We start from the raw sequence: 57671 nt of genomic DNA on the forward strand, positions 1-57671 counted from the left end.
ACGTAGATGCGTGACTCCTGGGCCACCCGGGCCCGCACGCCGGGCACCGCGATCGAACCGGAGGCGGTACGGCCCGGCCCCGCCGCGTTGTGCTGTCGGGCGGGAGCCGTCCCGGCCGGGCGGACCAGCGTCACCACCTTCCCCTCCAGCAGGAAGCCACGGGGCGTCAGCGGGAAGACCCGGTGCTTGCCGAAGCGGTCCTCCAGGGTGACGGTCAGACCCTCGGCGGTCTTCTCGCACCGCACGACGGCCCCGCAGAACCCCGTACTCACCTCCTCCACCACCAGGTCACGTTCGGCGGCCACCTCCGGCACGGGCTGAGGCCGCTTCCACGGCGGGGTCAGGTCGGGTCCGTACTGCCTGCTGCGCATGCGGCTGACTATATGAAACCTGGTGCTGACTCAGCAGGCGCGCGTGTGACCGGGGGTACCGGCGGCCGTGTCGGGAAAGCCTCGTATCCTCTTAGCCGCTCATCGGCTGGGCAGCGGCGGAAAACCGACCGGGGAGGGTGCGTGGCCTACCATCGCAACAACTGGCAGCAGGCGGCCAACAACGTGGCTGATTTCATCCCGTTCGGCCACGGGGTCATGGCGGTGGTGAACATCGCCAAGGGGATCGCCGACGAGGTCGGCATCGAACGGCTGGACTACCGGCCCGACGGCCACCCCGTGGTGGAGCGCCCCTGGCAGCCGCCGGGCCCGCCGCCGGACCCGACCCGGGTCGAGGCGGTCGGCCGCCGGGCCTGGGACGCGCTCTTCGCCGACACCGACCGCTACCCGGCCCGCTCGCTGCTGGACCAGGTCGGCAACCTGCTGGTGCCGCTCCCGCCCAGTGAACTCGACCTGGTCATCCGGCGGTTCGGCCCGCAGGGGCTGCTGCGCTGGGACGAGCTGATGCACGTCACCGACGCGGGCGGGGAGGAGGCGTACGACTTCTACCGGCAGCAGGAGGTCTTCAACTGGCTGCTGCGCACGGTCAGTCCGTACGCGACCATGTTGATCGGGGACTCCATGCCCTGCACCCAGCCGACGTACCAGGTGCTGCCGGAGGACGAGAGGCGGGGCGGGACGCCGGGCTGGGTGCTGCCCGCCGGGCCCTTCGCCCAGATCGACGGGGCGTACTTCACCGAGAGCTGGCAGCGCGTTTCGGCCTCCACCGAGCCGATGAGCTGGCAGGACATGGACCAGGGCAGGTTCGGCACCTGCTGGATGCTCACCGCCATGCAGGCCGTGCTGCAGGCCAATCCGACCTACGCCCCGCGCCATCTGCGCCAGGAGGCCAACGGCTCGGTCACCTTCACGCTCTACGAGAACGGCCGGCCGTACGACGTGACGGTGGTCGCCGACCTGCCAATGGTCGGCAACATGCTGTACGGGGCCAAGGGTCACAGCGACGACCCGCGCTACGCCGAGACCTGGCCCGGCTACTACGAGAAGGCCGTCGCCCAGTGGTACCGGGGGTACGAGGAGATCGCCAACGGCGGTTACGCCGCGCGGGCACTGGCGTTCCTGACCGCCCAGCCGGTGCAGGAGATCGACATCAGCTCGCCCTGGCTGATCCATGAGATGGCCGACCGCAAGTCGCGGGGCCAGGCGGTCACCGTCGGCACCAAGGGGCACGGGAGTGACCGGGAGACCCTGATGGGCGGCCGGCTCGCCACCAGCCACGCCTACTTCGTCAAGGACGTGGACGTCCCCGGCGGCCGGATCTGCCTCGGCAACCCCTGGGGTGACGGGGCCTCCCGCCAGATGTGGGAGGCCTGGCTCAGCTACCAGGACATCCAGTACTACCTCGCCCACGCGGAGGCCGCGTTCACCTGGTAGCCGCTCAGAGACCGGGTGCGCCCCAGACCGGGAACCAGCGGGAGAGGTCGGGCTCGATCCGCAGGTCGTCGGCGAGCAGCGCCTTCACCTGGATCTCCAGCGGGTTGTCGCGCTTCTCGCCGGGGAGCGGGGCGAAGGGGTAGAAGGTGCCGCGCTTGTAGAGGTAGACCAGGCCCAACGGCCGGCCCGCGTCGTCCTGGAAGGCCACGATCGAGCAGAGCAACTGGGGGCCGAAGCCGTTCGCCTCCAGCTCGCTGTTGACCGCGTGCAGGTCGTTGACCAGCTCGGGCAGCTGCCCGGGGGAGTGCCGGGCGAGCAGCCAGGAGTAGCCGTAGGAGTCCCGGCTGGCCTCGACCGGAGTGCCGCCGCGCTCGGTGTCGGCGTCCAGCAGCGCCCGGACCTGGCGCTGCACCTCGCCGAACACACCGCCCTCCACGGCGGCGAAGCAGACCGAGCCGAGGCCGGTCGGCCGGAAGGAGGCCGCGGCCTCCAGGGTGAGGGCCGCCGAGGGCACGGCGAACAGTTGGTCGAGATCGGGCTTGACCGGCTTGGTGCGGCCGAAGAGGGCGTCCAGGAATCCCACGGTGGTCCCCTTGTGCGAGGTGGCGGTCAGTGGCCGAGCTGGGCGGAGATCCTGGCGAGTTGGGCGAGCCGCTGCTCCAGCGTCGGGTGGGTGGACATCAGCTGGCTCGCGGTCTCCCGGGCGCTGAGCGCGGGCGCGAAGTAGAAGGCGTTGTAGGGCTGCGCCTGGCGCAGGTCCTTGCTGGGGATGGCCGCGATCTGGCCGGTCACCTTGGTGAGTGCCGAGGCCAGCGCGCTCGGCCGGCCGGTGAGCTGGGCGGCGGCCCGGTCGGCGGCCAGCTCGCGGTAGCGCGAGAGCAGCCGGGTGAGCAGGAAGCTGATCGCGTACACCAGCATGCTGACCAGCGGGATGACCAGCATGGCGATGGCCGCGTTGCTGTCGTTGTTGTTCCGGTTGCCGCCGCCGAGGAAGCCGCCGTACAGCGCGATCCGGGTCATCATCCCGGCCAGCACGCCGAGGAAACCGGCGATCGTCATCACCGCGACGTCCCGGTGCGCGACGTGCGAGAGCTCGTGGGCGAGAACGCCCTCCAGCTCCTCCGGCTCCAGTCGGCGCAGCAGGCCGGTGGTCACGCAGACCACCGCGTTCTGCGGGTTGCGGCCGGTGGCGAAGGCGTTGGGCATGTCGTTGTCGGCGACCGCCACCCTGGGTTTGGGCATGTCGGCCATGGCGCAGAGCCGGTCGATGGTGCCGTGCAGCTGCGGGTGCTGCTCGGGGCTCACCGGCCGGGCACCCATCGCCCGCTCGGTGATCTTGTCGCTGAACCAGAACTGGGCCACGAAGAGTCCGCCGGAGATCAGCACGATCAGCGGCCACGCCCCGCGCAGCAGGACGATCAGTACGCCCGTGAAGCCCACGTACAGCAGGCCGATGAGGAACATGGTGATGACCATCCGCCCGGTCAGACCACGATCGGGTGCGAAGCGGGAGTGCTGGGATGAAGCCGACATCTCTGCTCCTTCGTTACATCGCTCGCCTTCGATGCTGCCACTCCGGGCGCCCCGGGGCACCGACTTCGTACCCCGGATCCGACAAGGATCACCGGGGCGGCCCGTTCCTGCCGTCGGACCCGGGCCGTACACTGGCAAGTACGGTTCTGGCACTCTGCCTTCCAGAGTGCCAAGAGGCCGGTCGGCCAAGGGATTCAACGGACGAAGACGGAGGTGCGTGCCGTGTACAGCGAGCGCAGTGCTGACGAGCGCAAGCCGGACGCGCGCCGGCTGGAGTCCCGTCGTCCGCTGGACGAGCGCAAGCTGGCGGTACTGCGCGCGATCGTCCAGGACTACGTGGGCACCGAGGAGCCGGTCGGCTCCAAGGCCCTGGTCGAGCGGCACAGTCTCGGGGTCTCACCGGCCACCGTGCGCAACGACATGGCGGCGCTGGAGGAGGACGGTTACATCCACCAGCCGCACACCAGTGCCGGGCGGATCCCGACCGACAAGGGCTACCGCCTGTTCGTCGACAGGCTGGCCGAGGTCAAGCCGATGAGTGCGCCGGAGCGTCGGGCGATCCGCCACTTCCTGGACGGCGCGGTCGACCTGGACGACGTGGTGGCCCGCACGGTCCGCCTGCTGGCGCAGCTGACCAGGCAGGTCGCGGTGGTCCAGTACCCCTCGCTCAGCCGGTCCACGGTGCGGCACATCGAGCTGGTGGCGCTGGCTCCGGCGAAGGTGATGCTGGTGCTGATCACCAACACCGGCCGGGTCGAGCAGCGGCTGGTGGACTGCCCCGGCGCGGTCGGCGAGAACGTGCTGGCCGATCTGCGGTCCAGACTCAACGCCGGCGCGGTCGGCCGCCCGCTGCCCGAGGTGCCCGGCGCGCTGGAGGAACTCCCGGCGGCCTTCGAGCCGTCGGACCGGCCGACGGTCAGTGTGGTGCTCGCCACGTTGTTCGAGACGCTGGCCGAGCAGAACGAGGAGCGGATCATGCTGGCCGGTACGGCCAATCTGACCCGCTTCGGACATGACTTCCCGCTCACCATCCAGCCGGTGCTGGAGGCACTGGAAGAACAGGTGGTCCTGCTCCGCCTGTTGGGTGAGACGGCGGACGCCGGGATGACGGTCCGGATCGGTCACGAGAACGAGTACGAGGGGCTCAATTCCACCTCGATCGTCTCGGTCGGTTACGGTTCCGGCGACCAGAGTGTGGCAAAACTCGGGGTGATCGGTCCGACCCGGATGGACTATCCGGGCACAATGGGGGCGGTGCGAGCGGTGGCCCGGTACGTGGGTCAGATCCTGGCCGAGTCGTAGCACAGGCCGCTGGTTGAACCGGCGGCGACCAGTCGCAAGCACTTCTACAGGCGGAACAAGCGGAGCATTTGGTGGCCACGGACTACTACGCGGTACTCGGCGTCCGACGGGATGCGGGGCAGGACGAGATCAAGAAGGCGTTCCGGCGCCTGGCACGCGAACTGCACCCGGACGTCAACCCGGACCCGAAGACGCAGGAGCGGTTCAAGGAGATCAACGCCGCTTACGAGGTGCTCTCCGACCCGCAGAAGCGGCAGGTGTACGACCTCGGCGGAGACCCGCTGTCGCCCAACGGCGGCGGTGGCGCGGGCGGCTTCGGCGCCGGCGCGGCGGGCTTCGGCTTCTCCGACATCATGGACGCCTTCTTCGGCGCCGCCTCCGGCCAGCGCGGCCCGCGCTCGCGGACCCGGCGCGGTCAGGACGCGATGATCCGTCTGGAGATCACCCTGGAGGAGGCCGCCTTCGGCACCACCAAGGAACTCCAGGTCGACACCGCCGTGACCTGCACCACCTGTTCCGGCGAGGGTGCCGCACCCGGCACCTCCGCGCAGACCTGCGACATGTGCCGCGGCAAGGGCGAGGTCTCCCAGGTCACCCGGTCCTTCCTGGGTCAGGTCATGACCTCCCGTCCCTGCCCGCAGTGCCAGGGCTTCGGCACCGTCGTGCCGACCCCGTGCCCCGAGTGCGCCGGCGACGGCCGGGTGCGCGCCCGCCGTACCCTCACCGTCAAGATCCCGGCAGGTGTGGACAACGGCACCCGGATCCAGCTGGCCGGCGAGGGCGAGGTCGGCCCCGGCGGCGGCCCGGCCGGCGACCTCTACGTCGAGATCGCCGAGACCAGCCACGCGGTCTTCCAGCGGCGCGGCGACGACCTGCACTGCACCGTCACCATCCCGATGACGGCCGCGGCGCTCGGCACCCAGGTGCCGCTGCAGACCCTGGACGGCCTGGAGGAGGTGGACATCCGCCCCGGCACCCAGTCCGGCCAGTCGATCCCGCTGCACGGCCGCGGTGTGACGCATCTGCGCGGCGGCGGCCGAGGCGACCTGATAGTGCACGTCGAGGTGCAGACGCCCGGCAAGCTCGACGCCGAGCAGGAGGAGCTGCTGCGGCGGCTCGCGGCGCTGCGCGGCGAGGAGCGTCCGTCCGGGCAGTTCGCGCCGGGCCAGCAGGGGCTGTTCTCGCGGCTGAAGGACGCCTTCAACGGACGCTGAGGCTCCGGGCCCTGGTCCGGTGAAGCCTTTCGAGCCGCTTTTGAGCCGCTGAGCTTCCGGGCGCCCGGTGACTCCCCGAGGGTCGCCGGGCGTCGCTGTGTCGCTACTCGATGAGATTGTTTGGGGAAATGCCATGACCGCGCCCGTGTTCGTCGTCGAGACCGACCGGCTGGCCACGGCCGCGCCCGGAGCGGTGATCCGGGTGGACGGGCCCGAGGGGCGGCACGCCGTCGCCGTGAAGCGGCTGGAGGCCCGGGAGGCGGTGACCCTCGCGGACGGGCTCGGGCTCGGCGTGGACGGCACGGTCGCCGCGGTACACGGCAAGGACGTGCTGGAGGTCACCGTCGAGGCGGTGCGGCGGGAGGCCGAGCCGGCGCCCAGGATCGTGGTCGTGCAGGCGCTGCCCAAGGGCGACCGGGGTGAACTCGCCGTCGAGACCATGACCGAGGTCGGCGTGGACGTGGTCGTCCCGTGGGCCGCCGCCCGCTGCATCACCCAGTGGAAGGGCGACCGGGGGGCCAAGGCCCTCGCCAAGTGGCGGGCCACCGCGCGGGAGGCCGGGAAGCAGTCACGGCGGCTGCGGTTCCCCGAGGTGCGCGAGCTGGTGACGACGCGTCAACTCGCGCCGTTGCTCGCCCAGGCGGCCTTCGCGGCGGTGCTGCACGAGGAGGGTGCCGAGCCGCTGGCCAGCACGGAACTTCCGGCGAGCGGGGACATCGTGCTGGTCGTCGGGCCCGAGGGCGGGGTGTCGCCGGACGAGCTGGCCGCCTTCGCGCAGGCGGGGGCGAAGCCGTACCGGCTGGGCCCCTCGGTGCTGCGGACGTCCACCGCGGGCGTGGCGGCGGGGGCGCTCCTGCTCGGGCGTACCGGCCGCTGGGGCTGAGGCTCGGCCAGGGGCGTCGCGTGGACCGGCGGACGGCCGCCGCCGGTCGGGACTCGGGGTGGCCCGGTCGGGCGTTCGGCTTCACGCCGTTCACCGCGCTGACGGGCCACCGTCCGCCCCGCGAGCCAGGGCGCGGCTGAACTGCCTTGCGGTGCGTGCGCTCCCCCGCGCCCGTGGCGGTGCACCACCCGCGCCCCATGGACAACTCCCCGGCCGCCTTTGGGAGAAACCCGTCACGCGAGGTCAAGGGCGTGCGTAGGGTGGCGCCCGTGACCGATGTTCAGCACACCTCAGCCGGCGCCTATCTGCGCCATCCGCACCTGCACGGGGACCTCGTGACCTTCGTGGCCGAGGACGACATCTGGCTCGCGCCGATCGGCGGTGGTCGGGCCTGGCGGCTGACGGCCGATCAGGCACCCGTCAGCCACCCCAGGTTCTCGCCGGACGGGCGGCACATCGCCTGGACCTCGACCCGGGACGGTGCGCCCGAGATCCATGTCGCACCCGCCGCGGGCGGCCCCGCCCGCCGGCTGACCTACTGGGGCAGCGCCCAGACGATGCTGTGCGGCTGGACCGAGGACGGCCGACCGGTCGCGATCACCAGCGCGGGCCAGGCGACCTTGCGCCGCACCTGGGCGTTCGCGATCCCGCTGGACGGTGGCGAGCCCGTCCGGCTGCCGTACGGGCCGATCGGCGGGTTGGCCTTCGAACCCGGCGGCGGGCGGACGCTGCTCGCCAGCCCGACCAACCGCGAACCCGCCTGGTGGAAGCGCTACCGGGGCGGCCGGACGGGCAAGTTGTGGATCGGCGACCGGGAGTTCGTCCGGGTGCACGAGGACCTGGACGGCAACATCCACTCCCCGCTCTGGGCGGGCGGCCGGATCGCCTTCCTGTCCGACCACGAGGGCGTCGCGCAGCTGTACTCCAGCCTGCCGGACGGCAGCGGCCTGCGCCGGCACAGCGACGGCGAGTTCTACGCCCGCAACGCCGCCACCGACGGGACCAGGATCGTCTGGCACAGTGCCGGTGACGTGTGGCTCCTGGACGACCTGGGCGGCGCCGAGCCGCGTCGGCTGGAGATCGCACTGGCCGGTCCGCGCGCCGGCCGCACTCCGCATCCGACCCCGGCCGTCGGGCAGTTGGAGACCGTCGCCCCGGACCGCACCGGCCGGGCCAGCGCAGTGGTGGTGCGCGGCAGCGTGCACTGGCTGACGCACCGCCAGGGACCGTCCCGGGTGCTGGCCGAGACGCCGGGGGTGCGGGCCAGGCTGGTCCGGGTGGTACCCGTTGCGGACGGCACGCAGGGCGCGCTCTGGGTGACGGACGCCGAGGGCGACGACGCGCTGGAGCTCGCTCCCGCCGTGCTGGGCACCGAGCGCCGCCGGCTGGCCCCGGGGCAACTCGGCCGGGTCCGCGATCTGGCCGTCTCGCCGGACGGCCGGCAGGCCGCCGTCGCCTCGCACGACGGCCGGCTGCTGCTGGTCGCCCTGGCCGACGGCGGCGTGCACCAGCTGGTCCGCAGCGCTCAGGGCGAGGTCTGCGACCTGGCCTTCTCCCCGGACTCGCGCTGGCTGACCTGGTCCCAGCCGGTCCAGGACGACGGCTCGCTGCGGCAGATCATGCTGGCCGACCTGACGGACCGCACGGTCAGCGAGGCCACCCAGCCCCGCTTCATCGACTACTCGCCGGTCTTCACCCCGGACGGCAAGTACCTGGTCTTCCTCTCGGTGCGCAACTTCGACCCGGTCTACGACGCGCACATCTTCGACCTGTCCTTCCCGCACGGCACCCGTCCCTACCTGATCACGCTGGCCGCGGACACCCCGTCGCCGTTCGGCCCGCAGCGCGCCGGACGGCCGCTCGCCGGTGAGGAGGAGCCCAAGGAGGCAAAGAAGGACGGCACCGAGGAGGGCGCCGAATCCGCCCCGGTCACCCGGGTCGACCCGGAGGGCATCGCCGACCGGATCGTCCCGTTCCCGGTCGAGGGCGGCAGCTTCGGCAGTCTGCGGGCGGCCAAGGACGGCGTGCTGTGGACCAGGCAGCCGCTGCTCGGCAACCTCGGCGACAACGCCGCCTCGCCGGAGGACGACCAGCCGCGCGCGGCGCTGGAGCGCTTCGACTTCGCGAAGCTGCAGACCTCGCAGCTGGTCGCCGAGGTGGACGGCTTCGCGGTGAGCGGCGACGGCACCCGGGCCGCCGTGTTCGACCGGGGCGGTCTGCGGATCGTCCCGGCCGGCCACCGCGCCGGTGAGGACGAGGACCTGGATGTGGACCTCGACCGGGTCCGGGTCACCGTCGACCCGGCCGCCGAGTGGCGCCAGATGTTCGACGAGAACGGCCGGCTGATGCGCGACAACTTCTGGCGCGCGGACCTGGGCGGCCACGACTGGGCCGGGACGCTGGCGCGCTACCGGCCGCTGGTGGACCGCTGCGGTTCGCACGACGACCTGGTCGACCTGCTCTGGGAGACCGTGGGCGAACTGGGCACCTCGCACGCGTACGTGCTTCCGTACGAGCGGGGCGCCCAGGCCGCCCACCGGCAGGGACTGCTCGGCGCGGACCTGGTCAAGGACGGCGACCTGTGGCGGGTCGAGCGGATCCTGCCGGGCGAGTCCTCGGATCCGCGGGCCCGTTCCCCGCTGGCCGCGCCCGGTGCCGCGGTCCGGGCCGGCGACGCGGTGCTCGCCGTCAACGGCCGCCCGGTCGACCCGGTCACCGGCCCCGCCCCGCTGCTCGCCGGTACCGCCGGGCAGCCGGTCGAGCTCACCGTCGCGGGGAAGGACGGCACCGAGCGGTACCCGGTGGTCGTCCCGCTGGCCGACGAGGAGCCGCTGCGCTACCACGACTGGGTGGCCGACCGCCGGGCCGCGGTCCGCGAGCTCTCCGGAGGTCGGCTCGGCTATCTGCACATCCCCGACATGCAGAGCAACGGCTGGGCCCAGCTCCACCGGGACCTGAAGACCGAACTGGCCAAGGAGGGCGTGATCGTCGACATCCGGGAGAACCGGGGCGGCCACACCTCCCAGCTGATCATCGAGAAGCTCAACCGGAGGATCGTCGGCTGGGACCGCACCCGTGACCTCGACGAGGGCATCTCCTACCCCCGGGAGGCACCGCGCGGTCCGGTGGTGGCCCTGGCCAACGAGCTGTCCGGCTCGGACGGCGACGTGGTCAACGCGGCGATCCAGGCGCTCGGGATCGGCCCGGTGGTCGGTACCCGCACCTGGGGCGGCGTGATCGGCATCGACAGCAAGTACCGCCTGGTGGACGGCACTCTGGTGACCCAGCCCAAGTACGCGCTGTGGCTGGAGGGTTACGGCTGGGGCGTGGAGAACCACGGGGTGGACCCGGACGTCGAGGTGCCGATGCCGCCGCACGCCTGGGCCGAAGGCTCGGACCCGCAGCTCGCCGAGGGCGTCCGGATCGCGCTCGCCGCCCTCGCCGAGAAGCCGGCCGCCCGGGCCCCGGAGATCCCGGAGCTGTAGCGGAGTGCCGGCGGCGGTGTGGGGCCCGTGCCTCCCGTCCGCCGCCGGCGCGGCTCTCCTCACTCCGGGGCGGGGACCCGGAGTGGCCGGGCGCCCCGGCGAGGGCCTCCCGCGCCGGAGGGGAGCAGCAACTCACCGGCGGCGGACGGGAGATCGGCCGCCGGCGGGCCGGCCGCGCGGCTCTCCGCGCCGTGGAGGTGCTCACCTCTCGCCCCCGGGGCGGGTTCGGCTGGGCTAGGCTGCGGGCGGTAGTGATGAGCGATCAGTGAAGTCCAGCTTGAGGAGAGCGAGATGGCCGGCGAGCCGCAGTCCGACTGCCTGTTCTGCAAGATCGTGGCAGGCGAGATCCCGGCGACGGTGGTCCGGGAGACCGACCGCACCCTCGCGTTCCGGGACATCAGCCCGAAGGCTCCCACCCACATCCTGGTCATCCCCAAGGTGCACTACCCGAACGCCGCCGAACTGGCCGCCGCCGAGCCGGAGATCGCGGGTGAGCTGCTCGCCGAGGCCGGCGAGGTCGCCGCGGACGAGAAGATCGTCGAGTCCGGCTACCGGCTGATCTTCAACACCGGCGCGGGTGCGGGCCAGACCATCTTCCACGCGCACGTCCACGTCCTCGGCGGCCGGCCGATGAACGAGAACATGGTCTGAGACCGTGTCGCAGCGCGAACTCGTCGTCCTCGGCACCGCCAGCCAGGTGCCCACCCGGCACCGCAACCACAACGGCTACCTGCTCCGCTGGGACGGCGAGGGCCTGCTGTTCGACCCCGGCGAGGGCACCCAGCGGCAGATGCTGCACGCCGGGGTCTCGGCCACCCAGATCACCCGGATCGGGGTGACCCACTTCCACGGCGACCACTGCCTGGGCCTCGCCGGGGTGATCCAGCGGATCAACCTGGACAAGGTCCCGCACCCCGTGGACGCCTACTACCCGGCCGGCGGCGAGGTCTACTTCGAGCGGCTGCGGTACTCCACCGCGTACCACGAGACCGCCGAGCTGCGCCCCCGTCCGATCAGCGCGCCGGGAGTGCTTCAGGCCCCCGGCGCCCCCTTCACACTGGAGGCCAGGCGGCTCTCCCACCCGGTGGAGTCCTACGGCTACCGGCTCGTGGAGCCCGACGGCAGTCGGATGCTGCCCGAGCGGCTGGCCGCCCTCGGGCTGCGCGGTCCCGCCGTCGGTCGGCTGCAGCGCGAGGGACGGGTCGAGGTGGACGGCCGTACCGTCACCCTGGACGAGGTCAGCGAGCCGCGGCCGGGCCAGCGCTTCGCCTTCGTGATGGACACTCGGTTGTGCGACGGGGTGTACGAACTGGCCGAGGGCGCCGACCTGCTGGTGATCGAGGCGACCTTCCTGGAGGGCGACACCCGGCTCGCCTCGGAACACGGCCACCTCACCGCCGTCCAGGCCGCCCAGGTCGCGGCCGCCTCCGGGGTCCGGACCCTGGTCCTGACCCACTTCTCCCAGCGCTACCCGGACCTGGACGGCCACCTCGCCGAGGCCCGCGCGCACTTCGACGGGGAACTGGTCCTCGCCGAGGATCTGGCCCGGGTACCGGTGCCACCGCGCCGATGATCCGAAAAGCAGTCGCATCACGGGGCGATCTGCCCCAGCATCGAATGCGCCGCCCCGGGTGCCACGCCGCCACGGCGAACATCTGCGCGGCGTACCCTGGTGACCCGGAGAGCCCCAGCGGCCCCACGAGACGACGGATGGGATGAGGCAGGCCACAGCGCCGACCCATGAGTGAGACTTCGCAGACCCCCACCAACGGACAGCAGCGCGTCGACGCGGCGAGCGCCCGGATCGTGATTCCCGAGCGGCACCCGATGGTCACCCTGCTCGGTACTGCCGACTCCCTCCTGCGGGTGATCGAGCAGGGCTTCCCCGCCGCCGACATCCATGTGCGCGGCAACGAGGTGACCGCGACCGGCGACCGCCGTGAGGTCGCCCTGGTCAAGCAGTTGTTCAACGAGATGATGCTGGTGCTGCGCACCGGCCAACCCCTGACGGAGGACGCCGTGGAGCGCTCCATCGCCATGCTCAGGAGCGCCGCCGAGGACCCGGGCCACCCGGCCCCGTCCGAGGTCTTCACGACGAACATCCTGTCCAACCGGGGCCGCACCATCCGCCCCAAGACCCTCAACCAGCAGCGCTACGTCGACGCGATCGACAAGCACACCATCGTCTTCGGCCTCGGCCCCGCCGGCACCGGAAAGACCTACCTGGCCATGGCCAAGGCCGTGCAGGCGCTGCAGGCCAAGGAGGTCAACCGGATCATCCTGACCCGTCCGGCGGTGGAGGCGGGCGAGCGGCTGGGCTTCCTGCCCGGCACGCTCTTCGAGAAGATCGACCCGTACCTGCGCCCGCTCTACGACGCCCTGCACGACATGATGGACCCCGACGCCATCCCGCGCCTGATGGCCGCGGGGACCATCGAGGTCGCACCGCTCGCCTACATGCGCGGCCGCACCCTCAACGACGCCTTCATCATCCTGGACGAGGCCCAGAACACCTCGCCCGAGCAGATGAAGATGTTCCTCACCAGGCTGGGCTTCAACTCCCGGGTCGTGGTCACCGGGGACACCACCCAGATCGACCTCCCGGGCGGCACCCGCAGCGGCCTCAAAATCGTCCAGGAGATCCTGGCGGATGTCCCCGACATCCACTTCTCCGTGCTCACCAGCACCGACGTGGTCCGCCACAAGCTGGTCAGCCGGATCGTGGACGCCTACGAGCGCTGGGACGCCGAGCAGGAGGCCGAGGCCGGACGCGTGCCCCGCAAGCCCGTCCAGCGGCGTACCGGCAAGACCGGTGCGGCCCGCGCACCCCGACAGTCCCATCGCACCGAAAGCTGAGTACCAACCCCTCCATGTCGATCGACATCGCCAACGAGTCCGGCTGGGACGTCGATGAGGAGTCCATCCTCGACGTCGCCCGATTCGCCCTCGACAAGATGCGGATCCACCCGCAGGCCGAACTGTCCGTGATCCTGGTGGACGGCGCCGCCATGGAGGAGCTGCACATCCAGTGGATGGACCTGCCGGGCCCCACCGATGTGATGTCCTTCCCGATGGACGAGCTGCGCCCCGGCAAGGAGGGCGAGGAACTGCCGCAGGGCCTGCTCGGTGACATCGTGCTCTGCCCCGAGGTCGCCGAGAAGCAGGGCCAGGCGGCCCCCTCCAAGCACTCCATGGACGAGGAGCTCCAGCTGCTCACCGTCCACGGGGTGCTGCACGTGCTCGGCTACGACCACGAGGAGCCGGACGAGGAGCGCGAGATGTTCGCGCTGCAGAAGCGGATCCTGGACGACTGGCGGTCCGGCCGCGGTCTCTCGGGGATCTCCCCGGCGCCGACCACCCACTGAGGGCCGGCCCCCTGTGAGTGGTGAGAGTACGAGCTTCCTGATCGGTGCGCTGGCACTGGTCGTCCTCGGCTGGCTGGCCGCCTGCGCCGAGGCCGGGATCTCCCGGATCTCCCGGTTCCGCGCCGAGGAGGCCGTCCGGGCCGGGCGGCGCGGCGCGGGCCGGCTGCTGACCCTGGCCAAGGACCCGATCCGCTACCTCAACCTGGCCACCCTGATCCGGGTGGCCAGCGAGATGGCGGCGGCGGTCCTGGTCACCGTGGTCTGTGTACGGAACCTGCAGCAGACCTGGCAGGCGGTGCTGCTGGCGTTCGGCGTGATGGTGCTGGTCTCCTTCGTGGCGGTCGGCGTCTCGCCGCGCACCATCGGCCGCCAGCATCCGCTGACCACCGCCACCGCCTCGTCCTTCGTGCTGCTTCCGCTGGCCAGGATCCTCGGCCCGATCCCCCGGCTGCTGATCCTGCTCGGCAACGCGCTGACCCCCGGGAAGGGCTACAAGGAGGGCCCGTTCGCCTCCGAGGCCGAGCTGCGCGCCCTGGTCGACCTGGCCGAGAAGGACGACCTGATCGAGGACGAGGAGCGCCGGATGGTGCACTCGGTCTTCGAACTGGGCGACACCATCGTCCGCGAGGTGATGGTGCCGCGCACCGACCTGGTGATGATCGAGCGCCACAAGACGGTCCGTCAGGCGCTCACCCTGGCCCTGCGCTCGGGTTTCTCCCGGATCCCGGTGGTCGGCGACAACGAGGACGACGTGGTCGGCATCGTCTACCTCAAGGACCTGGTCCGGCGCACTCACATCAACCGGGATGCGGAGTCCGAGCCGGTCGGCAGCGCGCTGCGCCCGGCCGTCTTCGTACCCGACTCCAAGCCGGCCGGTGACCTGCTGCGGGAGATGCAGCAGATGCGCTCGCACGTGGCGATCGTGATCGACGAGTACGGCGGCACGGCCGGCCTGGTCACCATCGAGGACATCCTGGAGGAGATCGTCGGCGAGATCACCGACGAGTACGACCGGGAGATCGCGCCGGTCGAGGACCTCGGCGACGGCACCTACCGGATCACTGCGCGGCTGCTGGTCGAGGACCTCGGGGAGTTGTTCGGGATAGTGCTGGAGGACGAGGACGTCGAGACGGTCGGCGGGCTGCTGGCCAAGCACCTCGGGCGGGTGCCGATTCCCGGGTCCTCCTGCCAGGTGCCGGTGCCCGAGGAGGCGTCCGGTGACCTGGCGGCGATCCGGCTCACCGCCGAGAGCGCGGCGGGGCGCCGCAACCAGATCGGGACGGTGGTCGCCGCACCGGTGCGGCCGGAGGAGATCGGCGACGCCGGAACCGAGTGACCCCCTCGCTCGGGTGCCTGACCAGGGGCGCGGAGGCTGTGCGACCGGCCCGCGGCGGGGGCTGCTCGCGCGGTTCCCGCGCCCCTGAGAGGTACCGGCCCCGCGTCCTTGAACCGCTCGCCGGTCGGGCCGGGGGGCGGCCGGGGGGCCGGCCGGGGGGCCTGGAAGGCACGCTTCCCGCGCCCTCGCAACCCCGCGGCCGGTGCGGGACGCACGAGTTGCCGTGGCGGGGGATGGCTCCGACCATGTGAGGCATGACGCACCAACTGCGCGCGGAGTACGGCCCCGGTGGCCGGTCCGGCGGTATCCGGATGTGGCACGTGGTACGGACGCCGGGTGCCACCGAGGCTCTGTGCGGTCGTGAGATGGACCCTGACTCCGAGACCAGGCCGGAGGAGGACTGGGGGACCGGGCTTCGCTGCTGTCAGCAGTGCGGTTCGCTCTACCTGCACGAGGTCCCGTTCCACCCGGCCGACTGGGAGCGCTCGCCCGGCCCGGGCAGGGAACCGGCCCGGGGACAGGGCACCGGCCAGGAGTAGCGTGGAGTCGGTCTGGTGGAGGTCACCATGAAACTGCAAGACGAACTGCCCGTCGACCACCGGATGGCGCTGGTCTACCGGATCGGCGCGGGACTCGGCGGAGTGTTCCTGCTGATCTTCGGCATCCTGGGGTTGCTGGACCACCCGGGCTTCCTGTCCACCCACGGTCCCCGGATCGCCGGTCTGTCGACCGACGGGGCGCTGAGCATCCTGTCCGTGATCGTGGGTCTGGTGCTGGTCGCCGGAGCCGCGGTCGGCGGGATCGTCGCCTCCAACCTCAACATGATCGTCGGCGTGTTGTTCGTGCTGTCGGGCTTCTACGGGCTGACCGTGCTCGGCCGCCCGGACGCCAACATCCTGAACTTCCAGCTCGCCAACGTCCTGTTCGCCTTCATCTTCGGGTTCGTGGTGCTGACCTTCGGCATGTACGGCAGGGTGAGCAGCCATCTGCCGCAGGACAACCCGTACTGGAAGAAGCGCAGGGCACTCGAGAAGGCGCGGGAGGAGCCCCGGCCGACCGGGCCGTCGGCCCTGGTCAAGGTGCTGAACGCCGGGCCGCCCAAACCGATCGGTCACTGAGCAGAACGACGGTGGCCCGCGGGGGAGTCCCCCCGCGGGCCATCGTCGTGTGCGGTCATGCCCGGCGGCGCAGGCCGAGCCAGACCAGCAGGGCGATTGCGGCGACCGCGGCCGCGTCCACGCCCAGGCCCAGCCGGACGCCGCCCAGGGTGGCGGTGGCGAAGCCGTCCCCGGCCGCCCGCAGGGCCTCGCTGCGGGACGCGGCGATCGCGCTGAGCACCGGGATGCCGACGGTGATGCCGACCTGCTGGGTACTGGTGACCAGGCCGGTGGCCAGACCCTGCTCCTCGTCGGCCAGGCCCGAGGTGGCGGTGATGCTGTACGCGACGATCGCGAACAGGTGGCCGAAGCAGGCGACGGAGCCGGCCACCACGACCAGCCAGGTGCCCGCGCTGCCGGTGCCCACCGCCAGCAGCGCGGCGGTGAAGACGGCCTGCACCGCGAGGCCGAGCACCAGGGTGCGGTGCGCGCCGAGGCGTCCGACCAGCTTCGGGGCGAGCATGCCGCCGCCGGCCGCCGCCAGACCCATCACACCGAAGACCAGACCGGAGGCGCCCGGGCTGAGGTCCAGCACCTGCTGGAGGTAGAGGGTGGAGAGGAAGACGACCGAGCTCATCATCGAGAAGGTCACCAGGCCACCGGCGTTGCCCCAGGCGACGGTGGGCCGGCGCAGCATCCGCAGTGAGACCAGCGGCTCGGCCGACCGGGACTCGACCACCACGAAGGCGGCCAGCAGCACCACGCCGACGACCAGGCCGGCGAGCACGTCCGCCGCGCCGAAGCCGCTGTCCGCGGCGGTGGAGAGCGCGTAGATCAGCGCCAGCAGTCCGCCGGTGATGGTCACCGCGCCGGGCAGGTCCAGCCTGGGCCGCTCGGGCAGCCGGCTCTCCGTGAGCAGTCCCGGGGCGGAGAGCAGGACGCCGAGGCCCATCACCACGTTCAGTGCCATGGTGGAGCGCCAGCCGAGGCTCTGCGTCAGCACTCCGCCGAGCAGCATCCCGGTGGTGAAGCCGAGCGAGAGCAGCAGCCCGGAGACGCCCAGTGCACGGTCGCGTTCGGAGCCCTCGCGGAAGGTGGTGGTCAGCAGCGACATGCCGGACGGGACGATCGCCGCCGCCGCCAGGCCCTGCAGTGCCCGGCCGGCCAGGAAGGACGCCGGGTCCCAGGCCAGGGTGGCCAGCAGCGAGGCGGCGGTGAACAGGGTGAGTCCCGCCAGGAAGAGCCGGCGGCGCCCGTACAGGTCGGCGATCCGGCCGAAGAGCAGGAGGAACCCGCCGGACGGCAGGGCGAAGGCGGTGACACCCCACTGGAGGTCCGCCTGTCCGAGCCCGAGGTCGGTGCCGATCGCGGGCAGTGCCACGTTGAGGATCGAGAAGTCCAGGGCGACGGCGAACTGGGCCGCGCAGAGCAGGAACAGGATCAGCCCGGCCCGCCGGGTGAGCCGTGGTGCCGGCGCCGCCTCGGGCGCCACAAGGGTTTCGGTTGCCATGCGCCCATCCTTCGATCGGTCAGCACGGCTTGGAGAGTGGGTACTTATCCTGGTGGCATGACCACCAGCCAGGCAGCGATGTCCGACCCGGACGTGCAACGGCGGCGCGATCTGCGCGAGTTCCTGATGAGCCGCCGGGCCAGGGTGAGCCCGGTCGAGGCCGGACTGCCCGACGGTGGTGCCCGGCGCCGTACGCCCGGACTGCGCCGGGAGGAGGTGGCGGTGCTCGCCGGGGTCGGCGTCAGCTGGTACCAGTGGCTGGAGCAGGGGCGTGACATCACGGTCTCCCCGCAGGTGCTGGACTCCGTCTCCCGGGTGTTGAAGCTGGGCGAGACGGAGCGGCGGCACCTCTACGTACTGGCCGGGCTCAACCCGCCGCTGCCGACGCTACGTGCCGCGCCTGTCACGGACGGGCTGCGCCGGCTGATCGACGCCTGGATGCCCTTCCCGGCGCACATCCTGGACCCGTACTGGAACGTCATCACCTTCAACGAGGCCGCCGGGCTGGTCTTCGGGTACACAGACCATCATGTGAACTGCCTGGTCAACTGCTTCACCAACCCGATCTACAGCGAGCGCGACACCACCTGGAGGGTCAACGCCGAGCACGTGGTCGCGCAGTTCCGGGTGGCTGCATCGGGGCGGCCCGGGGATCCGCTGTTCCAGGCGATCGTGGACGAACTGGCCGAGGTCAGCCCCGAGTTCGCGGAGATCTGGGCCAGGAACGACGTCAAGGCGGGCGGGATGCTGTACAAGCAGATCGCCCATCCCGTGGCCGGGCTGCTCAACTTCGAGTCCACCCAGCTGCGGGTGCCCGAACGGCCTGATCTGACCATCGTGTTGCACAACCCGGAACTGGACACCGACACGGCGGCGAAACTGGAGTGGCTGGTCACTCCCGAAGGCCGCCGCGGGATGATGCGGCCGGCCGGATAGCGGCGGCATGTGACGGTCCGTTGGGTCCGAGTGATCGGCTCCCTTTGGCGAGATGCGGAAGGCCCCGCAGGTGCTGGGCCCCGAGCCGGCGTGGCGAGGCGCGATTTTGGCCGAGTGGGCGGGCGTCGGGGCGGTCCGCCGGCGAGGGTGGGGCGCCTATGCTCAGCGGCATGAGTGAGCTGATCGAGCTGGACCCCGAGGACAAGAAGATCATCACGCTGGCCCGCTCCGCGCGGGCCCGCAACGGCGTGGCGGAGGGGGCCGCCGTGCGCGACGAGACCGGCCGTACATACGTGGCCGGGACGGTTGGTCTGGAGTCGCTGCGGCTGAGCGCCCTGCAGGCGGCGGTCGCGATGGCGGTGGCCAGCGGGGCGAAGGGCCTGGAGGCCGCCGCTGTGGTCTCCGAGGCCGCCGAGCCGGCCGAGGCCGATCTGGCCGCGGTGCGCGACCTGGGCGGCGCCGGGACGCCGGTCCTGCTGGCGGGGCCGGACGGTGTGCTGAAGTCCGCCACCGAGGCGCGCTGAGGTCGCGCCGAGACCGCAGTCCACCGTTGTGCGGGTACCCCCGGAGGTATGGGGGTGCCCGCACTTCCCCCGTACCGGGCGCGGGTAGGGTGGCAGCGATCGAGGGGGTGTGCGATGGGGGCACTGGCGTTCTTCGCCGGGCTGCTGCTCACTGTGATGGGCATGGGCCGTTGGAAGGAGACCGGTTCGCCGTACTGGCTGGCCGGCTCGATCGCGCTCTTCGTGCTGACCGTGGTCGGCGCGCTCACCGGGGGGCGCAAGTCCCGCTGAGGCCGCCTTGTGCGGCCGCGTCCGGACGCGGTCCGGACGCGGTGTCCGAGCACGCTCGGGCGATCAGGGAGAATGGTGCGCATGAGTGCCCCTTCATCCCCGTACCGCTCCGGGTTCGCGTGCTTCGTCGGCCGTCCGAACGCGGGCAAGTCGACCCTGACCAACGCGCTGGTCGGGACGAAGGTCGCGATCACCTCCGACCGTCCGCAGACCACCCGGCACACGGTGCGCGGCATCGTGCACCGCCCGGACGCCCAACTCGTCCTGGTCGACACCCCTGGTCTGCACAAGCCCCGCACGCTGCTCGGTGAGCGACTCAACGACCTGGTGCGCACCACCTGGGCCGAGGTCGACGTGATCGGCTTCTGCCTGCCCGCCGACCAGAAGATCGGCCCTGGCGACAAGTTCATCGCCAAGGAGCTCGCCGAGATCAAGAAGACCCCCAAGGTCGCCATCGTCACCAAGACCGACCTGATCGACTCCAAGCGCCTGGCAGAGCAGCTGCTCGCCGTCCAGCAGCTCGGGGTCGAGCTGGGCATCGAGTGGGCGGAGATCATCCCGGTCTCCGCGGTCGGCGACAAGCAGGTCGAGCTGGTCGGCGAGCTGATCACCAGGCTGCTCCCCGAGGGCCAGCCGCTCTACCCGGACGGCGACCTCACCGACGAGCCCGAGCAGATCATGGTCGCCGAACTGATCCGTGAGGCCGCCCTGGAGGGTGTCCGGGACGAGCTGCCGCACTCGCTCGCCGTGGTGGTCGAGGAGATGCTCCCGCGCGAGGGCCGCCCGGCGGACCGCCCGCTGCTGGACATCCACGCCAACGTCTACATCGAGCGCCAGAGTCAGAAGGCCATCGTGATCGGCGCCAAGGGCTCCCGCCTGAAGCACGTCGGCACCACCGCCCGCAAGCACATCGAGGCCCTCCTCGGCACCCCGGTCTACCTCGACCTGCACGTCAAGGTGGCCAAGGACTGGCAGCGCGACCCGAAGCAGCTGCGCAAGCTCGGCTTCTGAGCCGCCACCCGGACCGTCCCAGGGCCACCCGAGGCACCGCCTCGGGTGGCCCTCACGGCTTGTACGCGCCCAGCGGGTGCCTCAGTGCGGCCGGCGCCGCAAGTATGGAGACGTATGCTATCCATATTGTCCCGGATGTGCGGCTGGGTGCGGGTGGGGCGGTCCCGGTGGTGGAGTGGTCAGGGCCGGTCGGGGTGGGTTGGCCGGGATGGGAGAGGCGATGCGGATCGGCGAGCTGAGCAGTCGTACCGGCGTGCCGGTGCCCACGATCAAGTACTACCTGCGCGAGGGGCTGCTCCCGTCCGGTGAGCGGACCAGTCCCAACCAGGCCCAGTACGGCGACGGGCATGTGCGGCGGCTGAAGCTGGTGCGGGCCATGCTCGAGGTCGGGAAGCTCTCCATCGCGGCCACCCGTGAGGTGCTGAACGCGATCGACGCTCCCGGCGGCACCCTGCACGGGACGCTCGGAGCCGCCCAGTCCGCAGTCACGGCCGAGCCGTCGGCGGGTGGGGACGAGGACGGGGCGCGGCAGGAGGCCGACCGGCTGGTGGCAGTGCTGGCCGAGCGCCGGGGCTGGCGGGTGAAGCCGGGCGGCGCGGCACGGCAGGCGCTGATCCAGGTCGTGGCGGCCTACCAGCGGCTCGGCCAGGAGGACCTGCTCGGCATCCTCGACGAGTACGCGGTCGCGGCGGAACGCCTCGCCGCTGCCGAGATCGCCGTGATCGCGGGCCGGTCCGAGCTGGACGGCCAGGTCGAGGGAGTCGTGATCGGTTTGGTGCTCGGCGACGCCCTGATGGCCGCCATGCGGAGGCTGGCTCAGGAGGACGTCTCCCGGCGGGCTGTCGGCGAGAGGGCCAACTGAGTCGTCACAGTGTCAGCGGCCGTGTGGTGCGGGTGATTTGAACCCCATGTCATATGCGGTCGTCGATGCGTTGCTTCCCTTGGCTCCGCGCCTTCGAGGGCGCGTGGCCGCTCGGGCGCGCCGATCTCCCGTGCGGTGCGCGGCTATTCACGCACACGGTTGATCGGGAGGATCGCCGCGCCGTCGGGCTCACTTGGCGAGGCCTGGTTGCGGGACGCCCTCGCGGAGGACCAGGGAGACCAGTTCGTGCTGGGCGTCGGTCAGTTTGGGGTCGGCACAGTAGACCGTCCGGCCGTCGACGGTGATCTCGTAGCGGAAGCCGTCCGGCACGCCGCACGAAGGGGTACGCAGGCCGCCCGCCACCGCTTCGCGGGCGAGGGCGTGCACGTGCGGCGCGTCGGGTCGGTCGGCGGTGTCCAACGCCGCGCGCTGGGTTCGGCCTGCCAGGCCGCCGGTCCTGGTCACCTGGATACGCATGGTGGTAAGTCTGCTACGCACCGGTGGGGCGTGCTGACTTTTCGCCCAGGTCGGCATCGGCTGGTCGACGAACCAGCCCGCGGAGTGGTCGGTTCAGGTGGTGCTGATCCCGACCTGGGACCAGGCGGCGGTCACCGCGTCCGCCACCGACTGGTCCTGGTACCGGGACTTGGCGGCGGCCACGGTGGCCCTGGCGAAGGCGGCGAAGTCGGCGTCGTGGGTGAGTCGCCCACCCGTGAGGGTGTCGTACCAGATCCGTCCGGCCCGCTCCCAGGCGTTGCCGCCGAGCGCGGCGGCAAGCAGGTAGAAGGCGTGGTTGGGTATGCCGGAGTTGATGTGCACCCCACCCTGGTCGTCGGCGGTGTCGACGTAGTCGTTCAGGTGGGCGGGCTGCGGGTCCTTGCCGAGCCTGGGGTCGTCGTAGGCGGTGCCGGGTGCCTTCATCGAGCGCAGCGCGACGCCCTGGACGCCCGGGGCGAGCAGTCCGGCGCCGATCAGCCAGTCGGCCTCGGCGGCGCTCTGGCGCAGGGCGTACTGCTTGACCAGCGAGCCGAACACGTCCGAGACGGACTCGTTGAGCGCCCCGGGCTGGTCGTGGTAGTCGAGACCGGCGGTGTACTGCGTGACGCCGTGGGTGAGTTCGTGGCCGATCACGTCCACGGCGGCGGTGAAGTCGGTGAAGACGATGTCGTCACCGTCGCCGAAGACCATCTGGGAGCCGTCCCAGAAGGCGTTGTCGTAGTTCTGTCCGTAGTGGACCGTGGCGTTCAAAGGCAGCCAGTCGCCGTCGATGGAGTTCCTGGTGTACACGGTCTCGTAGAGCGCGAAGGTGGCGCCGAGGCCGTCGTACGCGCGGTTGACCGAGCCGTCCGCGACCGCGGCCTGGCCCTCACGGCGGATGGTCCGCCCGGGGGCCCGCTCGGCGTGGGCGGCGTCGCCGATGGTGCGGGTGAGGTGGTGGGCCGGGGGCGGGGGAGCGATGGCCTGGAGTCTGGCGGTGCGGTGGGTCAGGTCGAGTGCCAGCGAGCGCTGCGCGGGCTCGTGGCCCTGTTCGGCGAGTCGGTCGAGGACGTACGGCGGGATGATCGTGCAGTAGTGGGGTACTGAGGTCATGTCGCCAAGAGTGAGGCATCGATGACTGGTTGTCACGGGGGTTGGCGGCCGGTAATCCGTCTCAAGGGGTGGAATGGTGGTGGAGTTCACTGCCTCGCGCCGGTGACCTGGGTTACCCTCGGACACATCATGCGTCACGGGCTGCTTCTCCTTAGCTGCCGCGGCGAGGGCCTGTAGTCCCCGAAGGCCGGCCCCCTCGCCGCGGGGAGTTGTGTTGCGCGCGATCAACGTCGATGCGGCGCGCCAGTCGGCCCAGCCGGGTGTTCACTGCCCCGGCCAGCCCGCAATCGATCAGGGAAGCTGAGACTCTCCTCCATGACTGAGCAGTCCGCCATCGCTCGCGCGTTCAACGACCGCCCCACCCCGATCACCGCCGCCACCGTGCAGCAGAAGCCCTCCGGCATGCCGTTCCACCGCTACCTGCCGTTCGGCACCGTGGACCTGCCGGACCGCACCTGGCCGAACCAGGCCATCGCCAAGGCTCCGCGCTGGCTCTCCACCGACCTGCGGGACGGCAACCAGGCGCTGATCGACCCCATGTCGCCGGCTCGCAAGCGCAAGATGTTCGACCTGCTGGTGAAGCTGGGCTACAAGGAGATCGAGGTCGGCTTCCCGTCCTCCGGGGCCACCGACTACGACTTCGTCCGCTCGCTGATCGAGGAGCGGGCGATCCCCGAGGACGTCACCATCTCGGTGCTGACCCAGGCCCGCGAGGACCTGATCGAGCGCACCGTGGAGTCCCTGATCGGGGCCCCGCGCGCCACCGTCCACCTTTACAACGCGACCTCGCCGCTGTTCCGCCGGGTGGTCTTCAAGGGCAGCCGGGAGGACATCAAGGGCATCGCGGTGGACGGCACCCGGCTGGTGATGGAGTACGCCGAGAAGCTGCTGGGTGAGAACACCGTCTTCGGCTACGAGTACTCGCCGGAGATCTTCATCGACACCGAGCTGGACTTCGCACTGGAGGTCTGCGAGGCGGTGATGGACGTCTGGCAGCCGGGGGAGGGTCGCGAGATCATCCTCAACCTGCCGACCACGGTGGAGCGTTCCACTCCGAACGTCTACGCCGACAAGATCGAGTGGATGTCGCGCAACCTCTCCCGCCGCGAGTTCGTCTGCCTGTCCTCGCATCCGCACAACGACCGCGGCACCGGCGTCGCCTCGGCCGAGCTGGCCATCATGGCCGGTGCCGACCGGGTCGAGGGCTGCCTGTTCGGCCAGGGCGAGCGGACCGGCAACCTGGACCTGGTCAACGTCGGGATGAACCTGTTCTCGCAGGGCGTCGATCCGATGATCGACTTCTCGGACATCGACGAGATCCGCCGCACCTACGAGTACTGCAACCAGATGGTCGTGCCGGAGCGCCACCCGTACGCCGGTGACCTGGTCTACACCTCGTTCTCCGGCTCGCACCAGGACGCCATCAAGAAGGGCTTCGACGCCCTGGAGGCCGACGCCGAGGCGGCCGGGGTCCCGGTGGGCGAGTACACCTGGGGCGTCCCGTACCTGCCGATCGACCCGAAGGACGTCGGCCGCTCCTACGAGGCGGTCATCCGGGTCAACAGCCAGTCCGGCAAGGGCGGTATCGCGTACGTCCTGAAGAACGACCACAAGCTGGACCTGCCACGCCGGATGCAGATCGAGTTCTCGAAGATCATCCAGGCCAAGACGGACGCCGAGGGCGGCGAGGTCACCCCGGCCGACATCTGGGCGGTCTTCCAGGACGAGTACCTGCCCACCCCGGCCAACCCGTGGGGTCGGATCGCGCTGAGCGGCTCGCGCAGCCTGACCACCGAGGACGGCCGGGACGTGCTGTCCGCCGAGGCCGTGGTGGACGGGCGGCCCGTCACCCTGTCCGGCACCGGCAACGGCCCGGTCTCGGCCTTCGTCAACGCGCTGGCCGAAATCGGCGTGGACGTACGGGTGCTGGACTACGCCGAGCACGCGCTGAGCGAGGGTGGTGACGCCCAGGCCGCCGCGTACGTCGAGTGCGCGGTGGACGGCCAGGTGCTGTGGGGCGTCGGCATCGACGGCAACACCGTGCTGGCCTCGCTGAAGGCAGTGATCAGCGCCGTCAACCGGGCCCAGCGCGGCTAGTCCGCGACAGCCTGCTGCCTGCTGCCGACTCCGGCCAGTCCGTACGACCGTACGCCGGCGGCCGATCGGCTGGGTCCGTAAGGCCGGTTGGCGGCGGTCGGCACACGGGGCCGACTCCGCGCGGGGGGTCGCCGGATTCCGGGTGAGGTCACCGGAAAGGGTGGCCCCCGCTTGCAATGTGTTCCACGCCACACCTTTACCCGTTCGGGGTGCTGACACATCCCGGTAACCATGGCAGCATCTACCCACCGGAACCGAGGTCGGTGGGACGGCTCCCGGCGTCCGGTCGCGTGACCTGCCCATCGATGCGCAGGCCGCCTGCCATGTCTGGGGAGTGGCGCCGTGACAGGGTTGTGGGGTGTTCGCCCTCGCTGGCGGACGGACGTTCTCGGTGATTTCTTCTGCCCCGGCTGTGGTGGGGACCGCAACTACCGCCGCCAGTACGGCCGTCGATGGCTGCGACTGTTCGGCACTCCGGTGCTGCCGGTAGGACCCGTCGTGGGCAGCGTCCAGTGCACCAGCTGCCACGGCCGGTACGGCGTCGAGACCTTGGAGCAGGTCACCTGCGTCCGGCTCGCCTCGATGCTCCGCGACGCCCAGTACACGGTGAGCCTGGCGGTCCTCGCCGCCGGCGGTACCGGCGGCCGGGCCGCCCGGGAGGCCGCCTGCGCCACCATCCGCGAGGCCGGCTTCGAGGACTGCGGCGAAGCCCAGATCCTGGCCGCGCTGGCCGCACTCACCGGCTCCAGCGGGGAGGGACCGCTCGACCTGGAGGGCCACGGCAGCGGCCTCACCATCGAACTGCACGCCGCGCTGGAGCCGTTGGCCCCGTACCTGGCCCAGCAGGGCCGCGAGCGCCTGGTCCTGCAGGGCGCCTCGATCGCGCTGGCGGACGGGCGGTACCTGCCGCAGGAGCGCGCAGCGCTGGCCGCCGTCGGCCGCTGCCTCAAGCTCGGCGCGGGACGGGTCGGCGAGCTGCTGCAGGCCGCGGCGGGCGCACCGCACTAGTCGGGGCTCCGTTCCTCTTCGACTCCTCTTCGACCGGGCCCGAACACCCCCTCCGGGTCCGCCCTGCCCCGCACCCGCCGGTGTCCCCACGCAGACCGGGGTGCGGGCACACGGCTGCCCGTTCGTCGAGGCAGCGGAGTGCGCGAGAATGGTCGGATGGCCACACTGTTCGACTTCCACGCCTGGGGGCGCTGATGAGCCTCTTCCGGGACGACGGCGTGGTCCTGCGCACCCAGAAGCTGGGCGAGGCCGACCGGATCATCACCCTGCTCACCCGCCAGCACGGCAAGGTGCGCGCGGTGGCCCGGGGCGTTCGCAAGACCAAGTCCAAGTTCGGTGCCCGGCTCGAACCGTTCTCCCACGTGGACGTGCAGTTCTTCAGCCGGGGCGCCGACCTGGTCGGCCGCGGGCTGCCGCTCTGCACCCAGGTGGAGACCATCGCCCCCTACGGCGGCTCGATCGTCACCGACTACGGCCGCTACACGGCGGGTACGGCCATGCTGGAGACGGCGGAGCGTTTCGCCGAGAACGAGGGCGAACCGGCGGTCCAGCAGTACCTGTTGCTGGTCGGCGGGCTGCGCACGCTGGCCGCCGGGCTGCACGAGTCCCACCTGGTGCTGGACGCCTTCCTGTTGAGGTCGCTCGCGGTCAACGGATACGGCGCGAGTTTCACGGACTGCGCCAAGTGCGGACTGCCCGGACCCAACCGGTTCTTCTCGCTCCAGGCGGGCGGAGTGCTCTGCGCGGACTGCCGAGTGCCTGGAAGTGCCGTACCCTCCCCTGAGACACTGGTACTGCTCGGCGCGCTGCTGTCAGGGGACTGGCAGACGGCGGACAACTGCGAGCCTCGGTACTGGCGGGAGGGCAGCGGGCTGGTGGCCGCCTATCTGCAGTGGCACCTGGAGCGGGGTATCCGCTCGATGAGATACGTGGAGAAGTGAGCAGCATGGCAGCGCGACGGCTCTTCGGCGGTAAGCAGCGCGAGTACGTGACCCCGGCTCCGCACCCGAGCGGTGCGAAGCCTCCGAAGATCCCCGGTGAGCTCGTCCCCAATCACGTCGCGATCGTGATGGACGGCAACGGCCGCTGGGCCAAGGAACGCGGGCTGCCGCGCACCGAGGGCCACAAGGTCGGCGAGTCGGTCGTCCTCGACGTGCTCAAGGGCGCGATCGAGCTCGGTGTGAAGAACGTGTCCCTGTACGCCTTCTCCACCGAGAACTGGAAGCGGTCCCCGGACGAGGTGAAGTTCCTGATGAACTTCAACCGGGACGTCATCCGCCGCCGCCGTGACGAACTCGACTCCATGGGCGTGCGGATCCGCTGGGCCGGCCGGATGCCCCGGCTCTGGAAGAGCGTGGTCCAGGAGCTCCAGGTCGCCCAGGAGCAGACCAAGCACAACGATGCCGTGACCCTCTACATGTGCGTCAACTACGGTGGCCGGGCCGAGATCGCGGACGCCACGGCGGCCATCGGCCGGGATGTCGCAGCCGGCAAGCTCGACCCGGGGAAGATCACCGAGAAGACCATCGCGAAGTACCTGTACCACCCCGACATGCCGGACGTGGACCTGCTGCTGCGGCCCAGCGGTGAGCAGCGCACCTCCAACTTCCTGCTCTGGCAGAGCGCTTACGCCGAGTTCGTGTTCCAGGACGTGCTCTGGCCGGACTTCGACCGGCGCGACCTGTGGCGCGCCTGCGAGCAGTTCGCGATGCGTGACCGCCGCTTCGGCGGTGCCGTTCCCAACGAGGTGGCCGCTGAGGCCGAGGTGTCGGCGCAGCGCTGAGGTGACTGCGACGCGGTGCCGGGACGTGCGACGTGGCGTCGGAACGTGTGTGACGCGGCGTCGGTACGGGGGCGACGCGGCGTCGGGGATACGTGAATGTGTGATGCCGTGTCGGCACCACGGTGACGCGGCGTCGGGACATGCATGAAGGGGCCCGGGAGCAACTGCTGCTCCCGGGCCCCTCACTGTCCGCTCAGGCCTTCTTGGCCGCGCACTCCCCGCAGAGTCCGAAGATCTCCAGCGTGTGGGCGATGTCGGTGTACCCGTGTTCGGCGGCCACGGTGTTGGCCCAGCGTTCGACCGCGGGGCCCTCGACCTCCACGGTGGCGCCGCAGTCGCGGCAGACCAGGTGGTGGTGGTGCCCGCTGCTGCACCGGCGGTACACCGCCTCACCGTCCGCGGTGCGCAGCACGTCCACCTCGCCGGCGTCGGCCAGCGACTGCAGGGTGCGGTACACCGTGGTCAGCCCGACCGAGTCGCCCCGGTGCTTGAGCATGTCGTGCAGCTCCTGCGCGCTGCGGAAGTCCTCGATCTCGTCCAGGACCGCCGAGACGGCGGCTCGCTGCCGAGTGGATCGGGCGCGCGGCGACGGGCCTGCGGTGGTCACCGTGGGTCCTCCTGGGGGTGGGTTCGTCTAGCACCTCATTGTGCCAGCCCCGTACTGGCGATCGGGTCGCTCTCCCGCGCTCCGTTCGCAGTTGTGGCGTGGAGGTCGTCGCCGGTGTTCTGCTGGGCCGAGGTCGCCTGGCCGGGGATCGCGGTCTTGCAGACCTCGGGTCCGTGGTCGACGGCGGCGCGGTGGCGGCGGCGGGCCAGCGGTGCGGCGATCGCGCTGAACACCGCGAAGATCGCGATGGCGAGCAGCACGATGGCCGGGCCCGAGGGCACATCGGCCTGGTAGGAGCCGGTCACGCCGGCCACCGCGACGGTGATGCCGAGCGCGATGGCCGCCGCCTGGGTGGCGGCGAAGGAGCGGGTGAGCTGTTGGGCCGCCGCCACCGGGACCACCATGAGCGCGCTGACCAGCAGCAGTCCCACCACCCGCATGGCCACGGTCACGGTGACGGCGGCGGTCACGGCCAGCAGCAGGTTGAGGACGCGAACCGGAATTCCGGTGACCCGGGCGAACTCCTCGTCCTGGCAGACCGCGAAGAGCTGGCGGCGCAGCCCGATGGTGATGGCGATCACCACGGCTGCGAGTACCGCGATGGTGCCCAGGTCGGAGGGGGAGACGGTGAGGATGGAGCCCCAGAGGTAGCTCTCCAGGCTGCCGCTGCCGGCCTGGGCGCTCACGCTGACCAGCAGCTTCCCGCAGGCCATGCCGCCGTAGAAGAGCATCGCCAGGGCGATGTCGCCGCGCTGCTTGCCGCGCGCGCGGACGAGTTCCATGACGATCGCGCCGAGCACGCAGACCAGGACGGCCATCCAGATCGGGCTGGTCTGGAACAGGAAACCCAGGCCGACACCGGTCAGCGCGACATGGCCGATGCCGTCGCCCATCAGGGCCTGCCGCCGCTGCACCAGGTAGACACCGACGGCGGGCGCGGTGACGCCCACCAGGATGGCGGCGATCAGCGCGCGCTGCATGAAGTCGTAGTTGAGCATGTCGATCATGCGAGCAGCCTCGGGGTGTTGTTCGGGTGGTCGTCGTCCGAGTGCGGGTGGACGTGATCGTGGCCGGGCAGGGCGTGCTGTCCGACCTCCTTCGGGGGCGGGCCGTCGTGCGAGACGCAGCCGTCGCGGAGCACCACGGCCCGGTCGATCAGCGGCTCCAGCGGGCCGAGTTCGTGCAGTACGAGCAGGACGGCGGCGCCGCGCTCGACCTCCCGGCGCAGGGTGTCGGCGAGGATCTGCTGGCTGGCCATGTCCACCCCGGCCATCGGCTCGTCCATGATCAGCAGGTCCGGGGTGCCGACCAGAGCGCGGGCGATCAGCACCCGTTGGTGCTGGCCGCCGGAGAGGTTGGCCACCCCGTCCTCGGCACGGTCCAGCATGCCGACGGCGTCCAGGGCCCGGTCCACGGCCTCCCGGTCCTTGCGACGGAACGGCAGCAGCCGGTGCTGCGGCAGCCGACCGGTGGAGACCACCTCGCGGACGGTCGCGGGCACGCCACCCGCCGCGGTGGTGCGCTGGGGCACGTACCCGATCCGGTGCCACTCCTTGAACCTGGCGTACGGCGTGCCGAAGAGCTCGAGTCCGCCGCGCTCCAGCGGGACCGAGCCGATCACGGTTTTGACGGTGGTCGACTTGCCGGAGCCGTTCGCGCCGAGCAGTGCGACCACCTCGCCGGGCCGCACCACGAGGTCGATGCCGCGCAGGACGGGACGGCCTTCGAGCGAGGCGACGGCGTCGCGGAGCGAGACGGCGGCAGGCGCGGCGCCCGCGGGGAGCGGGTGCCGCGCCGGGGCGGAGCCCGTCGGCACCGTGTCGGGTATGACAGAGCTCATGGGGTGTCCTCTTGGTCCTCGTGGTCCTCTTGGGCCTCTTGGTGTTGCTCGGCTCGTGCCGCTTGGCTCGCCTGGGGGCGCCTAGACCGGGTTGCCGGGGCCTGGATCGCCGCGCCTGGACTGCCGGGTCTGGATTGCCGGGCCCGGGGTTTGCTCAGCTCTTGGCGCCGAGGGCGGCCTGAAGGTTGGTCAGGTTCTGATGCATGATCGAGAAGTAATCGTTGCCGGACGGGTCCTTCACGCCCTCGATCGGGTCGAGCACGGCGGTCTTCAGGCTGAGGTCCTTGGCGACGGTCTTGGCCAGGTCCGGGCTGACCAGCGCCTCGAAGAAGATCGTGGTGACGCCGTTGTCCTTGGCGGCCTTCTGGATCGTGGCGAGGCGGGCCGGGGTCGGCTCGGCCTCCGGGTCCACGCCGTTGATGGCGATCTGGTTCAGGCCGTAGTGGTCGGCGAGGTAGCCGAAGGCGGCGTGGCTGGTGACGAAGGTCTTGGTCTTGGTGTCCTTCAGCCCGGCCTGGAACTCCTGGTCGAGCGCAGACAGTCTGGTGACCAGCGCGTCGGTGTTCTTCTGGTAGTCGGCGGCGTGGTCCGGGTCGGCCTTGGCCAGCTCGGCGCCGACGCTCTTGGCGACTGCGGTGTACCGGGTCGGGTCGAGCCAGATGTGCGGGTCGCCCGCCGCGTCGGTGTGGTCGTGCCCACCCTGGCTCTGGGTGCCCTCATCCAGGTGGTGGTCGACCAGCGGGGAGGCGGCGGTGGCATCCACCACGTGCTTGGCGGAGCCCTGCTCGACCGCCTTGTCGACGGAGGGCTGGAGACCCTTGAGGTAGACCACCAGGTCCGCGCTCTGAATGGAGGCGACCTGCTTGGCCTTGAGTTCGAGATCGTGCGGTTCGACTCCGGCAGCGGTGAGGTCGGTGACCTTCACATGACTGCCGCCGATCTGCTCGGCGAGGAACTCCATGGGGTAGAACGACGCAACCACGTTCAGCTTGCCGTTGCCGCCCTTGCCCGCTGCACTGCTCGAACCGCCGCAGGCGGTCAGGGCGAGGGCGCCCGCGACGGCGGTGGCGGTCAGGGCTATCGAGGTGGTCGGGAGACGTCGCAGCATCATGACAACCATTGTCATCTTTACTGGAAATGATTGTCAACTCACCTGATTGGCGTATGAACCATGGCTGCGTGAGAGCTGTGTCACGTGGGGCGTGCGAGCGGGAGGGTGCGCACGAGGACGCGTGCGTCGGTGGGAGTGGAATGTGTCGACAGGAGGGCGCATGCGTCGACAGGAGGGGCGTGCTCGCGTCAGGCTGGTCGTGCGGGCGTGGATGGGCCGACCCGCAATACTGATTTGAACCGTCTACCCACGAGCCCGGTAACCTGAGGTATTCGGGTGCGCGCAACCAGCCGCGCCTTGACCGTGCCGTCGAACTGACGTCGTACTGAAGAGAGCACTGTGGCCGCCGACAAGATCGACACGATTGTCAGCCTGAGCAAGCGCCGTGGCTTCGTCTACCCCTGCAGCGAGATCTATGGCGGTACGCGTGCCGCCTGGGACTACGGGCCACTGGGCGTGGAGCTCAAGGAGAACATCAAGCGCCAGTGGTGGCGTGCGGTGGTCACCGCTCGGGAGGACGTCGTCGGACTCGACTCATCGGTGATCCTGGCCCGCGAGGTCTGGGAGGCGTCCGGCCACGTCGCCACCTTCAACGACCCGCTGACCGAGTGCCTCTCCTGCCACAAGCGGTTCCGTGCGGACCACCTGGAGGAGGCGTACGAGGCCAAGCACGGCAAGCTGCCGGCCAACGGCCTCGCCGACATCAACTGCCCGAACTGCGGCAACAAGGGCGCCTTCACGGAGCCCAAGGAGTTCTCGGGCATGCTGAAGACGCACCTCGGTGTCACCGAGGACGCGAGCGGCCTGGCCTACCTGCGTCCGGAGACCGCGCAGGGCATCTTCACCAACTTCAAGGCGGTGCAGACCACTTCGCGCAAGAAGCCGCCGTTCGGCATCGCCCAGGTCGGCAAGAGCTTCCGCAACGAGATCACCCCCGGCAACTTCATCTTCCGCACCCGTGAGTTCGAGCAGATGGAGATGGAGTTCTTCGTCAAGCCGGGCGAGGACGAGAAGTGGCACGAGTACTGGCTTGAGCAGCGCTGGAACTGGTACGTGGACCTGGGTCTGCGCACCGAGAACATGCGCTACTTCGAGCACCCGAAGGAGAAGCTCTCCCACTACGCCAAGCGCACGGTGGACATCGAGTACCGCTTCAACTTCGGCGGCAGCGAGTTCTCCGAGCTGGAGGGCGTCGCCAACCGGACCGACTACGACCTCGCGGTGCACAGCGAGCACTCCGGCCAGGACCTGAAGTACTTCGACCAGGAGTCCGGCGAGCGCTACTTCCCGTACGTCATCGAGCCCGCAGCCGGTCTGAACCGCGCCATGCTGGCCTTCCTGCTGGACGCCTACTTCGAGGACGAGGCGCCCAACGCCAAGGGCAAGATGGAGAAGCGCGTCGGCATGCGGCTCGACCCGCGCCTGGCTCCGGTCAAGGTCGCCGTCCTGCCGCTGTCGCGCAACGCCGACCTCTCGCCGAAGGCGCGCGGCCTGGCCGCCGACCTGCGGACGGCCTGGAACGTCGAGTTCGACGACGCCGGCGCCATCGGCAAGCGCTACCGCCGCCAGGACGAGATCGGCACGCCGTTCTGCGTCACCGTCGACTTCGACACCCTCGAGGACAACGCGGTCACCATCCGCGAGCGCGACACCATGGCGCAGGAGCGCGTCTCCCTCGACCAGGTGAAGTCCTACCTGGCGGCCCGCCTGATCGGCTGCTGACGGGTTCTGCCGCTGATTCCCACCCACTGGCCCCCGCGCGGTTCGCTCCGCGCGGGGGCCAGTGGGGTTGAGGGCCATGGCTTCGGCTCTGTGGTCACCGCGGGTGTCGGGCCTCGACCTGCTGCGGGTCGAGCGGTTGGGCGGCGGGCCGTTGAGCGTCGAGGTTGGGCGTCGACGTCTTCGGTGCCGGCTTGTTGGACATCGGCCTGTGGAGTTGTCAGGAGGCCGGCTCGGCCAGGCGGCTGCGAGCCTCCATGAGGGCGAATCCAAGCAGGTTGAGGCCGCGCCACTCGGCGGGCTTGGCCGCCCGCTCGTTCTCGGCGGCGAGGCCTATGCCCCAGAGCCGGTCCAGCGGGCTGGCCTCCACCAGAACTCGCTGGGCGGTACCGAGCAGGTACTCCCGAAGGGCCTCGTTCTGACCGAACTTGGCCACATTGCCCTGGATCACCAGCTCGAACCGCTCGGCTGCCCAACGCTGCTCGTCGAAGCCGCGGACCAGCCGCCCGAGCTTCTTCGCCTCGGCCGGCGTGCGAGCGGCGAGAATCCGCGGCAATACCTCGTCGTCTCCGAAGAGCCGGGCCTTGCCCGCCATCATCCAGTGCTCGGCCGTCGCGTATGTCACTCCGTCCACGGTGAACCTGGCCGGCCACCACTGGCTGAGCGAACCCGGACCGCTCCGGCCGTCCCGCTCCGGCCGGTGCCCCCAGAAGAACAGGTACTTGGGGCGGGCGCCTGCTGCCACGAGTGCGGTGAGCTCCTCGCGGGAACGGGCGTCGGCCGGGGACTGGGGCTGGTGCGTCGTCATATCGTCATCCTGACACGAAGGGCGACGGACAGCCCCTGATTTTCCCTCTCCCCTGGCGGGCGTTCCCTTGTTGGGTCGCACCACGTCGGGATCGCTCTGCCATGTCTCGCCCCCGTTCTGCCCCGCGTGTTCTGCCCTACCTTGTCCAGCTCTGACTTGCCCCGGCGAGCCTGTTCCGTCCGGGTTCGCTTCGCCTGGGCCTCTTCCACCTGGGCCTGTTGCGGTTCGGTCAGCCCATCCGTCCTGCCCGCTCCGGCCCGTCTGCCCAGGGCGCTTGTGTTGCCGGTCCAGCCCTGCCCGTCTGGATGGACCGACTGTCTCAGGCGACCGTGCGGGGCAGCCGGGTGCTGAGCAGGAAGATGGCCACCGAGCCGGTCAGCTGGAGGGTCAGGACCAGAGCCAGCGCGTGGGCGATACCTATGGACGGGGACACGGCGAGGAAGAGCGTCCCGAGAGTGGCCACTCCAAGTGCCAAGCTGGACTGCTGGGTTGTGGCCAGTACCCCGCTGCCGACCCCGGCACGTTCGGCCGGGACCTTGGACAGGACCACGCGGAACAACGGCGTCCCGATCAGGCCTTGGCCGATGCCGGCCAGCGCCACGCCGGGTAGCATCCGCCACGGCGAGAAGTGCGCCCAGTCCAGCAGCACCGGGGCGACCAGGATGGCCAGTCCCGAACCCTGGACCACAGCACCGGCCGTGATCACCCGGCTGCCGAACCGGCCGATCAGGCGCGGCCCGCTCAATGAGGCGGAGAAGTAGCCGGCAGCCATGGGGACCAGCGCCCACCCCGCCGCTACCGGACCGAGCCGGAGCCCCTGCTGCAGCATGACGGCCACCACGAACATGAACCCGCCGAAGCCTGTGAAGTACGGCACGGCGACCCCGAGGCCCCAGCGCATCTCCGGTATCCGCAGCAGGGAGAGCGGCACCAGCGGCACCTGACCCGCCCGCTCCGCCCGGTGCTCCACGTAAAGGAACGCGGTAGTGAGGAAGGGGAAGGCGCCGAGCAGCACCCAGGACCAGAGCGGCCAGCCCGCCGCCCGCCCTTCCATCAGTGGCAGAAACAGCGCGAGCAGTGCCGCCGTCAGCAGCGCCGTCCCGGGCAGGTCGACCCCGGCCGCGTGCGGCGACCGGCTCTCCGGTACGTACGGGAACGCGAGGACGGCGGTGAGCAGCGCGAACGGGACGTTCAGCAGGAACACGGCCCGCCAGCTGGTGCCGAAGAGGTTGGCGGCGATCAGCATTCCGCCGAGAACCTGCCCGATCACCACGGCGATGCCGCCGACCGCGCCGTAGATGCTGAGGGCTCGGGCGCGCTGCGCACCACTGCTGGCAGCGGTGATGGTCGCGAGCACCTGCGGCAGGAGCAGTGCGGCCGAGGCGCCCTGGGCGGCCCGGGCGGCGACCAGTGTCCAGGCGGTGGGAGCGAGGCCGCAGAGCAGGGAGGCGGCGGTGAAGGCCGCGGCGCCGGTGATGAAGAGCCGGCGCCGTCCGAAGGAGTCGCCAAGCCGCCCGCCGAGTACCAGCAGTACGGCGAATGCGATGCCGTATCCGGCGGCAACGAGCTCCAGGACTGCGGGGCCGGCGGTCAGGTCATGGTCGATGGTGGGCAGGGCGACGTTGACGACGAAGAAGTCGAGCATCGGCAAAAAGGCGCCGAGCAGGACGGTGACCAGACCGGCCGTCCCGAGAGTGGGAGCGGCAGACTGGGCCGCGGAGCGCTGAGACTGTGAAGGTATGGCCGGGGTCTGCGGAATCGCTAGTTGCTGGGTCACGAGTACCACGATCCGGCTTCGCTCACCCTGGTACCAGACACCGTTTATCCAGGTATAACAAGTACCTGGAAACAGGATCCGATTTCCCGCATCCTTGGTCCCATGACAACTATCGCCGCGCCGACCGACAGCCGTCGGAGCGAGCTTGCGACCTTCCTGCGCAGCCGCCGGGAGAGGATCTCGCCGGAGCAGGTCGGCCTGCCGCTGACCGGGCGCCGTCGGACCCCGGGACTGCGCCGCGAGGAGGTCGCGCAGCTCGCCGCCGTAGGAGTCACCTGGTACACGTGGCTCGAGCAGGGGCGGGACATCCAGGTCTCGGCCCAGGTGCTGGACTCGGTGGCCCGAGCCCTGCAACTCGACCGGAGCGAGCGGGCCCACCTCTTCGTCCTGGCCGGCTCGGAGGATCCGGCTCCCGTCCAGGACTGCCCGACCATCACTCCCTCCGTGCGGGCCGTGCTGGAGCAGCTCGAACCGATGCCCGCCGTGGTACTCAACAGCCGGTACGACATCCTGGCGTACAACCGCGCCTACACCTGGCTCGTGGGCGATCTCGACGAGATGCCGTTCGAGGACCGGAACCTGCTGTGGCTGGTGTTCTCGGACTCCAGTTTCGCCTCGGTACTGGTGGACGTCCAGGGAGCCCGGGAGTCCGTGACGGCCCGCTTCCGGGCGGCTATGGCCGAGCATTCTTCGGAACCGGTCTGGAAGAACCTTCTTCAGCGTCTGCGCCGGACGTTTCCCGAGTTCGAGGAGCTCTGGGAGCGGCACGAGGTGGCCGCCCAGACCAATGGGCTCAAGCGCTTCCTGCTTCCCGACGTCGGGCTGGTCCGCTTCGAGTACACCAACCTGTGGCTCGGGCCCCGGCCGAGCACGCGGCTGGTGGCCTACACGCCACAGGACGAGGAGACGCGCAGTCGTCTGGAGCAGCTCGCGGCCATGCGCTGAGTCGCACCCCAGTCGATGAGGCAGGGGCCAATGGGCGGGTGCTCCACCTACGGCGCCCTCGTCGGCTGCCGTCCGATCAGCCGGCCTTTGACAGTGGCTGGCTGCTGACCCAACCATCTTTTGATGGAACGGAGTTGAGGAAAGGCTGGTGGTAGGGATCGCACCGGCAAGGGCGAGTGCGATGCAGAGCCACGCCAGCGGCAGCTCCGCACAGAGCGCCATCGTCACGGCACCGGCGAGGTGGCCACCATGTGCCGCTGTATGGAGGTCGTACCAGGCATCGCCGAGCAGCAAGGCCGCGGCCACTGCTGCCGCCGGTCGACTGCCGGGGCTGCTCCGCCGCAGGAGCGTACCGGTAGTGATCAGGGCGACAGCCTCCAGGTAGTCGAGCGCTGGCCAGCCCCTGCCTGCTCCAGGGGGCGGCCAGAGCTGTGGCCCAGGGCAGCAGCGCCACTCCGCAGGCGGTCAGCATCCGTTGCACGCTCATGACGTTCGCCCGGCCCGCATCCGGGCTGACAGCGAGTCGTCGTGCGGGACTCGTACCTGTACCGAGCCGCAGGGCGGCCCATCGGCCCAGGCCAGCCAGAAGGCGTCGGCGAGCTGGACCACCCGGGCCGGGCGATGGCTTCGACCCAGCAGACCGCCATTGGTGAAGGTGATTTCGGGCAGTGAACCGTCGATCGGCAGCCGCCCCCAGGCGAAGCCGGTCGGACCGTCGGTGCCTACCCGGCATCGGGCTCCGCGCAGCACCTGGTGGTCACCGAGTGCGGAAGCCACCATCACATCCAGCAACTCGCCGAACTCGTAGACCTCCAGGGAGGCGCGCTTTCGTTCGGCGGGGCTCGCCCGGACCGACCACGGACCCACATGCGCGGTACCGCCCCCGCCGTCGGCCAGGCACTCGCCCCAACCACCGTCGACCAGAACCTCATTGGGGCGGGTGGCAGATCCGGACTGAGGTGCGGTTGACGTCGAGCGACTTGTTCTCGTCATGTCGCCAAGATTCGCGGATGACTGACTCCATGTCGGTAGCGCGTACATCCGTCCTGGGGGTGTACCTAGCTACAGCATTGATTCGGATGCCCACTTCATGGATCGGCCCGATCGGGTGCCCATAGGCTGTGCGGCATGTCGAGTTCCGCCCTCCGCCGTGCTCGCGCCTGGGGTGCCGAGCATGCTCCGTGGTCGGCGGCCATCCGGCGGGATGCCGTGTTCATCGCGGCCGGAGTGCCGCTGGGTCTGCCTCCCGTCCTCGCTCTGTGCATGACCAAGGTCGGTGCGCTGCTCCCCCTCGTGGTGTTCTGCCTTGACCTGCTGACGATCGCTCAGCGAAGCCGCTTCCGTGAGCTGCGTGGTCTGATGATCCCCAGCCAGGTGGCTCCGGATGCGGGCTGGCTGGTGCGCCTGCGCTCCGGCTTCACCTGGCGGCAGGCCGGGTACCACCCGATCGTCGCACCGGTCATCGCCGTCGGCGCCCCGCTGGTACTGGCTGCCGGGGGCGCGGCTCTGGTGCTGGCCACGGTCTACGGCTGGGCGTGCCTGCTGCCGAAGGAGAGCTCGTCCCGCTTCGCTGCCGGTCGGACGGGGGCCGATGCCGCGCTCACCGTCGCCGGCCTGGCCTTGCTGTTCGTGCTGCCCTGGGCAGTGGCTTGGCTGGCCAGGATCGACGGACGGGCGGCCCGTGTCCTGCCCGGGCCGAACCGGGCGGAGGTTCTGGAGCGCCGAGTCGAGCACCTCGCCGAGAGCAGGGCGGGCGTGGTGGACGCGGCGGATTCCGAACGCCGGCGGATAGAAAGGGACTTGCACGACGGTGCCCAGCAGCGGCTGGTCTCGCTGGCGGTGAATCTCGGCCTGGCCCGGCGCACCCTCAAGGATGTACCGCCCGAGGCCATGCAGGTCATCATCGAGGCGCACGAGGAGGCCCAGGCCGCCATCGCCGAGCTTCGTGACCTCGTCCGAGGGCTCCACCCCGTGGTCTTGGAGGACCGCGGCCTGGACGCGGCACTCTCAGGCATCGCGGCACGGGCCCCCGTCCCGGTCCGCCTGACGGTGAACCTCCCTGACCGCATCGCCCCGACCGTCGAGGCCGTCGCCTACTTCACGGTCTCGGAGGCCCTGGCCAACGTGGCGAAGCATGCCCGGGCCTCCCGCGTCGATCTGTCGGTACGACAGGACTCCGGCCGGGTCCGCATCGTCATAGCCGACGACGGCGTCGGCGGCGCCGACCCGAGCAGGGGCACCGGACACGCTCATACGCGGAGTCTCCGGCGAGATACGGGCGAGAACGTCTTCCGGTCGGCTGCGACTGGAGGGGGTGAGCGGCCCGGTATGGGGCAAATCAACGTCGGGATCGATCTCGGCCAGGGAGCTAGGCTCCTCGGAGGTCGACGTGGCGTCCAGCTCAGGGCAGATGGATCTGGGCTTCGCACTCCCTCCCAGAGCAGTGACGGCGACCACCACATCCGGTCCGGTCGTTGTCACCGTCCCGGGAGGGAACACCCGGTACCGAGTGGACGGGCACACGAGCTCGCATTCCTGGAACGTCGACCCGGACGTGGAGGACAGCAGCTCCGCCCGCAAGATCGACATCACATCAATGTCCGGCCCGGTGACGGTCTCCTCCACCTCGGTCGACTCCAGCCCCGGGTCGGTCCCGTCCAGTGAGTCGGTTCCATTGAGCGCCCCGGTTCCATCGAGTGCCCCGGCCGCGTCCGGTGAGCCGGCCGCTTTCCGTGAACCGGCGCCCGGAGCCCCGAGACCTGGCATGTCGGCGGTACCGCCCGCTTCGTCCCCCGGACAGCCGTAGGTGCCGGGGAACCGCGAACGCCGGACCGGATGCCAGCGCTGGACTTAGGCACCGGACCGGACACGGACACGCAGGTGCCGGACCAGACGTACGCATCCGACCGGATGCGGGCACTGGACACTGGTACCGGACCGGCGGCCGGTACCGAACCGCCCCCAGACACCGGAGCAACCGAAGGCCGTGACCGACCCACGGGTCGGCCACAGCCGACCACAGAGCCGAACGGGGGACCACCTGGGGGACAATGGAGAGTCTCGGACCGCCGCCCGCGCCGAATCACAGTCGCCCTTGCCGACCCTGAGGACTCCGCCCGTATGACCTCCGTGCCCGCGTCCAGCTCCGCCTCCAGCGCCGCACCCACGCCCAGTGGCGAACCCATGCCCGGCGTCGCACCCACATCCGGCGTCGCACCGAAGCCCGGCACCCCGGCGTCCGGCGGCGCCCCCGCCCCTCAGGCCGCTCCTACCTCCGCCCCCGAGTTCGCCCCCCTGAACATCGGCCCCATGCAGGTGTGGCCCCCGGTCGTGCTGGCGCCGATGGCGGGCATCACCAACGCCCCGTTCCGGACGCTCTGCCGCGAGCAGAGTGGAGGCAGGGGGTTGTACGTCTCCGAGATGATCACGACGCGTGCACTGGTCGAGCGCAATGCCAAGACCATGCAGTTGATCAAGTTCGACCCGAGTGAGAAGCCGCGTTCGATCCAGCTGTACGGGGTGGACCCGGTGACGGTCGGCCGGGCCGCCAGGATGATCTCGGAGGAGAACCTCGCCGATCACATCGACCTCAACTTCGGCTGCCCCGTTCCGAAGGTGACCCGCAAGGGCGGCGGTTCCGCTCTGCCGTACAAGCGCAACCTGCTGCGCGAGATCCTGCGCGAGGCGGTCGGCAACGCGGGCGGCCTGCCGGTGACCATGAAGATGCGCAAGGGTATCGATGACGATCATCTGACCTACCTGGACGCGGGCCGGATCGGCGCGGAGGAGGGCGTTTCGGCGATCGCCCTGCACGGTCGTACCGCTGCGCAGCACTACGGCGGCACCGCGGACTGGTCGGCCATCGCCCGGCTGCGCGAGTCCGTCCCGTCGGAGATCCCGGTACTGGGCAACGGGGACATCTGGTCGGCGAACGACGCGGTGCGGATGATGCGCGAGACCGGCTGCGACGGTGTGGTCGTCGGCCGTGGCTGCCTCGGTCGGCCATGGCTGTTCAAGGATCTGGTCTCGATCTTCGAAGGCGAGGTGGACTACGCCCGACCGACCTTCGGCTATGTGGCGCAGGCGATGGTGCGGCACGCCCAACTGCTCGGTGAGTGGCTGGAGGACGAGGCACGGGGTGTCATCGACTTCCGTAAGCATGTCGCCTGGTACACCAAGGGCTTCTCGGTGGGTTCCGAGCTCCGGGTGAAGCTTGCGATGTCCAGTTCGCTGGCTGAACTGGCGGAGACGCTGGGCCAGATCGAGCAGGACCAGTGTTGGCCCGCCGGTGCCGACGGTCCGCGTGGGCGGACCAGCGGAAACAACCGGGTGGTGCTCCCGGACGGCTGGCTGGACGATCCGTACGACTGTGCGTTGCCCAGCGCGGAGGCCGAGTTGGACATGTCTGGCGGGTGACTTAGACGTCACGTCGAATTTGTTTCTTCCGGGCTGCTTGCCGGAACGGATGGGCCCTCTTGGACGATATGGCCAAGAGGGCTCCTTTCTGGCAGATTTTAGTAACAGGGAGATGTCACTACATCGACACAGTGCAATCATTGGCGCATGTCGCCTACGCTCGACAGCTGACGTGCACCCGTGACGCTTGCCACATATCGTGGCGATTGACGGCCGGCCGAGTGGGTTCGCTGGGCTGTCGGGGCGTGAATCGCTTCCCGAAGGGGCCCGGTAGCGGATCGGCGCAGCTGGCTGCAGGAAATCAAGCCGGGGCAACACCAAGGTCGATCAGTCGCTACTGTCTGTCCGGTTCGTGTGATCTTCAGGTTTCCATGTGTTCACTACTTGAACGGTTGCTAGCGTCAGCCGGACGATTTCACCAACAGAGGTAAACGCCCTGATGGGCATTCGATCTGTTGGGTCACGGCCCACTTCGAGGCGCACACGGCCTATTGGCGGCGCGACGGCGCCTTCGAAATGGGTATGTTCTCCGGCGTCAGGGCAACCGTGTGCGAGGAGACCGACCCGTGGCGGCTCAGCAGAAGTTTGTTTACTCCTTCACCGAAGGAAACAAGGACCTGAAGGATCTACTCGGCGGCAAGGGCGCGAACCTCGCCGAGATGACCAACCTGGGCCTCCCCGTCCCTCCGGGGTTCACCATCACCACCGAGGCGTGCAAGGTCTTCCTGGAGACCGGCAGTGAGCCGGCCTCGCTGCACAAGGAGATCAGCGAGCACCTGGACTCGCTGGAGCAGCAGATGGGCAAGCGGCTCGGCCAGCCCGACAACCCGCTGCTGGTATCGGTCCGCTCGGGTGCCAAGTTCTCGATGCCCGGGATGATGGACACCGTCCTGAACATCGGTCTCTCCGATGCCTCGGTGGCCGGTCTGGCCGCCCAGTCCGGCAACGAGCGCTTCGCCTGGGACTCCTACCGCCGCCTGGTCCAGATGTTCGGCAAGACCGTACTGGGCGTGGAGGGCGAGCTCTTCGAGGAGGCGCTGGAGGGAGTCAAGCAGGCCAAGGGCAGCACCAACGACCTGGACCTCACCACCGAGGACCTCAAGGCGCTGGTGGAGACCTTCAAGGCGATCGTGCTCCGTGAGACCGACCGGGAGTTCCCGCAGGACCCGCGCGAGCAGATGGACCTGGCGATCCACGCGGTCTTCCATTCCTGGAACGGCGACCGGGCCCGTCTGTACCGCCGTCAGGAGCGCATCCCGAACGACCTGGGCACGGCGGTCAACATCTGCAGCATGGTCTTCGGCAACCTCGGCGAGGACTCCGGTACCGGTGTCGCCTTCACCCGTGACCCCTCCACCGGTGCCGTCGGCGTCTACGGCGACTACCTGTCCAACGCCCAGGGCGAGGACGTGGTGGCCGGTATCCGCAACACCCTGCCGCTCGCCGAGCTGGAGCAGCTCGACAAGAAGTCGTACGACGAGCTGATGGCGATCATGCACAAGCTCGAACTGCACTACCGCGACCTGTGCGACATCGAGTTCACCATCGAGCGCGGCAAGCTCTGGATGCTGCAGACCCGGGTCGGCAAGCGCACCGCCGCCGCCGCCTTCCGGATCGCCGTCCAGCTGGTCGACCAGGGCCTGATCGACCTGGACGAGGCGCTGCAGCGGGTGACCGGCGGCCAGCTGGCGCAGCTGATGTTCCCGCGCTTCGCCGCCGACGAGACCGCCAAGCGCGTCGCCTGGGGCATCGCCGCCTCGCCCGGTGCCGCCGTCGGCAAGGTGGTCTTCGACTCGTACACCGCCGTCAAGTGGTCGCGTTCCGGTGAGAAGGTGATCCTGGTCCGCCGGGAGACCAACCCGGACGACCTGGACGGCATGATCGCCGCCGAGGGCATCCTGACCTCCCGCGGCGGCAAGACCTCGCACGCGGCCGTGGTCGCCCGCGGGATGGGCAAGACCTGTGTCTGCGGCGCCGAGGAACTCGAGGTGGACACCAAGCGCCGCCGCTTCACCACCGGCGACGGGCAGGTCGTGGAGGAGGGCGACCTGGTCTCCATCGACGGTTCGACCGGCAAGGTCTACCTCGGTGAGGTCCCGGTCGTGCCGTCCCCGGTGGTCGAGTACTTCGAGGGCACCCTGCACGCCGGCGCCGACGTCCAGGGCGGCCTGGTCCAGTCCGTGCACCGGCTGATGGCGCACGCCGACGTCCGCCGCCGGCTGGCCGTGCGGGCCAACGCAGACAACGCCGAGGACGCCAACCGTGCCCGCCGCTACGGTGCCCAGGGCATCGGCCTGTGCCGCACCGAGCACATGTTCCTCGGCGAGGAGCGCCGCAGGGAGGTCGAGCACCTGATCCTGGCGGACAACGACAAGGACCGCGAGCAGGCCCTCTCCGCCCTCCTCCCGCTGCAGAAGGGCGACTTCGTCGAGCTCTTCCAGTCGATGGACGGACTCCCGGTCACCGTCCGGCTGCTCGACCCGCCGCTGCACGAGTTCCTCCCCGACATCACCGAGCTCTCGGTTCGGGTGGCCCTCGCCGAGGCCCGCAAGGACCCGAACGAGAACGACCTGCGCCTGCTCCAGGCCGTGCACCGGCTGCACGAGCAGAACCCGATGCTGGGCCTGCGCGGTGTCCGGCTCGGCCTGGTCATCCCCGGCCTGTTCGGGATGCAGGTCCGGGCGATCGCGGAGGCGGCGGCCGAGCGCAAGCTCGCCGGCGGTGACCCGCGTCCGGAGGTGATGATCCCGCTGGTCGGTACCGTCCAGGAGCTGGAGCTGGTCCGCGACGAGTGCGAGCGCGTCCTGGCCGAGGTCGCGAAGTCCACCGGCGTCAAGCTGGACATCAAGCTCGGCACCATGATCGAGCTGCCCCGTGCGGCGGTGACGGCCGGTCAGATCGCCGAGGCCGCCGAGTTCTTCTCCTTCGGCACCAACGACCTGACCCAGACCGTCTGGGGCTTCTCCCGGGACGACGTGGAGGCATCCTTCTTCACCGCGTACCTGGAGAAGGGCATCTTCGGGGTCTCGCCGTTCGAGACCATCGACCGCGACGGCGTCGGCTCCCTGGTCAAGCACGCCGTGGTGGCCGGTCGGGCCACCCGCCCCGACCTCAAGCTCGGTGTCTGCGGCGAGCACGGCGGCGACCCGGAATCGGTCCACTTCTTCCACGAGGTGGGGCTGGACTACGTATCCTGCTCTCCCTTCCGGATTCCGGTGGCGCGCCTGGAGGCAGGCCGTGCCGCCCTCGAGACGGCGGGTAGCGACTCGCGCTGACGGGGACATCCCCCGAACAGCGGACGATCGCTGACCGCAACCCCCTCCGTCGGAGGGGCGTGCGGCGGAGCTCGGCGCAGGAGAGCCGCCGTACGTGGCAGCCGGGGCGGGAACGGACAATGGCGTCCGTTCCCGCCCCGGCGGCGTTCCGCCCGGTGCCGGCGGAACGGCCGGACGGGTGAGCTGGGTACCCGGTGTTCCGGTGCCTGACCCGTACCGGGCAAGCTGGAGCGCATGACCAGCCGAATCCGTCTGATCGCCATCGTCGCCGTGCTGTGCTGTGCGGTGATCGCCGCTGCCGTCTACGCCCTGCTCGGCACCGGCAAGACGGCGTCCAGCAAGACCTCCGCCCACTCGGCCTCCCCGGCGGCCGCGGCCGGCTCCGGAGCCCCTAAGCCCTCCGCACCGGCGAAGCCGTCGGCCTCCGGCGCCTGGGTGCCCACCAACTCGGCCATGGCCGACGTGTGCCGTAGCAAGCTGCCCAGCCAGGCCCGGGACACCCTCTCGCTGATCGCCAAGGGCGGCCCGTACCCGTACCGCACGGACGGCGTGGTCTTCGAGAACCGCGAGAACCGGCTGCCCAGGCGGTCAGGCGGCTACTACCACGAGTACACCGTGGTCACCCCCGGCTCCGGTGACCGGGGTACCCGGCGGGTCGTCACCGGCACCCAGGGTGAGGAGTACTGGACCGCGGACCACTACAGCACCTTCCAGGAGATCGACTCCCGCTGCTGAGCCCTCTCGTTCCCGAGGGCTCCGACCGGCTGACCACCCTTCAAAACCGACCGGGCGGGCGACCGGGACGAACGGCACGCACGCAGGCGGCCTGCTCGGTGTTCACGGCCCGGATCACATGCGGTCCCGTCCGCGGTCCCGACCTGTGCCCTTGTGCGCGGCCAGGCCCCCTGCCCCGCCCTCGTCCGGAGTCGGAATGTCGGCCGCGCAGGTGCGCCGGTGCCCTCCGCCTGCGGCTGCGAGCTGCGGAGGGCACCGGCGCGGTTCGGGCGGTCACGCCCGCACGGTCAGACCTGGATCAGCGGGAAGCCCTGTCTGAGGCACTCCTGGTTGATCTTCGGGTCGGGGGCGGTCGGCGAGGTCGCGGCCGCGATCCGGAGCTCGATGATGTCCCGGACGGCCGGCCACTCCTCGTCGAGGATCGAGTAGAACGCGGTGCTGCGGACGACCCCGTCCAGTCCCCGCGAGTGGGCGCGGCGGACGCCCTCGCTGGTCGCGCCGAGCCGTTCGATGGCCGCCCGGGAACGCAGGTTCCGGGCGTCGGCGCGCAGCGAGATCCGCTGGACCTGCCAGGTCTCGAAGGCGTGCCGCAGCATCAGCAGCTTGGCCTCGGTGTTGATGCCGGTGCCCTGGGCCCGCGGCGAGAGCCAGGTGTTGCCGATCTCGGCGGCGTCCGGCACCGCGGCCAGCGGGTCGCCGTGCGGCACGCCCGGCACCGGCGGCCAGACCAGCGGGCCCTGCCAGTAGTCGAGTTCCAGGAAGCGGGTGGACCCCACCACGCTGTTGTCCGCGGTACTCACGATGGCGAACGGCAGCGACTTGCCCGCGACCTGGTCGGCGAGGGCGCGGCCGATGTACTCCCGGGCGGCTTCCAGGCCGTGCGGGACGGGAGTGAAGGCGTAGGTCGTACGGTCCTCGGCGCCGGCCGTGGCCAGGGCCTCGGCGTGGTGCTCGGCGAGGGGCTCCAGCCGCACGCTACGGCCGATGAGGGTTACGGGTACGGGCACGGATCCTTCGGTCCTTCGGCGGTCGGAGGGGACCTCCGCACCGGTTTCTCGGCATGGAGGCGGGGCTGTCTCAGCACGTCCGGGTACGGGAACGGGTCTTCGACCGCGTCCGGCGGGATGAGAGAGAGGACAGTGTGCGTCCGAAAGATGGCCGAGAGAGGAATGAGAGCGCGAAGAGCAGCGGGCGGCCAAGTGAAGGCAAGGTGTCTGGAGAGTGGCTGCCAGCGTACCTGGCCGGGCCGGGAACACGACGTGACAGACGGCGTGACAACGGCGCGGCGATGCGAGGCAGCGAGAGGACCATACCCGTCAGAAGGCGGTGCGTCACTTCGCGGCGCGCGAACAGGGGCACGTGGCCGCCCGGGACACGCCACCACGGCCCGGCACAGTGGTCGAAACCGGGCACGACAGGGGGCTCGGCAGGGGGTCGGGAAGAGCCGACGTGACGGCTCTCACCTGCGGATTCGCGGCGAGATGCGATGATTTTCGTCCGGCCGGGTCCGGTGGCGGGCCGGCGGGGTGTGGTGGGGAAGCTGACACATCCTCGGCGATTCGGGAATGTCACAGGGCTGCGGCACGCTGGACTGGTCAAGAACCGGTCGGCCGGAAGAGGACCGCAGGATCCGGTGCCCGTGACGGGCGGGGTCAGGCCGGTCGATCCGACGACGATGAGCGACGAGACGGAACGGGGTTGGGTGCGCGGTGCGTGATCCCAAGGAGCTGTACCAGCTGGAGCGGCAGGGCGTGGACGCGCTGGCCGAAGCCCGTGCCGCTGCCGGTCCCGAGGCCGCCGGCCTGGTGCTGCTGCACCACTTCGAGGGCTTCCTGGACGCCGGTGAGGCCGGCGGCCAGGTGGTGGCCCACCTGCTGGAGCACGGCTCGCCGCAGATCGTGGCCCGGTTCGACCACGACCGCCTGGTGGACTACCGGGCCCGCCGCCCGGTGATGACCTTCAAGCGCGACCATTGGACGGCCTACGAGCCGCCGGAGATCCTGCTGCAGCTGGTCCGGGACTCGGTCGGCACCCCGTTCCTGCTGCTCAGCGGTCCCGAGCCGGACACCGAGTGGGAGCTGTTCACCGCAGCCGTGCGGGAGCTGGTCGAGCGCTTCGAGGTCCGGCTGACCATCGACTTCCACGGCATCCCGATGGGCGTCCCGCACACCCGGCCGGTCGGGCTCACCCCGCACGGCAACCGGGTCGACCTCGCAGCCGGTTACCCGCGCTGGTTCGACCAGGCCCAGGTGCCGGGTAGCGCCCAGTCGCTGCTGGAGTACCGGCTGGCCCAGGCCGGGCACGACGTGGTGGGTTTCGCCGCCCATGTGCCGCACTACGTGGCCCGCGCGGCGTACCCGGCGGCCGCCGTGGTGATCCTGGAGGCCGTCCAGTCCGCCAGCGGCCTGGTCCTGCCGGGCACCGAGATCCGCGAGCGGGTCGGCGAGGTGTACGCGGACATCGAGGAGCAGCTGGCCCAGGGGGACGGCGAGTTGCGTTCTGCGATCCGGGGCATGGAAGGCCAGTACGACGCGGTGGCCGGGGCGGAGAGCCGCGAGAGCCTGCTGGCCGAGGCCACCGAACTGCCCTCGGCGGACGAGCTGGGGCGGCGGTTCGAGGAGTTCCTCGCGGAGCAGGATCGCGGCGCGGAGTAGCGCCTCCGGCACCCCGGAGTGTTCGGCAAGCAGGCACCGCCCGTCGCGGACGAACCTGATCGGCCCCGTGCGGTCCGGGGGTACGGCCGATCGGGCGTACGACGCCGTCAGGCGTAGTGGCCGTCACACCCGGGAGGGGAGCTATCGGTCGTGCCCGTTCGTTGGACCGGCGAGGCCCGAGGACGGGCCGACGGAACACGGCCGGGCCGGCTTCGGGGGGTGGGGATGGACATCAGACGCGTGGGAGCGCTGCTAGGCGGGGTCGGGCTGCTGCTGACGGCCGGGTGCCAGGCGGACGGCTCCGAGTCCGCACCGGCCGCTTCCGCAGCTGCCTCGGCGGCGGCCGCCAAGGCGGCCCCGACCGGTCCGTACGTGGCGCTCGGCGACTCGTACACGGCCGGGGTGCGGATCGCCCCGCAGACCGGTACCCCGGCCGGGTGCACCCGCTCCGGGGCCAACTATCCGTCGCTGGTGGCCAGGGCCCTGGGCCTGTCCGGGCAGGCCTTCACCGACGTCAGCTGCAGCGGGGCGACCACCCGTGACCTGACCGGGGCGCAGCGGACCGGAGACGGTACCAACGGGCCCCAGCTGGACGCGCTCTCCCCGGCGACCCGGCTGGTCACGCTCGGGATCGGCGGGAACGACGCCGGGTTCGCGGAGGTGCTCGGCCGGTGCGCCGAGGAGGGCCTCAAACGGAGCCTGGTCGCCGGTCTCACGGGCGAGCCCACCGCCGACTCGCCCTGCCGCGGCCACTACACCGGTGCCGACGGGCGGGACCAGCTGCAGCAGCGGGTCGATGCGGTGGGTGAGCGGCTCGGCGAGCTGCTGCGGGAGGTGAAGCGGCGCTCCCCGCAGGCCAGGGTCTACGTGGTCGGGTATCCGGAACTACTGCCGGCCGACCCGGCATCCTGCGGGGCGACGCTGGGCCGGAGCGTGGCGGCCGGGGACATCGCGTTCCTGAACGAGAAGGAGCAGCAGCTCAACGCGATGCTCCGGCAGCGTGCGGAGGCGGCGGGCGCCGGTTACGTGGACACCTACGCTCCGTCGTCCGGGCACGACATGTGCGCGGGAGAGGCGAACCGCTGGATCGAGCCGCCCTTCCCCGCACACGGTCTGGCACCGGTGCACCCCAACGCGGTCGGCCAGCAGGGCATGGCGGCGGCGGTCCTCCAGGCCGTCCGGGCGTAGCCGGGCGGGAGCCCGGGCAGGGCCCCTCGCGCAACCGGCGGCGGTCCGGCCGGAGCTCCACCTGCACGGGCCCGATCCGGCGCGTTCATCGCCAGCCGTGCAGCCGCCGATCACCGGGGCGGTGGGGTACCCGTTCAGCCCAGTGCGGCCGCGGCGTCCTCGGCGGCGGTACTGGCCTCCCGGGCGGTCATCGGCTCGGTGGGCAGGTCGCGGCAGTGGCGTACCGGCGAGAACCAGAGGATCAGCGCGGCCAGCGGCACCCCGGCCGTGAGGATCCACATCGCGGGCCGCAGTCCCAGCTCGGTCGCGAGCAGCCCGCCGGCCAGGGCGCCGACCGGGATGGTCCCGTAGTTGAGGACGGAGCTGCTGGCGCTCAGACGGCTGAGCAGCTCTGGCGGGCAGTGGTGCTGCTGGAAAGTCGACTTGAGGACGTTCCCGCCGACGACCCCGAGCGAGACCGCGAACCCGCCGAGGACGTAGAGCGCCAGACCGGCGCCCCTCCCGGTGAGCGGGATGAGCAGAGCCGGCAGGGTCAGCCCGCCCTCGAAGAGGAGCATGGTGCGCGCCGTGCCGATCCGGGCGCCCACCCGGCGGGCCAGCGCCGCGCCGACGATGCCGCCGGTCGATGCGGCGGCGATCAGGGCGCCCACCACGCCGGAGTCCAGTCCGACCTCGCGGACCAGGAAGACCGCCAGGATCGACTGGTAGCCGGTCAGTGCGAGGTTGGAGCAGGCACCGAAGAGCGTGAGCGTGCGGAACCAGGCGTTGCCTGTCATCAGCCGCAGACCGTCACCGACCTCGCGGAACAGTGCCTGGCGCGGTGCGGCCTTTCGGACCGGTTCCCGGTACCGGATGCGCGCGGTGGCGCAGAGCGAGATCAGGAAGGTGGCGGCGTCGACCAGCAGACCGTTCACCGGGCCGAGGAGCTGGGCGATCGCGCCGCCCGAACCGAGGCCGACGATCTGGGCCGCCGAGGCGCTGCCGTGCAGTTTGGCGTTGCCCTCGGCCCGGTCGGCGGGTTCCAGCAGGCCGGGCAGGTAGGCGGTGTACGCGGTCTGGAAGAAGACCCCGGCGGCGCCGATGGCCAGTGCCACGCCGAGCAGTTGGCTCATCGTCAGGATCCCGGCGCGGGCCGCGATCGGCACGCCCAGCAGCAGGACCAGCGACACCGCCGAGGTGGTGAGCATGATCGAACGGCAGCGCATCCGGTCCACCCAGACGCCCACCGGCAGGCCGATCAGCAGCCAGGGCAGCCATCCGGCCGCGCTCAGCAGGCTGACCTGGAAGGTCGAGGCGTGCAGGGTGGTGATGGCGATCAGTGGCATCGCCAGACCTGTCACGGAGGAGCCGAACTTCCCGGTCGTCTCGCCGAGCCAGAGCAGTCGGAAGTCGCGGTGGCGGCGGAGTAATCCGACCGGGCGCAGCGGGTCTGCGGACTCGGTGCTCATTCGGTCTCGGCTTCCTTTCGGGGCAGGGCCTGGATCTGGAGCACGATCGGTTTGGCGTCGGGGTCGGGTTCGGCGTCCGGGGCGGGGGTGTGGCGCTCGATCACCTCGAACAGATCGCGGATCAGGGCGCGGAGTTGCTCCGAGGTCAGGCGCAGCGTGTTCCAGTCGGAGATGCTCCCGGCGCCGAGCCAGTCATCCGTCCACGCGATGGCCGAGGCCTCGCTGGCCCGCTGGAACTGCTGCCGGAGCAGCTCCTGCACGTAAACGGCCAGCGTGCCTTGAAGTGCCGGATCGTGCCGGAAGTCGGCGGTGTTCAGCACGTTCTGCATGCGCACGGCCCGCCACCATCGCTCGCGCTTGGTGCCGCGCCCCAACTCCTCCTCGATGAAGCCGTGTTCGGCGAGGTGGCGCAGGTGCCAGCTGATCGTTCCGGTGCTCTCGCCGAGCCGCTCGGCGAGTCGGGCCGAGGTGGCCGGCCCGTCGAGCCTGAGTGCTTCGAGGATGTGCACCCGCAGTGGATGGGCCAGTCCGCGAAGGCTCTTGGCGTCGATCACGCGGTGGGTGCGGGGTTCGGGCTCGTTCATGGTGTCAGCCTAGAGTGCAGAGAACTCTCTGCATAGAGTTCTCTGCAGACAAATCTCTGCATCAATCGCAGACGCGCGGCGGGGCAGAGGAATGTCGGTCCGGCGGCGTACGGTGACACACATATGGACGACACCGCGCACCGCTCCGCCCCGAACGACTCCTCCCAGCCCGGCGCGTCCCGCCCGGAGGCACCGCGTCCCGCCGCGTCCCGCCGTGCCGTGCCCCGGTCCGGCGTGTTCGGATACGACCCCGCCGCCCAGGCCCGCTGGGTTCCCGAGCCTGACAAGCGGCCCGGCCGCACGGCCTTCCAGCGCGACCGCGCCCGCGTCCTGCACTCCGCCGCGCTGCGCCGGCTCGCCGGCACGACCCAGGTGGTCGCCCCGATGCGCAGCGACTTCCCGCGCACCCGGCTGACGCACTCGCTGGAGTGCGCCCAGGTCGGCCGGGAGCTCGGGGCCTCGCTCGGCTGCGATCCGGACCTGGTGGAGACCGGCTGCCTGGCGCACGACCTGGGCCACCCGCCGTTCGGCCACACCGGCGAGCAGGCCCTCGACCAGGCGGCCGCCGCCTGCGGCGGCTTCGAGGGCAACGCGCAGTCACTGCGCATCCTGACCCGCCTGGAGCCCAAGCGCTTCGCGCCGACCGGCGAGCCGCCCGCCCGCCTCGCCCCCTGGCCCGGCCGCAGTGTCGGCCTCAACCTCTCCCGTGCCGCGCTCGACGCCGCCACCAAGTACCCGTGGACGCGCGGCAACCACCCCACCGACCCGGCCTCGGCGAAGTACGGCGTCTACGCCGACGACCTGCCGGTCTTCCGCTGGCTGCGCAGCGGCGCGCCCGCCCACCGCAGGTGCTTCGAGGCCACCGTGATGGACTGGTCGGACGACGTCGCCTACTCCACCCATGACGTCGAGGACGGCCTGCAGGCCGGCCACATCGACCCGGCCGCGCTGCACTCAGCCGAGGAGCGCACCGAGCTCTTCAAGGTCGCCCAGCGCTACGCCCCGGACGCGGGCGCCGAGGAGCTGAGCGAGGCCCTCGACCGTCTCCAGGGCCAGGAGTGGTGGCCCCGCTCGTACGACGGCTCCGCCCGGGCCCGCGCCGGCCTGAAGGACCTCACCAGCCAGCTGATCGGCCGGTTCTGCCTGGCGGCCGAGCAGGCCACCCGGGCCAGGTACGGTCCGGGCCCGCTCACTCGCTACGCCGCCGAGCTGGTGGTTCCGCGGGAGGTCCGGCTGGAGTGCGCGGTGCTCAAGGCCGTCGCCGTCCGGTACGTGATGCAGCGGGACGAGCAGGCCCAGCTGCGCTCCCGCCAGCGCATCGTGATCGCCGAACTGGCCGACCGCCTCGTCGGCACCGCCCCGTACGGTCTGGATCCGGTCTTCGCAGCGCTCTACGAGAGCGCAGAGGACGACCGGGCCGCGTTGCGCGCGGTGATCGACCAGATCGCCACCCTCACCGACGCCTCCGCCCTGGCCCTGCACGCCCGCCTGGTGGAGGGGCGGTAAACGATCGCCGGTTCGGGGGGCCGGGGCCGTAGACTTCCGGGGTGGCAGGCAGGATCAGGGACGAGGATGTGCAGGCGGTGCGCAACGCACTGCCCATCGACGCGGTCGTCGGCGACTACGTTCAGCTCGCCAATGGCGGCGGTGCGCAGCTCAAGGGCGTCTGCCCGTTCCACGACGAGAAGTCGGCCTCCTTCTACGTCCACCCCGGCAAGGGCGTCTTCCACTGCTTCGGCTGCGGCGAGAGCGGCGACACGATCTCCTTCCTGATGAAGATCGAGCACTTCTCGTTCGCCGAGGCGGTCGAGCGGATGGCCGCCCAGGCGGGCATCACCCTGCGCTACGAGGAGGGCGGCTACAGTCCCCGGCACCAGCAGGGTGAGCGCACCAGACTGGTGGAGGCGCACAAGGTGGCCGCCGCCTGGTTCCAGGAGCAACTGGGCTCCCCGGAGGCCGAGATCGCCCGCGGTTTCCTGGCCGAGCGCGGCTTCGACGAGGCCGCCGCCAAGCACTTCGGGGTCGGCTACGCTCCGGCGGGCTGGGAGCACCTGGTCCGCTACCTGCGCGGCAAGGGGTTCACCGACAAGGAGATCCTGGTCGGCGGCCTGGCCTCGCAGGGGCAGCGCGGCGGCCTGATCGACCGCTTCCGGGGTCGGCTGGTCTGGCCGATCCGGGACACAGCCGGCGAGGTGGTCGGCTTCGGCGCCCGCCGCCTGCGCGAGGACGACAACGGGCCCAAGTACCTCAACACCCCCGAGACCCCGCTCTACAAGAAGTCCCAGGTGCTGTACGGCATCGACCTGGCCAAGAAGGAGATCGCCAAGACCGGTCGGGCCGTGGTGGTCGAGGGCTACACCGATGTGATGGCCTGCCACCTCGCGGGCGTGACGACGGCGGTGGCCACCTGCGGTACCGCCTTCGGGGAGGACCACATCAAGATCATCCGTCGGCTGCTGATGGACACCTCCGCCTACCGCGGTGAGACCGTCTTCACCTTCGACGGCGACGCCGCCGGGCAGAAGGCCGCCCTGCGAGCCTTCGAGGACGACCAGAAGTTCGCCGCCCGCACCTCCATCGCCATCACGCCCGGCGGTATGGACCCGTGCGAACTCCGTCTCGCCGAGGGCGACGAGGCGGTCCGCGAACTCATCGAAAACCCGGTCCCGCTCTTCGAGTTCGCGCTCCGCTCGGCCGTTGCCCGGCACCGCGTGGACACCGCCGAGGGCCGTGCCGCCGCGCTGGAGGAGACGGCCTCGATCATCGTCAAGATCAAGGACCGCTCGATCCAGCACGAGTACGCGGTCCAACTCGCCGGAATGCTGGGCATCCTGGACGAGCAGTTCGTGGTCCGCCGGGTCGGCCAGCTCGCCCGCTGGCAGCGTGAGAACGGCCAGCAGCCGCGCGGCCAGGCGCTGCGCCGGGCGGACGGCGGTCAGCCCGCCCAGCCGCCGCGCCCCGTCCACCGGTTGAACCCCCGGGACCCTGCCCAGTTCGTCGAGCGCGAGCTGCTCAAACTCGCCCTCCAGCACCCGGATCTGGTCAGCCCGGCCTTCGACCACTACGGCGACGACGAGTTCCCCACGCCGCCGTACACCGCCGTCCGCCGGGCCATCCGCCAGGCCGGCGGCACCGCGTACGGCGCGAGTCTGCCGGACTTCACCGCGACCGTGCGCGATGCCAGTCCTGATGACCAGGTGCGCAGCCTGGCAACCGAGTTGACGGTGGAGCCGCTGCGTACCCGGCGAAAGCCGGACGCCATCTACGCGGGCGAGTTCCTGGTCAAGCTGCGGCTCCAGGCCGTGGACCGGCGGGTCAACGAGGTGCGTGCCCACCTGCGCCGCCTGGGCGACCGGGCCACCGCCGAGGAGCTGGGCCCCGTCCAGGGCGAACTGTGGGCCCTCCAGCAGTACGCCCAGCAACTGCGCAACAAGGGCGCCGCGGGGCTGTAAGCGCGGCCGCCCTTTCGGCGCGAGAGCACCACCCTGCGACGGCGCCGGAGCGGACGGCCGGGGCCCCGGCCGCTCACACCCCCGGCGTCCCTCCGGCCCCTCGGGTGACCGCTCGCGGAAGTTCGACACGGGAACAGAAAGTCGCCGCCCGCCTCTCGGCCCCCGAGTGTGGCGTACCCCACACTGGTGGGTATCCCAGTCCGTGTGGCGCGGTTCTCCGCATGAGCCGCGCGCGGCCCAGAGGGGGATGCCCGTGGAACTTGCCACTGCGCGTCAGGCCGTCATGTTCGAGGACAGCAGCCGTCACGGCCGGGACACCACCCTGCCGTCCGAGGAAGCCCGGGTGCCCCTGCAGGGCTCACCGGACGTCCGCCCCGACACCGCGAGCAACACCCCCGCGGACCCGGTCTCCCCGGCCCCCGGGGCCCGCACCGGCCTGCCGGACATCCCCCACCTGCCCGACCCGCCCGACCTCCCCGGCGTACCGGAGCTCCCGGGTCCGCCCGACCTCCCGGGAGCTCCGGCCCTGCCGGACGAGGACGCGGAGGCCGAGGGGCTCGCCCCGGCCCTGGACGCGGGCACCGGCCCCGCCGCCGACCTGCTGCGCCAGTACCTGCGCGAGATCGGCCGGATCCGGCTGCTCACCGCCGTCGAGGAGGTGGAGCTGGCCCGCCAGGTCGAGGCGGGCCTCTTCGCCGAGGAGGCCCTCGGCCGGGCCGCCGGAGCCCCCGCGGCCCCGCCGGGGCCCGCACCCGGCGTCGCGGTGGCCGCACCCGGCGCGGCGAGACCCGCGGCCCCGCTCACCGACGAGCTGGACCGCCTGGTGCTGCTCGGCAGGATCGCCAAACGGCGGCTGATCGAGGCCAACCTGCGGCTGGTGGTCTCCGTCGCCAAGCGCTACGTCGGCCGCGGCCTGACCCTGCTCGACCTGATCCAGGAGGGCAACCTCGGCCTGATCCGGGCCGTCGAGAAGTTCGACTACACGCGCGGCTACAAGTTCTCCACGTACGCGACCTGGTGGATCCGGCAGTCGATGAGCCGGGCGCTGGCCGACCAGGCCCGGACGATCCGGGTGCCGGTGCACGTGGTGGAGCTGATCAACCGGGTGCTGCGGGTGCAGCGGGCGCTGCTGCAGGAGCGCGGAGCGGAGCCGGCCGCCGCCGAGATCGCCTCGGTGCTGGAGCTCTCCGAGGCCAGGGTCCGCGAGGTGCTGCGGCTGGCCCAGGAACCGGTCTCGCTGTACGCCCCGGTGGGGGCGGAGGACGATGTCGCGCTCGGCGATCTGATCGAGGACGCGGACGCCGTCTCGCCGGTGGAGAACGCCTCCTTCCTGCTGCTGCGCGAGCACCTGGAGGCGGTGCTGGCCACCCTGGGCGAGCGTGAGCGCCAAGTGGTCCAGCTCCGTTACGGGTTGGACGACGGGCGGCCGCGCACCCTGGAGGAGATCGGCAACCTCTTCGGCGTCACCCGGGAGCGGATCCGCCAGATCGAGTCCAAGACCCTCTCCAAGCTGCGCGGCCACGCCTTCGCCGACCAACTGCGCGGCTACCTCGACTGATTCGGGGCCGACGCGGCCGACCGCCGGTTCAGTGGTGGAAGCCGCTCCGCGGCGGCATCCCCAGCTCGGCCAGCGGTTTCGGCTGGAGCTTGAGTTCGGGCAGCAGACGGGTCAGATCGGAGAGCAGCAGATCCGCCAGATCCTGCGAGAACCCGTTGCGGCAGACCACCCGCAGGACGGACAGATCGGTCCGGTCCGCCGGGAAGGCGTACGCGGGGACCTGCCAGCCGCGTTCGCGCAGCCGGCGGGAGACGTCGAAGACGTCGAACGGGAGGTCCCCGAGGGTGGTGAAGGCGAAGACCGGCAGCTGGTCCCCCCGGGTGAGCAGCCGGAAGCAGCCCAACCGCTCGATTCCAGCGGCCAGATATCCGGCGACGTCGCGGCATGCCTGCTGGACCGCCCGGAAGCCCTCCCGGCCGAGCCGCAGGAAGGTGTAGTACTGGGCGACCACCTCCGCCCCGGGCCGGGAGAAGTTGAGCGCGAAGGTGGGCATCTCGCCGCCCAAGTAGTTGACCTTGAACACGAGTTCCTCGGGCAGCGCCTCGTGGTCCCGCCAGAGCGCCCAGCCGACCCCGGGGTACACCAGGCCGTACTTGTGGCCAGAGGTGTTGATCGAGGCGACCCGCGGCAGTCGGAAGTCCCACGGCAGTTCGGTGTCGAGGAAGGGCGCCACCATGCCGCCCGAGGCGCCGTCCACGTGCACCGGGACATCGAGCCCGGTGCGCTGCTGCAACTCGTCCAGGGCGGTGCAGATTTCGGCGATCGGCTCGTAGGAGCCGTCGAAGGTCGAGCCTAGGATGCCGACCACGCCGATGGTGTCCTGGTCGCAATGGGCCACCGCCTGCTCGGCGTCGAGGTGGAACCGTTCGCCGCTCATCGGCACCAGCCTCGGCTCCACCTCCCAGAAGTTGCAGAACTTCTCCCAGCAGACCTGCACGTTGATGCCCATCACCAGGTTGGGCCGGGCGCCCGCCGCGTAGCGGTCCCGGTTGCGCCGCATCCACCGGCGCTTGAGGGCGAGCCCGGCCAGCATGCACGCCTCGCTGGAACCGGTGGTCGAGCAGCCGACGGCCTGGTCGGGGTCGGGGGCGTGCCAGAGGTCGGCCAGGATGGCCACGCAGCGCCGCTCCAGCTCGGCGGTCTGCGGGTACTCGTCCTTGTCGATCATGTTCTTGTCGGCGCACTCCGCCATCAGCCTGGTCGCGTAGTCGTCCATCGACGTGGTGACGAAGGTGGCCAGGTTGAGCTTGGCGTTGCCGTCCAGCATCAGCTCGTCGTGGATCAGTTGGTACGCGCTCGGCGGCGGGATCGGGCTGTCGGGAAGCCGGTGCACCGGCGGGGCGATCTTCATCGCGCCGAGCAGATCGGTCGAGCCCAGCAGCGGACTGACGGACAGCCGGCGGTCCCTTCCGTTTCCCTCGTGCAGTGCCATACGGAGACATCCCTTCACCACGGTGCCTGGAGTGCCGGACCCCTCCAAGCTGCCACCACTGCCAGGAGGCGCGGCCGCAACACGCCGCCGGGCGCGCGGCCGCCCGGGGTGCGGGGCGGAGCGCGGGAAGGGCTGCGGGACCCGGCGGCCGCCGGGGTGCGATCGGGATGCCTAAGCCCTGGTCTCCGGATGCACCTGCTCGCGTACGGTGCCGTACTGCTGGCGGACCGCCTGGCCGAGGGCGAGGTCGTGCTCCTGGTCGGGCGTGTGAACGGTGGCCTCGGGCAGCTCCCACTGCGGCGGCTCGGGGGTTCCGGCCAGCGCCCAGGCGGCCTGCCTGGCCGCACCGCGCGCCGCGTGCGCCCCAGCCGGCGGTATCACCACGGGCACGCCGAAGATCAGCGGCGCGATCTCCCGCACGGCGGGCAGCCTCCCGGCCGTACCGAGCAGGAAGACCCGGTTCACCGCGACGCCCTTGGCCCGCAGCACGTCC

At 70.9% G+C, this 57671-nt stretch carries 50 protein-coding genes and 1 pseudogene (2 of these 51 cut by a window edge); 33 read left to right on the forward strand and 18 right to left on the reverse strand.

Annotated features, from left to right (window positions below):
* Nucleotides 1-371 carry the start of a DUF3097 domain-containing protein gene (locus tag ACWDAK_RS05855; protein WP_427392893.1) on the reverse strand. It extends 475 nt beyond the left edge of the window, so 371 of the gene's 846 nt are visible here — the first part of the coding sequence; it begins with the start codon at nt 369-371; the stop codon falls past the left edge of the window.
* A 141-nt stretch (nt 372-512) separates the two neighbouring features.
* Here ACWDAK_RS05855 and ACWDAK_RS05860 point away from each other — a divergent pair, with 141 nt between their 5' ends.
* Entirely contained in the window at nt 513-1823 is a 1311-nt protein-coding gene (locus tag ACWDAK_RS05860) for a C2 family cysteine protease (RefSeq protein ID WP_344638489.1), read from the forward strand.
* A gap of 4 nt (nt 1824-1827) precedes the next feature.
* Here the strand turns inward: ACWDAK_RS05860 and pspAB are convergent, their stop codons facing one another.
* Both pspAB and htpX read right to left on the reverse strand, forming a co-directional pair.
* Nucleotides 1828-2406 carry a PspA-associated protein PspAB gene (pspAB, locus tag ACWDAK_RS05865; RefSeq protein ID WP_344638490.1) on the reverse strand — a complete coding sequence of 193 codons (579 nt, stop codon included), beginning with the start codon at nt 2404-2406 and terminating at the stop codon, nt 1828-1830.
* A gap of 26 nt (nt 2407-2432) precedes the next feature.
* Nucleotides 2433-3356 carry a zinc metalloprotease HtpX gene (gene htpX, locus ACWDAK_RS05870; protein WP_427392894.1) on the reverse strand — a complete coding sequence of 308 codons (924 nt, stop codon included), beginning with the start codon at nt 3354-3356 and terminating at the stop codon, nt 2433-2435.
* A gap of 288 nt (nt 3357-3644) precedes the next feature.
* Here htpX and hrcA point away from each other — a divergent pair, with 288 nt between their 5' ends.
* From hrcA to ACWDAK_RS05925, 11 genes are all read left to right on the forward strand, one after another.
* A complete protein-coding gene (gene hrcA / locus ACWDAK_RS05875) occupies nt 3645-4658 on the forward strand; it encodes a heat-inducible transcriptional repressor HrcA (RefSeq protein WP_344638521.1) in 1014 nt (337 codons plus the stop codon).
* Between the two features lie 71 nt (nt 4659-4729).
* On the forward strand, nt 4730-5872 hold the full coding sequence (gene dnaJ / locus ACWDAK_RS05880; protein WP_344638492.1) for a molecular chaperone DnaJ: 1143 nt from the start codon (nt 4730-4732) through the stop codon (nt 5870-5872).
* Between the two features lie 133 nt (nt 5873-6005).
* The gene (locus ACWDAK_RS05885; RefSeq protein ID WP_427392895.1) at nt 6006-6755 is read left to right on the forward strand and encodes a 16S rRNA (uracil(1498)-N(3))-methyltransferase; all 750 of its coding nucleotides are present in this window, start codon (nt 6006-6008) and stop codon (nt 6753-6755) included.
* Nucleotides 6756-7024: 269 nt separating this feature from the next.
* Entirely contained in the window at nt 7025-10240 is a 3216-nt protein-coding gene (locus ACWDAK_RS05890) for a S41 family peptidase (protein WP_344638494.1), read from the forward strand.
* A 291-nt stretch (nt 10241-10531) separates the two neighbouring features.
* On the forward strand, nt 10532-10891 hold the full coding sequence (locus tag ACWDAK_RS05895; RefSeq protein WP_344638495.1) for a histidine triad nucleotide-binding protein: 360 nt from the start codon (nt 10532-10534) through the stop codon (nt 10889-10891).
* Nucleotides 10892-10895: 4 nt separating this feature from the next.
* A complete protein-coding gene (locus tag ACWDAK_RS05900; protein WP_344638496.1) occupies nt 10896-11813 on the forward strand; it encodes a ribonuclease Z in 918 nt (305 codons plus the stop codon).
* A 167-nt stretch (nt 11814-11980) separates the two neighbouring features.
* Nucleotides 11981-13096, forward strand: coding sequence for a PhoH family protein (locus tag ACWDAK_RS05905; RefSeq protein ID WP_344638497.1), 1116 nt, complete (start codon nt 11981-11983; stop codon nt 13094-13096).
* Between the two features lie 14 nt (nt 13097-13110).
* Nucleotides 13111-13605 (forward strand): rRNA maturation RNase YbeY, encoded by a 495-nt coding sequence (gene ybeY / locus ACWDAK_RS05910; RefSeq protein ID WP_344638498.1) that lies wholly within the window; start codon nt 13111-13113, stop codon nt 13603-13605.
* Nucleotides 13606-13618: 13 nt separating this feature from the next.
* Nucleotides 13619-14941 (forward strand): hemolysin family protein, encoded by a 1323-nt coding sequence (locus ACWDAK_RS05915; protein WP_344638499.1) that lies wholly within the window; start codon nt 13619-13621, stop codon nt 14939-14941.
* Nucleotides 14942-15195: 254 nt separating this feature from the next.
* Nucleotides 15196-15480 (forward strand): hypothetical protein, encoded by a 285-nt coding sequence (locus ACWDAK_RS05920; protein ID WP_344638500.1) that lies wholly within the window; start codon nt 15196-15198, stop codon nt 15478-15480.
* Nucleotides 15481-15507: 27 nt separating this feature from the next.
* Entirely contained in the window at nt 15508-16059 is a 552-nt protein-coding gene (locus tag ACWDAK_RS05925; protein ID WP_344638501.1) for a DUF4383 domain-containing protein, read from the forward strand.
* A 55-nt stretch (nt 16060-16114) separates the two neighbouring features.
* Here ACWDAK_RS05925 and ACWDAK_RS05930 read toward each other — a convergent pair whose 3' ends face one another.
* Entirely contained in the window at nt 16115-17548 is a 1434-nt protein-coding gene (locus tag ACWDAK_RS05930; RefSeq protein ID WP_344638502.1) for an MFS transporter, read from the reverse strand.
* A gap of 57 nt (nt 17549-17605) precedes the next feature.
* Between ACWDAK_RS05930 and ACWDAK_RS05935 the strand changes: the two genes are divergently transcribed.
* From ACWDAK_RS05935 to ACWDAK_RS05955, 5 genes are all read left to right on the forward strand, one after another.
* Nucleotides 17606-18484: a helix-turn-helix transcriptional regulator gene (locus ACWDAK_RS05935; RefSeq protein WP_427392896.1), complete on the forward strand. Its 879-nt coding sequence runs from the start codon at nt 17606-17608 to the stop codon at nt 18482-18484.
* Between the two features lie 158 nt (nt 18485-18642).
* Complete coding sequence (locus tag ACWDAK_RS05940; protein WP_427392897.1) at nt 18643-19008, forward strand: cytidine/deoxycytidylate deaminase family protein; 366 nt, start codon at nt 18643-18645, stop codon at nt 19006-19008.
* A gap of 114 nt (nt 19009-19122) precedes the next feature.
* Nucleotides 19123-19278, forward strand: a complete 156-nt coding sequence (locus ACWDAK_RS05945) for a hypothetical protein (RefSeq protein ID WP_344638505.1) — start codon at nt 19123-19125, stop codon at nt 19276-19278.
* An 81-nt stretch (nt 19279-19359) separates the two neighbouring features.
* Nucleotides 19360-20289 carry a GTPase Era gene (gene era / locus ACWDAK_RS05950; protein ID WP_344638506.1) on the forward strand — a complete coding sequence of 310 codons (930 nt, stop codon included), beginning with the start codon at nt 19360-19362 and terminating at the stop codon, nt 20287-20289.
* A 208-nt stretch (nt 20290-20497) separates the two neighbouring features.
* Nucleotides 20498-21151 (forward strand): MerR family transcriptional regulator, encoded by a 654-nt coding sequence (locus tag ACWDAK_RS05955; protein WP_344638507.1) that lies wholly within the window; start codon nt 20498-20500, stop codon nt 21149-21151.
* 189 nt (nt 21152-21340) lie between these two features.
* Here ACWDAK_RS05955 and ACWDAK_RS05960 read toward each other — a convergent pair whose 3' ends face one another.
* A complete protein-coding gene (locus ACWDAK_RS05960) occupies nt 21341-21628 on the reverse strand; it encodes a protealysin inhibitor emfourin (RefSeq protein ID WP_344638508.1) in 288 nt (95 codons plus the stop codon).
* Nucleotides 21629-21721: 93 nt separating this feature from the next.
* A complete protein-coding gene (locus ACWDAK_RS05965; RefSeq protein WP_344638509.1) occupies nt 21722-22741 on the reverse strand; it encodes a M4 family metallopeptidase in 1020 nt (339 codons plus the stop codon).
* 315 nt (nt 22742-23056) lie between these two features.
* Between ACWDAK_RS05965 and leuA the strand changes: the two genes are divergently transcribed.
* From leuA to ACWDAK_RS05985, 4 genes are all read left to right on the forward strand, one after another.
* Nucleotides 23057-24838, forward strand: a complete 1782-nt coding sequence (gene leuA, locus ACWDAK_RS05970; protein WP_344638510.1) for a 2-isopropylmalate synthase — start codon at nt 23057-23059, stop codon at nt 24836-24838.
* A gap of 498 nt (nt 24839-25336) precedes the next feature.
* Complete coding sequence (locus ACWDAK_RS05975) at nt 25337-25846, forward strand: TerB family tellurite resistance protein (protein WP_344638511.1); 510 nt, start codon at nt 25337-25339, stop codon at nt 25844-25846.
* A gap of 194 nt (nt 25847-26040) precedes the next feature.
* Nucleotides 26041-26787, forward strand: coding sequence for a DNA repair protein RecO (recO, locus tag ACWDAK_RS05980; RefSeq protein ID WP_344634393.1), 747 nt, complete (start codon nt 26041-26043; stop codon nt 26785-26787).
* A 5-nt stretch (nt 26788-26792) separates the two neighbouring features.
* Nucleotides 26793-27629: an isoprenyl transferase gene (locus ACWDAK_RS05985; protein WP_344634392.1), complete on the forward strand. Its 837-nt coding sequence runs from the start codon at nt 26793-26795 to the stop codon at nt 27627-27629.
* Nucleotides 27630-27822: 193 nt separating this feature from the next.
* Here ACWDAK_RS05985 and ACWDAK_RS05990 read toward each other — a convergent pair whose 3' ends face one another.
* The 4 genes from ACWDAK_RS05990 to ACWDAK_RS06005 all read right to left on the reverse strand — a co-directional run bounded on the left by ACWDAK_RS05990 (nt 27823) and on the right by ACWDAK_RS06005 (nt 31187).
* Nucleotides 27823-28236: a Fur family transcriptional regulator gene (locus ACWDAK_RS05990; protein WP_344634391.1), complete on the reverse strand. Its 414-nt coding sequence runs from the start codon at nt 28234-28236 to the stop codon at nt 27823-27825.
* A 35-nt stretch (nt 28237-28271) separates the two neighbouring features.
* Nucleotides 28272-29240, reverse strand: a complete 969-nt coding sequence (locus ACWDAK_RS05995; protein WP_344634418.1) for a metal ABC transporter permease — start codon at nt 29238-29240, stop codon at nt 28272-28274.
* Nucleotides 29240-30076: a metal ABC transporter ATP-binding protein gene (locus tag ACWDAK_RS06000; protein ID WP_427392898.1), complete on the reverse strand. Its 837-nt coding sequence runs from the start codon at nt 30074-30076 to the stop codon at nt 29240-29242. The genes ACWDAK_RS05995 and ACWDAK_RS06000 overlap by 1 nt, the downstream gene beginning before the upstream one ends.
* A 154-nt stretch (nt 30077-30230) precedes the next feature.
* Nucleotides 30231-31187, reverse strand: coding sequence for a metal ABC transporter substrate-binding protein (locus ACWDAK_RS06005; protein WP_427392899.1), 957 nt, complete (start codon nt 31185-31187; stop codon nt 30231-30233).
* Nucleotides 31188-31526: 339 nt separating this feature from the next.
* On the opposite strand from ACWDAK_RS06005, the gene ACWDAK_RS06010 reads away from it, so the two are divergent.
* Complete coding sequence (locus tag ACWDAK_RS06010) at nt 31527-32909, forward strand: glycine--tRNA ligase (RefSeq protein WP_344634388.1); 1383 nt, start codon at nt 31527-31529, stop codon at nt 32907-32909.
* 217 nt (nt 32910-33126) lie between these two features.
* Here ACWDAK_RS06010 and ACWDAK_RS06015 read toward each other — a convergent pair whose 3' ends face one another.
* Entirely contained in the window at nt 33127-33714 is a 588-nt protein-coding gene (locus tag ACWDAK_RS06015) for an NADAR family protein (RefSeq protein ID WP_427392900.1), read from the reverse strand.
* Nucleotides 33715-34033: 319 nt separating this feature from the next.
* Nucleotides 34034-35491: an MFS transporter gene (locus ACWDAK_RS06020; protein ID WP_427392901.1), complete on the reverse strand. Its 1458-nt coding sequence runs from the start codon at nt 35489-35491 to the stop codon at nt 34034-34036.
* Between the two features lie 102 nt (nt 35492-35593).
* On the opposite strand from ACWDAK_RS06020, the gene ACWDAK_RS06025 reads away from it, so the two are divergent.
* A complete protein-coding gene (locus ACWDAK_RS06025) occupies nt 35594-36436 on the forward strand; it encodes a helix-turn-helix transcriptional regulator (RefSeq protein ID WP_344634386.1) in 843 nt (280 codons plus the stop codon).
* Nucleotides 36437-36919: 483 nt separating this feature from the next.
* Here ACWDAK_RS06025 and ACWDAK_RS06030 read toward each other — a convergent pair whose 3' ends face one another.
* The gene (locus ACWDAK_RS06030) at nt 36920-37429 is read right to left on the reverse strand and encodes a hypothetical protein (protein WP_427392902.1); all 510 of its coding nucleotides are present in this window, start codon (nt 37427-37429) and stop codon (nt 36920-36922) included.
* A gap of 135 nt (nt 37430-37564) precedes the next feature.
* On the opposite strand from ACWDAK_RS06030, the pseudogene ACWDAK_RS06035 reads away from it, so the two are divergent.
* The 5 genes and pseudogenes from ACWDAK_RS06035 to ACWDAK_RS06055 form a co-directional block, all read left to right on the forward strand.
* A pseudogene (locus ACWDAK_RS06035) lies at nt 37565-38401 on the forward strand (histidine kinase); the annotation flags it as partial.
* A gap of 349 nt (nt 38402-38750) precedes the next feature.
* Nucleotides 38751-39242: a DUF4097 family beta strand repeat-containing protein gene (locus tag ACWDAK_RS06040; RefSeq protein WP_427392980.1), complete on the forward strand. Its 492-nt coding sequence runs from the start codon at nt 38751-38753 to the stop codon at nt 39240-39242.
* A gap of 503 nt (nt 39243-39745) precedes the next feature.
* Complete coding sequence (gene dusB, locus ACWDAK_RS06045) at nt 39746-40852, forward strand: tRNA dihydrouridine synthase DusB (protein WP_427392981.1); 1107 nt, start codon at nt 39746-39748, stop codon at nt 40850-40852.
* A 566-nt stretch (nt 40853-41418) separates the two neighbouring features.
* A complete protein-coding gene (gene ppdK / locus ACWDAK_RS06050) occupies nt 41419-44127 on the forward strand; it encodes a pyruvate, phosphate dikinase (RefSeq protein WP_344634383.1) in 2709 nt (902 codons plus the stop codon).
* Between the two features lie 234 nt (nt 44128-44361).
* Nucleotides 44362-44862: a ribonuclease gene (locus ACWDAK_RS06055; protein WP_344634382.1), complete on the forward strand. Its 501-nt coding sequence runs from the start codon at nt 44362-44364 to the stop codon at nt 44860-44862.
* Between the two features lie 287 nt (nt 44863-45149).
* Here the strand turns inward: ACWDAK_RS06055 and ACWDAK_RS06060 are convergent, their stop codons facing one another.
* Nucleotides 45150-45869, reverse strand: coding sequence for a GNAT family N-acetyltransferase (locus tag ACWDAK_RS06060; RefSeq protein WP_427392903.1), 720 nt, complete (start codon nt 45867-45869; stop codon nt 45150-45152).
* A 702-nt stretch (nt 45870-46571) separates the two neighbouring features.
* Between ACWDAK_RS06060 and ACWDAK_RS06065 the strand changes: the two genes are divergently transcribed.
* Together ACWDAK_RS06065 and ACWDAK_RS06070 are read left to right on the forward strand one after the other, a co-directional pair.
* A complete protein-coding gene (locus tag ACWDAK_RS06065; protein ID WP_344634380.1) occupies nt 46572-47516 on the forward strand; it encodes a PAC2 family protein in 945 nt (314 codons plus the stop codon).
* Between the two features lie 225 nt (nt 47517-47741).
* On the forward strand, nt 47742-48704 hold the full coding sequence (locus tag ACWDAK_RS06070) for an SGNH/GDSL hydrolase family protein (RefSeq protein WP_344634379.1): 963 nt from the start codon (nt 47742-47744) through the stop codon (nt 48702-48704).
* A gap of 134 nt (nt 48705-48838) precedes the next feature.
* Here ACWDAK_RS06070 and ACWDAK_RS06075 read toward each other — a convergent pair whose 3' ends face one another.
* A complete protein-coding gene (locus ACWDAK_RS06075) occupies nt 48839-50152 on the reverse strand; it encodes an MFS transporter (protein ID WP_427392904.1) in 1314 nt (437 codons plus the stop codon).
* A complete protein-coding gene (locus tag ACWDAK_RS06080; RefSeq protein ID WP_344634377.1) occupies nt 50149-50736 on the reverse strand; it encodes a helix-turn-helix domain-containing protein in 588 nt (195 codons plus the stop codon). Before ACWDAK_RS06080 ends, ACWDAK_RS06075 begins: the two co-directional genes overlap by 4 nt.
* Nucleotides 50737-50859: 123 nt before the next feature.
* Here ACWDAK_RS06080 and ACWDAK_RS06085 point away from each other — a divergent pair, with 123 nt between their 5' ends.
* The 3 genes from ACWDAK_RS06085 (at nt 50860) to ACWDAK_RS06095 (ending at nt 55746) form a co-directional block, all read left to right on the forward strand.
* On the forward strand, nt 50860-52242 hold the full coding sequence (locus ACWDAK_RS06085; protein ID WP_344634376.1) for a deoxyguanosinetriphosphate triphosphohydrolase: 1383 nt from the start codon (nt 50860-50862) through the stop codon (nt 52240-52242).
* Between the two features lie 41 nt (nt 52243-52283).
* On the forward strand, nt 52284-54188 hold the full coding sequence (gene dnaG, locus ACWDAK_RS06090) for a DNA primase (protein WP_344634375.1): 1905 nt from the start codon (nt 52284-52286) through the stop codon (nt 54186-54188).
* Nucleotides 54189-54435: 247 nt separating this feature from the next.
* Nucleotides 54436-55746: an RNA polymerase sigma factor gene (locus ACWDAK_RS06095; protein WP_427392905.1), complete on the forward strand. Its 1311-nt coding sequence runs from the start codon at nt 54436-54438 to the stop codon at nt 55744-55746.
* Between the two features lie 28 nt (nt 55747-55774).
* On the opposite strand, the gene ACWDAK_RS06100 is transcribed toward ACWDAK_RS06095, so the two are convergent.
* Both ACWDAK_RS06100 and ACWDAK_RS06105 read right to left on the reverse strand, forming a co-directional pair.
* Nucleotides 55775-57178: a glutamate decarboxylase gene (locus tag ACWDAK_RS06100; RefSeq protein WP_344634373.1), complete on the reverse strand. Its 1404-nt coding sequence runs from the start codon at nt 57176-57178 to the stop codon at nt 55775-55777.
* Nucleotides 57179-57349: 171 nt separating this feature from the next.
* Nucleotides 57350-57671, reverse strand: the 3' end of a protein-coding gene (locus ACWDAK_RS06105; RefSeq protein WP_344634372.1) for an FGGY family carbohydrate kinase. 1115 nt of this gene lie beyond the right edge of the window; only the last 322 of its 1437 coding nucleotides appear in the window; its start codon lies off the right edge, out of view — the gene reads right to left on this strand; the stop codon is at nt 57350-57352.

Source organism: Kitasatospora sp. NPDC001175 (assembly GCF_053598215.1).

Bases quoted from the DNA above. Each gene is read 5' to 3' on its own strand.
- ACWDAK_RS05935 (WP_427392896.1), top strand. From the start codon at position 17,606: ATGACCACCAGCCAGGCAGCGATGTCCGACCCGGACGTGCAACGGCGG.
- ybeY (WP_344638498.1), top strand. From the start codon at position 13,111: ATGTCGATCGACATCGCCAACGAGTCCGGCTGGGACGTCGATGAGGAG.
- ACWDAK_RS06095 (WP_427392905.1), top strand. From the start codon at position 54,436: ATGCCCGTGGAACTTGCCACTGCGCGTCAGGCCGTCATGTTCGAGGAC.
- ACWDAK_RS06055 (WP_344634382.1), top strand. From the start codon at position 44,362: ATGACCAGCCGAATCCGTCTGATCGCCATCGTCGCCGTGCTGTGCTGT.
- ACWDAK_RS05945 (WP_344638505.1), top strand. From the start codon at position 19,123: ATGGGGGCACTGGCGTTCTTCGCCGGGCTGCTGCTCACTGTGATGGGC.
- leuA (WP_344638510.1), top strand. From the start codon at position 23,057: ATGACTGAGCAGTCCGCCATCGCTCGCGCGTTCAACGACCGCCCCACC.
- dusB (WP_427392981.1), top strand. From the start codon at position 39,746: ATGCAGGTGTGGCCCCCGGTCGTGCTGGCGCCGATGGCGGGCATCACC.
- ACWDAK_RS05965 (WP_344638509.1), bottom strand. From the start codon at position 22,741: ATGACCTCAGTACCCCACTACTGCACGATCATCCCGCCGTACGTCCTC.
- ACWDAK_RS05940 (WP_427392897.1), top strand. From the start codon at position 18,643: ATGCTCAGCGGCATGAGTGAGCTGATCGAGCTGGACCCCGAGGACAAG.
- ACWDAK_RS06000 (WP_427392898.1), bottom strand. From the start codon at position 30,076: ATGAGCTCTGTCATACCCGACACGGTGCCGACGGGCTCCGCCCCGGCG.
- ACWDAK_RS06015 (WP_427392900.1), bottom strand. From the start codon at position 33,714: ATGACGACGCACCAGCCCCAGTCCCCGGCCGACGCCCGTTCCCGCGAG.
- ACWDAK_RS06100 (WP_344634373.1), bottom strand. From the start codon at position 57,178: ATGGCACTGCACGAGGGAAACGGAAGGGACCGCCGGCTGTCCGTCAGT.
- htpX (WP_427392894.1), bottom strand. From the start codon at position 3,356: ATGTCGGCTTCATCCCAGCACTCCCGCTTCGCACCCGATCGTGGTCTG.
- ACWDAK_RS05960 (WP_344638508.1), bottom strand. From the start codon at position 21,628: ATGCGTATCCAGGTGACCAGGACCGGCGGCCTGGCAGGCCGAACCCAG.
- ACWDAK_RS05985 (WP_344634392.1), top strand. From the start codon at position 26,793: ATGGCAGCGCGACGGCTCTTCGGCGGTAAGCAGCGCGAGTACGTGACC.
- ACWDAK_RS06070 (WP_344634379.1), top strand. From the start codon at position 47,742: ATGGACATCAGACGCGTGGGAGCGCTGCTAGGCGGGGTCGGGCTGCTG.
- ACWDAK_RS05885 (WP_427392895.1), top strand. From the start codon at position 6,006: ATGACCGCGCCCGTGTTCGTCGTCGAGACCGACCGGCTGGCCACGGCC.
- era (WP_344638506.1), top strand. From the start codon at position 19,360: ATGAGTGCCCCTTCATCCCCGTACCGCTCCGGGTTCGCGTGCTTCGTC.
- ACWDAK_RS05895 (WP_344638495.1), top strand. From the start codon at position 10,532: ATGGCCGGCGAGCCGCAGTCCGACTGCCTGTTCTGCAAGATCGTGGCA.
- ACWDAK_RS05905 (WP_344638497.1), top strand. From the start codon at position 11,981: ATGAGTGAGACTTCGCAGACCCCCACCAACGGACAGCAGCGCGTCGAC.
- recO (WP_344634393.1), top strand. From the start codon at position 26,041: ATGAGCCTCTTCCGGGACGACGGCGTGGTCCTGCGCACCCAGAAGCTG.
- ACWDAK_RS06075 (WP_427392904.1), bottom strand. From the start codon at position 50,152: ATGAGCACCGAGTCCGCAGACCCGCTGCGCCCGGTCGGATTACTCCGC.
- ACWDAK_RS05930 (WP_344638502.1), bottom strand. From the start codon at position 17,548: ATGGCAACCGAAACCCTTGTGGCGCCCGAGGCGGCGCCGGCACCACGG.
- ACWDAK_RS05920 (WP_344638500.1), top strand. From the start codon at position 15,196: ATGACGCACCAACTGCGCGCGGAGTACGGCCCCGGTGGCCGGTCCGGC.
- ACWDAK_RS05925 (WP_344638501.1), top strand. From the start codon at position 15,508: ATGAAACTGCAAGACGAACTGCCCGTCGACCACCGGATGGCGCTGGTC.
- ACWDAK_RS06080 (WP_344634377.1), bottom strand. From the start codon at position 50,736: ATGAACGAGCCCGAACCCCGCACCCACCGCGTGATCGACGCCAAGAGC.
- ACWDAK_RS06025 (WP_344634386.1), top strand. From the start codon at position 35,594: ATGACAACTATCGCCGCGCCGACCGACAGCCGTCGGAGCGAGCTTGCG.
- ACWDAK_RS06085 (WP_344634376.1), top strand. From the start codon at position 50,860: ATGGACGACACCGCGCACCGCTCCGCCCCGAACGACTCCTCCCAGCCC.
- ACWDAK_RS06005 (WP_427392899.1), bottom strand. From the start codon at position 31,187: ATGATGCTGCGACGTCTCCCGACCACCTCGATAGCCCTGACCGCCACC.
- ACWDAK_RS05955 (WP_344638507.1), top strand. From the start codon at position 20,498: ATGGGAGAGGCGATGCGGATCGGCGAGCTGAGCAGTCGTACCGGCGTG.
- ACWDAK_RS06030 (WP_427392902.1), bottom strand. From the start codon at position 37,429: ATGACGAGAACAAGTCGCTCGACGTCAACCGCACCTCAGTCCGGATCT.